Annotated in this window: 30 protein-coding genes and 1 pseudogene (2 of these 31 only partly in view); 21 read left to right on the forward strand and 10 right to left on the reverse strand. The window is 69.7% G+C overall.

Annotated elements, in window-relative coordinates; all coding sequences use genetic code 11:
* Positions 1–101 carry the 5' end (the start) of an SRPBCC family protein gene (locus ACFVH2_RS18600; RefSeq protein ID WP_378426069.1) on the reverse strand. Its footprint begins 463 nt before the window's first position, so the window shows 101 of its 564 coding nt (coding positions 1–101); the start codon lies at positions 99–101; the stop codon falls past the left edge of the window.
* Positions 102–111: 10 nt separating this feature from the next.
* Between ACFVH2_RS18600 and ACFVH2_RS18605 the strand changes: the two genes are divergently transcribed.
* Positions 112–825 (forward strand): TetR/AcrR family transcriptional regulator, encoded by a 714-nt coding sequence (locus ACFVH2_RS18605; protein ID WP_378426067.1) that lies wholly within the window; start codon positions 112–114, stop codon positions 823–825.
* Between the two features lie 129 nt (positions 826–954).
* Here ACFVH2_RS18605 and ACFVH2_RS18610 read toward each other — a convergent pair whose 3' ends face one another.
* Together ACFVH2_RS18610 and ACFVH2_RS18615 are read right to left on the reverse strand one after the other, a co-directional pair.
* Positions 955–1,749: an alpha/beta hydrolase gene (locus ACFVH2_RS18610; RefSeq protein WP_378426066.1), complete on the reverse strand. Its 795-nt coding sequence runs from the start codon at positions 1,747–1,749 to the stop codon at positions 955–957.
* A 221-nt stretch (positions 1,750–1,970) separates the two neighbouring features.
* On the reverse strand, positions 1,971–2,687 hold the full coding sequence (locus ACFVH2_RS18615) for an HAD family hydrolase (RefSeq protein ID WP_378426064.1): 717 nt from the start codon (positions 2,685–2,687) through the stop codon (positions 1,971–1,973).
* A 196-nt stretch (positions 2,688–2,883) separates the two neighbouring features.
* Here ACFVH2_RS18615 and ACFVH2_RS18620 point away from each other — a divergent pair, with 196 nt between their 5' ends.
* The 9 genes from ACFVH2_RS18620 to ACFVH2_RS18660 all read left to right on the forward strand — a co-directional run bounded on the left by ACFVH2_RS18620 (position 2,884) and on the right by ACFVH2_RS18660 (position 12,921).
* Entirely contained in the window at positions 2,884–3,927 is a 1,044-nt protein-coding gene (locus ACFVH2_RS18620; RefSeq protein ID WP_378426062.1) for a hypothetical protein, read from the forward strand.
* Positions 3,928–3,970: 43 nt separating this feature from the next.
* A complete protein-coding gene (locus tag ACFVH2_RS18625; RefSeq protein ID WP_378426060.1) occupies positions 3,971–4,504 on the forward strand; it encodes a hypothetical protein in 534 nt (177 codons plus the stop codon).
* A 103-nt stretch (positions 4,505–4,607) separates the two neighbouring features.
* Positions 4,608–5,105, forward strand: a complete 498-nt coding sequence (locus ACFVH2_RS18630) for a hypothetical protein (protein ID WP_378426059.1) — start codon at positions 4,608–4,610, stop codon at positions 5,103–5,105.
* Between the two features lie 50 nt (positions 5,106–5,155).
* On the forward strand, positions 5,156–5,815 hold the full coding sequence (locus ACFVH2_RS18635; RefSeq protein ID WP_378426057.1) for a response regulator: 660 nt from the start codon (positions 5,156–5,158) through the stop codon (positions 5,813–5,815).
* A 90-nt stretch (positions 5,816–5,905) separates the two neighbouring features.
* Positions 5,906–6,487, forward strand: coding sequence for an FxsA family protein (locus ACFVH2_RS18640; RefSeq protein WP_378426055.1), 582 nt, complete (start codon positions 5,906–5,908; stop codon positions 6,485–6,487).
* A 6-nt stretch (positions 6,488–6,493) separates the two neighbouring features.
* On the forward strand, positions 6,494–8,071 hold the full coding sequence (locus ACFVH2_RS18645) for an amidohydrolase (protein ID WP_378426053.1): 1,578 nt from the start codon (positions 6,494–6,496) through the stop codon (positions 8,069–8,071).
* A complete protein-coding gene (lnt, locus tag ACFVH2_RS18650) occupies positions 8,061–9,662 on the forward strand; it encodes an apolipoprotein N-acyltransferase (protein WP_378426051.1) in 1,602 nt (533 codons plus the stop codon). Before ACFVH2_RS18645 ends, lnt begins: the two co-directional genes overlap by 11 nt.
* 55 nt (positions 9,663–9,717) lie before the next feature.
* A complete protein-coding gene (locus ACFVH2_RS18655; protein WP_378426049.1) occupies positions 9,718–10,509 on the forward strand; it encodes a polyprenol monophosphomannose synthase in 792 nt (263 codons plus the stop codon).
* Positions 10,510–10,554: 45 nt separating this feature from the next.
* Positions 10,555–12,921 carry an amino acid permease gene (locus ACFVH2_RS18660; RefSeq protein ID WP_378426047.1) on the forward strand — a complete coding sequence of 789 codons (2,367 nt, stop codon included), beginning with the start codon at positions 10,555–10,557 and terminating at the stop codon, positions 12,919–12,921.
* 78 nt (positions 12,922–12,999) lie between these two features.
* Here ACFVH2_RS18660 and ACFVH2_RS18665 read toward each other — a convergent pair whose 3' ends face one another.
* Positions 13,000–13,338: an RNA polymerase-binding protein RbpA gene (locus ACFVH2_RS18665; protein WP_142100533.1), complete on the reverse strand. Its 339-nt coding sequence runs from the start codon at positions 13,336–13,338 to the stop codon at positions 13,000–13,002.
* 383 nt (positions 13,339–13,721) lie between these two features.
* Here ACFVH2_RS18665 and ACFVH2_RS18670 point away from each other — a divergent pair, with 383 nt between their 5' ends.
* The 4 genes from ACFVH2_RS18670 to ACFVH2_RS18685 all read left to right on the forward strand — a co-directional run bounded on the left by ACFVH2_RS18670 (position 13,722) and on the right by ACFVH2_RS18685 (position 42,826).
* Positions 13,722–14,054 carry a hypothetical protein gene (locus ACFVH2_RS18670; RefSeq protein ID WP_378426045.1) on the forward strand — a complete coding sequence of 111 codons (333 nt, stop codon included), beginning with the start codon at positions 13,722–13,724 and terminating at the stop codon, positions 14,052–14,054.
* Positions 14,055–14,219: 165 nt separating this feature from the next.
* A complete protein-coding gene (locus tag ACFVH2_RS18675; protein ID WP_378426043.1) occupies positions 14,220–41,150 on the forward strand; it encodes a non-ribosomal peptide synthase/polyketide synthase in 26,931 nt (8,976 codons plus the stop codon).
* Between the two features lie 116 nt (positions 41,151–41,266).
* Complete coding sequence (locus ACFVH2_RS18680; protein WP_378426042.1) at positions 41,267–41,674, forward strand: YciI family protein; 408 nt, start codon at positions 41,267–41,269, stop codon at positions 41,672–41,674.
* A gap of 6 nt (positions 41,675–41,680) precedes the next feature.
* Positions 41,681–42,826, forward strand: coding sequence for an RNA polymerase sigma factor (locus tag ACFVH2_RS18685; protein WP_378426040.1), 1,146 nt, complete (start codon positions 41,681–41,683; stop codon positions 42,824–42,826).
* A 28-nt stretch (positions 42,827–42,854) separates the two neighbouring features.
* On the opposite strand, the gene ACFVH2_RS18690 is transcribed toward ACFVH2_RS18685, so the two are convergent.
* The 4 genes from ACFVH2_RS18690 to ACFVH2_RS18705 are packed head-to-tail and all read right to left on the reverse strand — an operon-like array spanning position 42,855 to position 47,227.
* Positions 42,855–43,826: a diiron oxygenase gene (locus ACFVH2_RS18690; protein ID WP_378426038.1), complete on the reverse strand. Its 972-nt coding sequence runs from the start codon at positions 43,824–43,826 to the stop codon at positions 42,855–42,857.
* Positions 43,823–44,713, reverse strand: a complete 891-nt coding sequence (locus ACFVH2_RS18695) for a prephenate dehydrogenase/arogenate dehydrogenase family protein (protein WP_378426037.1) — start codon at positions 44,711–44,713, stop codon at positions 43,823–43,825. The genes ACFVH2_RS18690 and ACFVH2_RS18695 overlap by 4 nt, the downstream gene beginning before the upstream one ends.
* On the reverse strand, positions 44,710–46,824 hold the full coding sequence (gene pabB / locus ACFVH2_RS18700; RefSeq protein WP_378426035.1) for an aminodeoxychorismate synthase component I: 2,115 nt from the start codon (positions 46,822–46,824) through the stop codon (positions 44,710–44,712). The genes ACFVH2_RS18695 and pabB overlap by 4 nt, the downstream gene beginning before the upstream one ends.
* A 10-nt stretch (positions 46,825–46,834) precedes the next feature.
* A complete protein-coding gene (locus tag ACFVH2_RS18705) occupies positions 46,835–47,227 on the reverse strand; it encodes a chorismate mutase family protein (RefSeq protein WP_378426033.1) in 393 nt (130 codons plus the stop codon).
* A 363-nt stretch (positions 47,228–47,590) separates the two neighbouring features.
* Between ACFVH2_RS18705 and ACFVH2_RS18710 the strand changes: the two genes are divergently transcribed.
* From ACFVH2_RS18710 to ACFVH2_RS18740, 7 genes and pseudogenes are all read left to right on the forward strand, one after another.
* Positions 47,591–47,863: a hypothetical protein gene (locus ACFVH2_RS18710; RefSeq protein ID WP_378426032.1), complete on the forward strand. Its 273-nt coding sequence runs from the start codon at positions 47,591–47,593 to the stop codon at positions 47,861–47,863.
* Positions 47,860–48,894 (forward strand): HoxN/HupN/NixA family nickel/cobalt transporter, encoded by a 1,035-nt coding sequence (locus ACFVH2_RS18715; protein ID WP_378426030.1) that lies wholly within the window; start codon positions 47,860–47,862, stop codon positions 48,892–48,894. Before ACFVH2_RS18710 ends, ACFVH2_RS18715 begins: the two co-directional genes overlap by 4 nt.
* 432 nt (positions 48,895–49,326) lie before the next feature.
* A complete protein-coding gene (locus ACFVH2_RS18720; RefSeq protein ID WP_378426028.1) occupies positions 49,327–49,506 on the forward strand; it encodes a hypothetical protein in 180 nt (59 codons plus the stop codon).
* 81 nt (positions 49,507–49,587) lie between these two features.
* Complete coding sequence (locus ACFVH2_RS18725) at positions 49,588–50,154, forward strand: SMI1/KNR4 family protein (RefSeq protein ID WP_378426026.1); 567 nt, start codon at positions 49,588–49,590, stop codon at positions 50,152–50,154.
* 288 nt (positions 50,155–50,442) lie between these two features.
* Positions 50,443–50,865, forward strand: a complete 423-nt coding sequence (locus tag ACFVH2_RS18730; protein WP_378426024.1) for a hypothetical protein — start codon at positions 50,443–50,445, stop codon at positions 50,863–50,865.
* Between the two features lie 87 nt (positions 50,866–50,952).
* Positions 50,953–51,822 (forward strand): annotated as a pseudogene (locus tag ACFVH2_RS18735) (IS5 family transposase).
* Between the two features lie 473 nt (positions 51,823–52,295).
* Positions 52,296–53,573 carry a diaminopimelate decarboxylase family protein gene (locus ACFVH2_RS18740; RefSeq protein WP_378426022.1) on the forward strand — a complete coding sequence of 426 codons (1,278 nt, stop codon included), beginning with the start codon at positions 52,296–52,298 and terminating at the stop codon, positions 53,571–53,573.
* Between the two features lie 353 nt (positions 53,574–53,926).
* On the opposite strand, the gene ACFVH2_RS18745 is transcribed toward ACFVH2_RS18740, so the two are convergent.
* Positions 53,927–55,945, reverse strand: coding sequence for a potassium transporter Kup (locus ACFVH2_RS18745; protein WP_378426020.1), 2,019 nt, complete (start codon positions 55,943–55,945; stop codon positions 53,927–53,929).
* 905 nt (positions 55,946–56,850) lie between these two features.
* Positions 56,851–57,671, reverse strand: partial view of a DUF2254 domain-containing protein gene (locus ACFVH2_RS18750; protein ID WP_378426018.1) — the 3' portion only. 307 nt of this gene lie beyond the right edge of the window; only the last 821 of its 1,128 coding nucleotides appear in the window; its start codon lies off the right edge, out of view — the gene reads right to left on this strand; it ends in the stop codon at positions 56,851–56,853.

Consider the following 57,671-nt stretch of genomic DNA (forward strand, 5'->3'; position numbering starts at 1 on the left):
CCCACAGGGATCGACTTCCTTCCCACCTGATGTGCATCCACTGCGATGCGCGTTCGCCGATAATAGAAGAGTCTTCTATTATCGGGTGGGGTAATCGGCACGGGAGGCGACGTGAACGGCGAGACGTTTCAGAGGGCGCGCACTCCGGCCCAGCGCGCCCAACGAGTGGGGGCCGTCCTCGCGGCGACGCGGCGCCTGCTCGTCGATGCCGATGTGACCACTCTGTCGCTGGGGGCGATCTCGCGCGAAGCGGGTTTGGCAAGTTCCAACGTGTTGCGCTACTTCGGATCCCGGGAGGGACTGCTGCTCGATCTGATGGACGCGGAGTACGCCCGGTGGTTGCCGGATCTCGACGCGACGTTCGGTGAGGAGGAGGCCGACGGCGACATCGATCGGATCGCGGCCACGGTGGCCGCCGCCCTCGCGGCACGTCCGCTGCTCTCTCGGCTGATCGCGGCCTCGGCGGAGTTGCTGCGTTACCCGATGCCGGACGAGGCGCTCGAGCGGTGCCGCGGCCAAGGCCGGCGCAATCAAGCCGAACTGGCGCGGATCCTGAGCGGTGCCTTCGAGGTCACCCTGTCCGTGCAGGAGCAGGCGTATCTGGTCGCCGGGCTCCACGCCGTCGTCGCAGCCGCGTCCGGCTGGTCGGCTCAGGCGGCATTCCCGGTGGACTTCGAGACCGCGGCCCGCAGTCTGCTGGCCATCCAGTTCCAGGGACTGGTAGTCAGGACCGGGCATGCGGGCACCATGGGGTCTCCCCGCGGTCGCGACGGCAGCCAAGGCAATCGTCACCGTGGCGACGCACATGCCGACCGGAAGCGGTGAGGCGGGCAGGGGATCCAACGGTACGGGTTGGATCCCCTGCCATTTCACTTCCTACAGGTGTTCACCCGCACGGAACACGCGTGCCGATCGACATCGCCGTCGCGCCTGCACGTCGCGAGCGTGAACCCGTCATCTCGTCGAGTCCGAGTGAGGTTGCGATCGTGCCTCTCCGAGTTCGGCGTCGGCCCGGCCGAGGTGGCGGGCGAAGAACCGGGCCGCGCTCTCGCGCTCGTACTCGGGCACCTGGTTGTGCCTGCCCGGGTGGGCGTGCAGTGTCTTCTCCTTCGAGGCGAAGGCGTCGAACAACGCGATCCCGGAGTTGCGGTCGAATTCCTCGTCGTCCCACGGAATCCGGTACTCGACCGGGACGGTGATTCTTCGTGCCGCCTCGATCAGCGCCTCGGACACGAAAACCCCACCGAAGCTCACGGCAGCGATCCGGGATTCGACCGGCGTCAACATCAGCCCGGTCACGACACCCAATGTCATGCCGCCGTAGCCGACCGGCGCTTCGGCACCGATCTCGGGCAGCGCCTGCAGGGCATCCAGAGTTGCCCGCCATTCCGGCACCGCACGCTCCGCCAGCGACATGTTGTAGTCGATGACGATCGGGGCGATCGGCTCGCCCGCCGCCCTGGCCTGATGGATCGCCTCGGCCCACCGCTGATCCTGTAGGTTTCGCGGCCGGTCGCCATGTCCGGGCGCGTCGATGGCGGCGACGGTGAACCCATAGGTGGTCACGCTGTGGAGTGCGCTGGCCACCAACCCCGGCGCCTTCTTGTGCATACCGCCGGAGTGCCCCGACAGCAGCAGCGGTGCGCCGACGGTTCCGGATGTGGGCGACCAGAGCACGCCGGTGATCTCGTCCAGCGTGAAGTGACGTTCGATGACACCGTTCGACGATGTCTCAGAGGTGAATTTCATGGTGTTGCCTTTCGGGATTGCCTTGTCGTCGAGGCGCTCCCGGCGACACCTACGTCAATCGCCGAACCGTGAACACGAGTGGGAGCACCCACATGGCTACTGCGCTCATGGGTCTCACCTCCTCGCGTGACGTCACGGTCTCGCGCACGCTATCAACCTGGACCGAATCGCGTCCAACGTATTTTCTCGCCGACCGACCGACCGGTGCGGTTCACGGTGCGTCACAGGTGGTCCGGGAGGTCGGTGAGTCGTTCGATGCGGCGCACCGTCTCATCTGCCGTCGGCGATGGTCCACCGGTGACGAAGTCGATGCCGCGGTCCAGCCAGATGCCGACGAGCCCGGCCCGGGCGGCCGCGTTCACATCGCTCTCCAGCATGTCGCCCACGTTGACCGCCCGCGCGGGGTCCGTCCCCATCCGCCGGCAGGCGGCGGCGTAGGCGACGGGCTTGGCCGCAGCGAGCTCGGTCGGGGTCAGGACGGCGTCGAAGTACTCGAGCAGGCCGAAGCGGGCGAGCTTGGCGCGCTGCTGCTCGGGGTCCCCGTTTGTGAGAACAGCCAGACGCGGCCCGCCGCGGAGCCGTTTCAGGGTCTCCAGGCACGGCCGGACATCGGGATAGCACCGCCAGGACTCCTCGAAAACGGGGAGGTAGCGCTCGGCGATCCAGGCGTCCAGCAGCCCGGGACTCTCCGGAACCGACTCGCCGAGCATCGGCAGGAAGGAACGGACCCTGCGGCGGTGGTGCTCGGCGAACGAGCACCGACCGGCCAGGTACTCCCGCATGTGGCGCGCCTCCAGCGTCCACCACGCCGCCGACAGCTCCGCCGGCGGAGCCGTCGCGTTCGGCGCCGCCCGGACGATCTGGCCGATCGCTTCCCAGACCGCGCTCCGATGATCGATCAGGGTGCCGTCCAGATCGAAGAAGATCACCTCTGCCACGCGTCGATCATGTCGTAGCGCCCGTCCCTGACGGTCGCGCGCACCCCGGCGACGGCTGTCGCACAGATCGGCAGCTAACTCACGATAAGTGGGGATTATGACGATCAAGAATCATCGTTTCATTACGACGGATGTAACGTAACTGATCATGTAACGTAACTAAATAGGAAATCCGGCGAGAAGCAGGGGAGTGCACGTGAAACTCGAGGACGCGAAGGGCGCCGACGAGGAGCCGAAGGCACGGCCGGGCCGGCCCCGCCAGTACGCCAGCGACGCGGACCGTGTCCGTGCCTTCCGATCGCGCCGGAAGGCACGCGAGCAGCAGGGGGAACTCGACGCGCTCACGACCGCCACCCCGAGCGAGGCGGTCGGAGTCCTGGAACGGACGCTCGAGGATCTGCGGACCGTCACGACCACCTCGATCGAGCAGTTCAACGTGTTCGCCCGGCAGATCACCGCGGCCGTCGACAAGCTGAGCGACCCGGACACGCTCGACGTGGCACTGCACCGCGCGACCGTGGAGCTCGCACAGACGAAGGCGAAGTACGAGGCGGACCTCGCGGAACTGCGGGCACGATTCGAGGCTGCCGTCGAGGACCGGGCCAACGCCGAGGCCGCGGTCGACGCGGTCGACACCGAACTCGCCGCCGCGGTGTCTGATCACCGGCTCGAACTCGAGCGACTGTCCGCAGACCATCAGGCCGAGCTCCGAGACCTCGAGGAGACGCACACCGCGGAGCTGACGGGACTGACCGAGCAGGTCGCGGCCGTCGAGTCCGACCGCGACACCCGACTGGCCGCCGCAGAATCGGACCTCGACGGCCTGCGCGGCAGCCTCCGCGAGGCGCAGGCCCGCGCCGACGCGGCCGAGCGGCGGGCCGCGGCCGCCGAGCAGTCCGCGTCCGCCTCCGAGCAGCGCGCCGAGCAACGCCTCACCCAGGCGGCCGCCGCCGCCGACCAGCGGATCGCCGACCTGCGCGCCGCGGCCGAGCACGCCGCCACGAGCGCGGCGGCCACGATCGCGCGACTCGAGAAGTCGGTCGACCACGAGCGCGCGGCCGCCACCGCCGCGCGCGAACGCTCCGACACGCTCAGGGACGACCTCGAACGCGCCCGCATCGACGCCCGCGAGGCGCGCACCGCCGAGGCCGCGCTGCGGGACAGGGTGGACGAGCTCCGCGAGCCGAAGAACCGGCCCGGCGAAACCGGGGAAGGGGAGACCGGCACGGCGATACGCTGACACCTCAGCAGGTCGGGACGGGTTCCACACCGGAGGTCACGTCATGCGCCGGGTATCGATTCCTCGTACGGTCGCCGCAGGGGCGGTCACATCTGCAGCCGCCCTGGCCGTTGCGGTCGGCTCGTCCGTCCCGGCGACCGCCGACCCGTCATCGGTGACGACCACGGAGTTCCAGGTTCCAGTGCGGTACGTCGCGGGGTGTGGGTCCAATATCTTCCCGTGTTACAGCCTGCCGCCGCTCACGACCGTCACACCGACGGCAACGACCGGCGCACCCGGCGAGATGATCTTCGCGACGAGGCCGGCAACGCAGACCTGGTCGGGCACGAGCAGTTGCCCCGACGTTTCGGTGCACTGGCTGAACCTGACCACCGGCGCCGCCGGCACCGTCCTGCTTCGACCGGTGCCGCCCGACCGCGGTCGCGCCTACACGCCGGAAGACTGGTGCCGCTACACACCCGCGGCGGCGGTCACCGGCAGTGGCACTGTCGCCGCGAGCGCCGACATCGGAGCGCCCGCTCCGTCGGAGTACCAGATTCTGCACACCCCGGGCGTCGGGATCGTCCCGGTGCTCTGAGGAGCAGAGGACCCTCCCGGCGAAACCGGGGAAGGGGAGACCGGCACGGCGATACGCTGACACCTCAGCAGGTCGGGACGGGTTCCACACCGGAGGTCACGTCATGCGCCGGGTATCGATTCCTCGTACGGTCGCCGCAGGGGCGGTCACATCTGCAGCCGCCCTGGCCGTTGCGGTCGGCTCGTCCGTCCCGGCGACCGCCGACCCGTCACCGGCGACGACCACGGAGTTCCAGGTTCCGGTCAGGTTCGTCTGGTGGTGCACGCTCGCCGTCTACCCGTGCATGACCCTGCAGCCCGCCACCATCACGCCGTCGGCGACGACCGGCACACCCGGCGAGGTGACCTTCGCTGCGACGCCTCCGAACTGCCGCGATGTGACGGTGAACTGGCTGAACCTGACCACCGGCGCCGCCGGCACCGTCCTGCTTCGACCGGTTCCGCCTGACTACAGTCGCCCGTACGTACCGGGCGCCTGGTGCCACTACACCCCCGCGACGGCGGTGACCGGCAGCGGCACGATCGCCGCGACCGCCGACCTCGCTCCCGCAGAATCCCAGGCAGTGCTCACCCCCGGGATGGGCACGTTCCAGGTTCCTTAGCCAAACGCGCACCACCGCATCGGATGTTCCGGGCGGGCTAGGGTGTTCGCGTGCCGATCACCGTGCTGCTCGTCGACGACCAGGAACTCATGCGGATGGGTCTGAAGATGGTGCTCGACGCCCACGAGGACCTCGCGGTGGTCGGTGAAGCCGCCGACGGCGCCGCCGCGATCGCAGAGGCCCGCAGGCTCGGACCGGACGTCGTGCTGATGGACGTCCGGATGCCCGTCGTCGACGGGGTCGCCGCCACCGAGAAGATCGTCGAATCCGGTTGCCCCAGCAGAGTTCTGGTGATGACGACCTTCGACCTCGACGAGCACGCGCTCGGCGCGTTGCGGGCGGGCGCGAGCGGCTTCCTGCTCAAGGACACCCCACCCGAGGACCTCGTCTCCGCCATCCGCAGCGTGGCCGCCGGGGACGCGGTCGTGTCGCCGAAGGTGACGCGCAGGCTGCTCTCCCGCTTCATCTCCGAAGACCCGGTGCCCGCCCGGGCGCCGGAGGTCCTCGGCGATCTCACCGACCGCGAGCGCGAGGTGCTCGAGCACCTCGCCACGGGGCTGTCGAACGCGGAGATCGCCTCCGGCCTGCACCTGTCGGAGGCCACGGTCAAGACACATGTCGGCCGGATCCTGACCAAGCTCGGCCTGCGGGATCGGGTGCAGGCGGTGGTGCTCGCCTACGAGACCGGACTGGTCACGCCCGGTTCGTAGCGCGGGCGACCGCGGTCGCGAGCGGTCCGGGAGAAAATCGGGCACCCCGCGCGTTGAACGGGGCAACAGCGCCTCTCGAAAGGACCGGCGATGATTCCGGTGGTGTTCCTGTTCTACGTCGTGGTCGAGGTCGCCGCGGTGATCGTGGTCGGCAACGCCATCGGCGTGGGCTGGACCATTCTGCTGTTCCTGCTCGGCTGGGCGGTCGGCGCGTGGCTGGTCCGCTCGCAGTTCCGGCGGGTGTTCGAGCAGTTCCGGCAGGCCGGACGCGGAAACAGCTCCGCCGGCGGCGCGGTCGCCGACGGCGCGCTCGTCGCGGCGGGAACCGGGCTGCTGATCGTCCCGGGCCTGGTCACCTCCGCGCTCGGCCTGCTGCTGCTGATCCCGCCGACCAGGCTGGTGCTGCGGCCGCTGGTGCTGCTGTTCGGCGGCCGCAAGATCGGTCTCGCCACCGCGGCCGGGACGGCGGGTGCCGGGGTGTACGCGCGGACCCGGCGCACCACCGTCGTCGACGGCGTGGTCGTCGAGGACACGATCGTCACCGACACGGTGGGGGACCCGTTCGGCGACCCCGACCGGGACTACCGTCCGGGGGAACCCCTCGCGATTGAGGGCGAGGTCATACTTCCCGATCCCGGTGCGGAGCAACCGCGCCACGGGCGGGCAGACTGACCCCTCGTGACTACGCAACTGTTGGTCGGTGGCCGGATCTACAGCCCGACGGCACCCGACGCGACCTCGATGGCAGTGACCGACGGCACCGTGGTGTGGGTCGGCGAGGACCGCCCCGGGCGCGCGCTGCACCCCGATGCCGAGATCGTCGACCTCGACGGCGCGTTCGTCGCGCCCGCCTTCGTGGACACCCACGTGCACACGACCGCGCTCGGCCTCGCGCTGACCGGACTCGACCTGAGTTCGGCACGTTCCCTGCGTGAATGCCTCGAGCTTGTGCGGCAGTACGCCGCCACTCACGACGACGCCGTCGTCTGGGGCCAGGGCTGGGACGAGACCGCCTGGCCCGACTCCGACCGCGGGCCGAGCACCGGCGACCTCGACACGGTCGCGCCCGGCCGCGCGGTGTACCTCTCCCGCATCGACGCCCACTCCGCGGCCTGCTCGACCGCGCTGAGGGAGGCCGCCGGCACGCCCGGCGATGCTCCGGTCACCGCCGACGACCACCACCGCGCCCGCTCCGCCGCCCGCGATCTGCTCACCCCCGACCAGCGGCGACGCGCCCGCGCCGCGGCTCTGGACCACGCCGCCGCGCACGGCGTCGCGGCCGTCCACGAATGTGCGGGACCAGACATCGCGGGTCGCGAGGACCTCGCCGAACTGCTCGCGCACCCGCACGGCGTGGAGGTCCGCGCATACTGGGGCGAGGCGGTCACCAGCGCGGAGGAGGCCACCGCGCTGCTCGCGCAGACCGGGGCGCACGCGCTCGGCGGCGACCTGTTCGTGGACGGGGCCATCGGCTCGCGGACCGCGTGGCTCACCGAGCCCTACGCCGACCGGTCCACGACCGGCAGCAGCTACCTCGACGAGGACGCCGTCGCCGCGCACCTGCACGCCTGCACCCTCGCCGGCATCCAGGCGGGCTTCCACGTGATCGGCGACGCCGCGGTCGGCGCGGTGGTCGCGGCGTTCGACCGGGTCGCCGCCGAACTCGGCGGGCCGAAGGTGGCCGCGTGCGGTCACCGCCTCGAGCACGTCGAGATGATCACGCCCGAGCAGGCCGCCACCCTCGGACGCTGGGGTGTCGTCGCGTCCGTGCAGCCCGCGTTCGACGCGCTGTGGGGCGGGCCCGACGGCCTCTACACGCAAGCGCTCGGCGCGGAACGCGCACGCGCGATGAACCCGTTCGCGGCGATGGCCTCGGCCGGGGTGTCGCTGGCCCTCGGTTCGGACGCCCCGGTCACCCCGGTCGACCCGTGGTCGATGCTGCGTGCCGCCGTCGACCATCACACCGAGGGTCAGAGCCTCTCGCCGCGCGCCGCCTTCTCCGCCGCCACCCGCGGCGCCTGGCGGGCGGGCGGGGTCCGCGACGGTCTGGCCGGCACCCTGGTCCCCGGAGCACCGGCGTCCTACGCGATGTGGGACGCGGGCGAACTCGTGGTCAGCGCGCCCAAGGACACGGTGCAGCGCTGGTCGACGGACCCGCGCTCGAGGGTGCCCGCACTGCCGCGACTCGAAGCCGGTGCACCGACTCCGGTGTGCCTGGCGACCGTGCACCGCGGGGCCACCATCTATGCGCGCTGACCCGGCGACGGCGGATCCGGCCGCCCCGTCCCGCACCTGGCTGCCGATCCTGCGCGACAGCGTCGCGGCGGTCTGTTCCGGTCTGCTGCTGTTCGCGAGCTTCCCGCCGCGACCGCTGTGGTTCCTCGCCCCCGTCGGTGTCGCCCTCCTCGTGCTGGTGCTCACCCGGTGGGGAATCGTCGGCCCGGGACGGCGGTACCGCGCCGGCTTCGGCTACGGGTTCCTCGCCGGACTCGGGTTCCTCGTTCCCCTGTTGCCGTGGGTGGGGGAGTACGTCGGCCCCGTGCCGTGGCTCGCGCTCTCGACCGCCGAGGCCGTGTTCGTCGGACTGTTCGGCGTCCTCGTCGTCGCGCTTGCCCGACTGCCGCTCGCCGCGCTGTGGTTGGCATGCGCGTGGTCGTTGACCGAATGGCTGCGTTCGAGCGTCCCCTTCGGCGGATTCCCGTGGGGCCGACTGGCATTCGGACAGTCCGAGGGTTGGCTGCTGTCGATCGCCAGCGTCGGCGGGGCACCGCTGCTCAGCTTCGCGGTCGCGCTGACGGGCACCGGACTGGCCACGCTCGTCGTCGCGCTGGTCCGCGACCGCAGCCCGCGCACCTGGCTCGCCCCGGCCGCCCTGACCATCGTGGCACCGGTGCTCGCCGCCGCGCTCTGGCCGACCGTCCCCGCCGCCGACGCCACCGACCCCGGCACCGGCGGTCGCACGATCACCGTCGCGGCGATCCAGGGCGGCGTCCCGCGACTCGGGCTCGAGTTCAACGCGCAACGCCGGGCCGTGCTCGACAACCACGTCCGGCAGACCATGCGACTGGCCGACGACATCGACGCGGGCCGGGAGCCGCGCCCCGACGTGGTGATCTGGCCGGAGAACGCCTCCGACATCGACCCGCTCCGCAATTCCGACGCCGCCACCGAGATCGCCGCCGCCTCCCGGGCCGTCGGGGCACCGATCCTGGTCGGGGCGGTTCTGGTGAACGGCGACGGGACGACCACCAACTCCGTCATCGTCTGGGACGACGTCGACGGCCCCCAGGAGCGGCACGACAAGAAGATCATCCAGCCCTTCGGCGAGTACCTGCCCTATCGCGGGTTCTTCCGGCACTTCTCCTCGTACGCGGACAAGGCGGGCAACTTCGTGCCCGGTGACGGCAACGGCGTCGTGCACGCCGCCGGGATCCCGATCGCGGTCGCGACCTGCTACGAGGTCGCCTTCGACCGGGCGCTCACCGAGGCGGTCCGCGCGGGCGCACAGATGATCGCGGTCCCCACCAACAACGCCACCTTCGGCGACACCGAGATGACCTACCAGCAGCTGGCCATGTCGCGGGTGCGTGCCGTCGAGCACGAGCGCACCGTCGTCGTCGCCGCCACGTCCGGGGTCAGCGCGATCGTCGGCCCCGACGGATCGGTCCAGCAGTCGTCGGCGCTGTTCACGCCGGCAACACTGGTGGCGCAGGTGCCGCTGCGCACCTCCACTACGCTGGCTACTCGACTCGGCCCGATTCCGGAGTTCACGCTCTGCATCGCCGCCGGGCTGGCCCTCGCCGTCGCAGTGCTGCGTCGACGCAGGTCGGCCACGCCGCTCGACTGACGGCGTGGGATGTGAAGCGGATGGACACCAGTCTCGGCTGGCGGAGAGGATCTAGATGAGCCCGGGCACGCCGACCGAGAACACGCCGGACCAGGACAGACCGAGCGCGCACACCTTGGTGATCATCCCGACCTACAACGAGCGGGAGAACATCGAACTGATCATCGGCCGCCTGCACGGCGCCGTCCCCGGCGCCCACGTGCTCGTCGTCGACGACGGCAGCCCGGACGGCACAGGCGAGATCGCCGACAAGCTGGCGGACACCGATCCCGCAGGCCGGATTCACGTCATGCACCGGACCGAGAAGAACGGTCTCGGCGCCGCGTACCTCGCCGGGTTCCGCTGGGGTCTCGACCGCGACTACCGGGTGCTGGTGGAGATGGACGCCGACGGCAGCCACGCGCCCGAGCAGCTGCACCGGCTCCTCGACCGGATCGACGACGGCGTCGACCTGGTGGCCGGCTCGCGCTACGTGCCCGGCGGCTCCGTCGTGAACTGGCCCAAGCGCCGCGAAATCCTCTCCCGCGGCGGCAACGTCTACTCGCGGCTCGCGCTCGGCGTCGCGATCAAGGACATCACCGGCGGCTTCCGTGCCTACCGCCGCGAGGTACTCGAGGCACTCGACCTGGACTCGATCGAATCGCACGGTTACTGCTTCCAGGTGGACCTGGCATGGCGGTCGATCCAGCACGGCTTCACGATGGTCGAGGTGCCGATCACGTTCACCGAACGCGAGTTCGGCGAGTCCAAGATGGACGGCAACATCGTGCGGGAGGCCCTGCTCAAGGTCACCGTGTGGGGGATGCGCAACCGCTGGAACAAGGTCCGGGGACTGTTCGGCAAGTAGTGCCAGCGCTTTACCGCGGACGCTTCGCGGGGTCACGATGACCTGGTGACCCCGAACGATGGTTCCACCAGGCAGTCGGACCACCTGCCCGAGTCGATCGGCTACGCGTTCAAGCGGCTCTTCCTCGGCAAACCCCTGATCACCGAGAAGCTCAAGACGGAGCGGCTGTCGAACCCGGTCGCCCTGGGCGTGCTCTCCCCGGACGCGATCTCCTCGTCCGCATACGGCACCGAGGAAATCCTGATCGAACTGCTGCCCTACGCCGGGCTGGCCGCGTTCACGCTGCTGCTGCCGATCACCGGGGTGATCCTGCTGATCCTCGTCCTGGTCGCGGCGTCATACCGGCAGGTCGTGATGGCGTACACGAGGGCGGGCGGGTCGTACATCGTGGCGCGGGAGAACTTCGGGCCGCGGGTCGCACAGATCGCGGCCGCCGCCCTGCTCATCGACTACGTGGTGACGGTCGCCGTTCAGGCCGCGGCCGGTACCGTCGCGGTCGCGTCGGCGATTCCCGGGCTGGGGCCGTACAGCCTCGAGATCACCGTCGGCATCGTCGTGTTCATGTGCTACGTCAACCTGCGAGGCCTGCGCGAGGCGGGCCGGCCGTTCGCGATACCCACCTACTTCTTCTCGATCATGATCGGCCTGATGATCGTCGTCGGCGTGGTTCGGGAAATCCTCTGGGGGCTACCGAAGTACGACGCGATGAACATCGCGGGTGCGGTCGAGATCCACCAGGGCAACGGCTTGGTGATGGGCGCGACGATCCTGGTTCTGTTGCGCGCCTTCGCGAACGGCGGATCCTCGCTGACCGGTGTCGAGGCGATCTCCAACACCGTCAGCTTCTTCCGCAAACCGGAGGGGCCGAACGCCCGCCGCGTGCTCACCGTGATGGCGTGCATCCTCGGCTTCCTGGTCGCGGGGGTCTCGTACCTGGCGCACGCCACCCACGCGACGCCCTACGCGGCGGGCTACCCGTCCGTGCTGTCGGAGGTGGCCCGCACCGTCTTCGGCCACAGCCCGCTGGGCAACGTCCTGTACGTGCTGGTCCAGGTGTCCACCGCCGCCATCCTCTTCACCGGCGCGAACACCAGCTTCAACGGCTTCCCGGCGCTGGCGAACTTCGTTGCCGAGGACCGGTTCCTGCCCCGGCAACTGACAAAGCGCGGTCACCGACTGGTGTTCTCCAACGGCATCATCGCGCTGACCGTGCTCTCGGTGGCGTTGCTCATCGGGACCGGGGGATCCGTCAACGCACTGGTCCCGTTCTACGCGATCGGCGTGTTCACCGGGTTCTCGATGGCGGGGTACGGGATGACCAAACACCATCTGAGGCTGCGGGAACCCGGCTGGCGGTACAAGCTCGCGATCAACCTGTCCGCGGGCATCCTCTCCACCATCGTGGTGGGCATCTTCGCCGTCGCCAAGTTCACCGAGGGCGCCTGGCTGGTGGTCGTGGTGTTCCCGGTGCTGGTATTCGTCCTGATGCGGCTCAACCGCGAGTACCGGGCCGAGGCCGCGATCCTCGAGGAGTTCCGCACCGAGCGGGCCGAGCAGGTCAACTACGCCCGGCACCGGGTGTTCGTCCTGGTGAACTCGGTCGATCTCGCCGTCCTCGAAGCCCTACGGTACGGGCGTGGCCTCGACGCGGACAGCGTGACGGCCGTGCACTTCATGGTCGACGCGGCGCAGGCGGAGCGGCTCCGCAAACGCTGGGACCACTTCGAACTTGCCACCCCCCTCAAGATCATCGACTGTCCGGACCGCCGAGTCCCGCACGCCGCGCAGCACGAAGTTCTGGTGGCACTCGCGCAGTACCCGAACACCCATGTCACCCTTCTGCTGCCGCGGCGCAGTTACGCCCCGCTGCTCGGCCGACTGTTGCACGACCGCACCGCGGACAAGGTCGCGCGGGCGGTCAGCCGGATCCCGCACGCCGCGGCCACCATCGTCCCGTTCGACGTGCAGTCCCAGATCCGGCAGGCCTTCCCCGACCTGTTCGAGGAACGCGTCACGCGCCGGATCGAGAAGATCCAGGCCCGTATCGCGGGCGACGACCAGTCCCGCATCGACGCCTACGACCGTCCGGAGACACCACCAGCCGCGATCGCGGTGACGGGGCTCATCGCCGGGCAGCGCGCGACCGTCGAGGGGCGGGTCCAGGAGGTCCGTGACACCACCGCCGGCACCGCGACCGCGGTGGAGATCGAGATCCGGGACAGCACCGGCGCGCTGCGGGTCAAGTTCACGCCGACCCACGGCGGCGAGGACATTGTGCCGGGTCAGCTGCTGAGAGTGACCGGCAAGGCTCGGGCGTCCGGGAACATGCCGATCCACATGGTCGATCCGACCTACAAGATCGTCGAAATGCCGGACGGTTCGGTGACCACCGACACGAAGACGACCCCGTGACAGCACGATGCCCCGGAGGGCGGTCCCTCCGGGGCAACGTGCGCTGAACTCGACGGGCGTCGGTAGACGCCGGCTCCGCTACGCTCCGCGGCGCTTGGTCTTCAGCAGGTCGAGGCGCTCCTTGAGCAGCTCCTCGAGCTCCTCCACCGAACGACGCTCGAGCAGCATGTCCCAGTGCGTGCGCGGCGGCTTGACCTTCTTGACCTCGGGCGCCGCGCCCTCGAGCAGGGTGCCCTCGAGACCGTTCTTGCACAGCCAGGTACCGGGAATCTCGGCCTCGTCGGCGAACGGGACGTCGAACTCCTCGCCGTTGTCGCAGCGGTAGCGCGCCATCCGACGGGGGGCCAGGTCGTGGTCGCGATCCGTCTCGTAGCTCACCGCTCCGAGCCGGCTCCCTCGAAGTACGCGATCTGCCATGGTGGTGTCCTCTCCTCGGCTGCCCTACACAAAAGCTTGTTCACACGCGAGCGCGCCGGGTTCGGCGGACCGAGCGTTCCCACTCGTCTACAACGACACGGGCACCCGATTGGTTCCCGCGCCCAACCGGTTGCGGCGCCCGACGCAGACTCAACTCTTCCATCTTACTCGGTCGTGCAGACCGCACCGAACACCGCTCACCGGCCGGCAGCTCGCGAAACAGCACGTCACCTCGGCGCAGATGCGGTGCGGAGGGTGGCCGAAGTCCACCCCAAGGGTGCCTGTGCAGACGATCCGCGATCGGGAATTCTCGTGGAATGCACACACCAACGGCACTGGCCAGGGGAGACCCTCACCGTCAGGCACACAGTAGGGTGACTGACGTGGCTGGCACCTCTCGCAGACCGGAATCGTGCGTGTGGTGTGGCCGCCAGGTCCCCGACATCGGAATCGGCAGGCGGCGACGCTACTGTCGGCAGTCCTGCCGGCAGCGGGCGTACGAACAGCGCGCAGCCGTCCGGGGCACGTCGATCGCACCCGACTCGATGGTGCTGACCGCAGTCGAGGCGAAGGCCGTGATGGACCGCATGTTCGAGGTTCGATGTGCGGCCGAGGATGTGGCGACCGCCGCGAGCGAGGGCGCCACGCCGGACGAGATCGCGACGCTGTGCGACACCCTGGTTCGACTCGCCCACGAGGCCGAGCGCTTCCGCTGACACCGAGTCTTCCGAAACTGGCGGCTATTTCGCCGATCTCGCTAACGAAGCGAGTCGTGGTATCGATAAAAGTGAAGACGGCACCGGCACGTCCCGATACCCTGAAAAGGCAGCCCGCAACACGCCGATGGTGAACCGTAACTGTCTCTATGCGTGAGGATTAAGATGAAGGATTACTCCTCGACTGATCCGAAGCAAGGCGCCGCGCCGTCACCGAGCCCGGAAACCAGCCCAGACGGCTCGTCCGACGCCTTCCCCCTCTCCGCAGTCCAGCGGAGCATGTGGTTCAGCCAGCAGCTGAGTCCCACCGTGCCGACGTTCATCGCCCAGTACATCGACCTGCACGGCGACGTCGACCTCGAACTGCTTCGCGCCTCCGCGCGCACCGCAGCCAAGGAGTTTCAGTCACCGTTCCTGCGGCTGGTGGACGTCGATGGCGAGCCGATGCAGCGGTTCGACCCGTCGATCGACAGCTCGATCGCGTTCTACGACTTCCGCAAGGAGGACGACCCTGCCGCGGCCGCCCACGAGTGGATCGACAACGACTACGTCACCCCGATCCGGCTGACCCGTGACCGCCTCGTCGAGATGACGATCCTTCAGGTCGCCGATCGAGAGTATCTGTGGTACACGAGAATTCATCACGTGGCCCTCGACGGCTACAGCGGCATGACCATGGTCAACCGGATCGCGGCGCTGTACACAGCGGCGACGAAAGGCATTGAACCCGAACCGAATCGAGCACTCGACCTGCGCGCGCTGTACGAGCTCGACCAGAAGTACCGCGCGTCCAGCCGGTTCGAGGCCGACCGCGAGTACTGGGCCGAGCATGTGCGCGGGCTCGAGGAGGGGTCCACCCTCGCCCGTCGCGACGGCCCCGCCGCCGCCCGCAGCAGGCTCGAGAGCGCCGAACTGACCGACGAGGCGCTCGCCCGCCTGGACGCCTCGGACGAGATCGGGGGCACCTCCGCCGCCATGCTCATCGCCGGCTTCGCCTGCTACCTGTCCCGGATGACGGGCAGCGAGTCGGTCCTGATCAACCTGCCGGTGTCCGCACGCACCACCGCACCGCTGCAACGGTCGGGCGGCATGCTCGTCAACGTCGCGCCGCTGCGGATCACTGTCCTGCCACAGGACTCGGTCGCCGACCTCGTCCAGCGCGTGCAGCTCGAATTGATGGGTGCGCTGCGTCACCAGCGATGCAGCCTCGAGGACATTCGCCGCGACGCCGGCCTGATCGGCACCCGACACGGATTGTCCGGACCGATGGTCAACGTCATGCTCTTCCATCAGGAGATCACGCTCGGGTCGATCGTCGGCGAGTACCACATCGTGACCTCCGGTCCGGTGCAGGACCTGCTCGTCAACATCTATCAGAGCGGGTCACCGGCGCGGACGCTCGTCGACTTCCGCGGGAATCCGAATCGCTACGGGGACGAGGAACTGCGAACCCATCACCGCCGGTTCGTGGAGCTGATCGAGGAACTGCTCGCGGCCGACCCTGCCGCACCCCTGGCGGAAATGCACCCCGAGTCGGCCCGGCTCGGTGAACGGATGGCCCGCGAGAAGGCGGACACGCAGTTCTGGGCGCGTGAACTCGCGGGCCTGCCCGAGGCGCCGCCGCTGCCGACCGGCACTCGACGGACCGTCGACGCGAGGTCCGGGCGCGGGGAGTACGACACTCGATTCGACGCCGAATTGCACACCGTCGTCACGGATGTGGCGGCCAGGCTCGGCGTCGACGCCTTCACGGTGCTGCACACCGCGCTGGCCGTGCTGCTCGGCCGGCTCACCGACAGCGACGACATCGTGATCGACACGCCGGTGTGGGTGCACGCGGACAAGCCGCCGGACGACGCCCGGACGGTGCGCAGCCGCCACGTGCTGCCCCTGCGCACCCAGCTCGACCCCGCCGCGTCGTTCACCGATCTGGTACTCGACGCCCGCGGAACCGAACAGCGCGCCTTCGAACACGCCGACCTCGCACAGGAACTCGTCGCCGCCGCATTCGGCACCGACACCGCGCGAGCCCGTGTACTCCTCGCCCTCGGCGAAGACCGTGTGCACCACGGCCGCGACAGCCGAACCGTCGAGTCCGCGCAACTCGACCCCGACCAGCCCGAACTGGGTATCGAGTTCACCGCACGATTCACCGCGGACGGCCGCCCGACCGGGCTGGACGTACATGTCCGGTTCTCGCGGAGCCACTTCGCCGACGTGGACGCCACCACCTTCGTGGACCGGCTCGCCCGGCTGCTGCACGCGGCGGGAACGGATCCCGACAGGACCGCTGCCGACGCACCGATCCTGTCCGACACCGAGGCCGCCGAACTGACACCGGTGCGGGGCCCTGCCGACGTCTCCGCGCGCACCCTCGCGGAGATTCTCGACACCGCGGCCACCGCGGAACCCGACCGGGAGGCCCTGGTCTGCGGGGACCGTCGACTGTCCTATCGCGAGCTCGACGAGGCCTCGGCCGAGCTCGCGGGTCGGCTTCGTCACCGGGGCATCGGGCCGGGTTCGATTGTGGCCCTTGCGATTGCCCGCTCGATCGAGTCGGTCACCGCGGTCTGGGCGGTGGCTCGGGCCGGGGCGGCATTCCTGCCTGTGGACCCCAACTACCCGGCCGACCGGATCGAGCACATGCTCACCGATTCCGGTGCCGCACTGGGACTGACGGCGCGGGCACACGTCGACGAGCTGCCGCACCCGATCGACTGGCTGGTCCTCGACGACCCGGCGGGCACCACCGACGCCGCTCCCGACGCGCCCGCACGGCGGGCCCGTCTCGACGACGCCGCGTACCTGATCTACACGTCCGGATCCACCGGTCTGCCCAAGGGAGTCGTCGTCACCCATCGGGGACTGGCGAACTTCGCGGCGGAGGAGCGCGAGCGCTTCGGGATCACCGCGGATTCGCGCACCCTGCACTTCTCGTCGCCGAGCTTCGACGCGTCCGTGCTGGAGCTGCTCATGGCGGTGGGATCGGGCGCGACGATGGTCGTCGCCCCGCCCACCGTCTACGGCGGCACCGAACTCGCCGAGTTGCTCAGCCGCGAGCGGGTCACGCACGCCTTCGTGACGCCCGCGGCACTGGCCTCGGTCGACCCTGCCGGACTCGACCACATCGAATGTGTGGCTACCGGCGGCGATGTGTGCGCACCCGCCCTCGTCGAGCAGTGGGCCGCGCCGACAGGCCGCCGGATGTTCAACGCGTACGGACCGACCGAGACCACGGTCGTCGCCGGGATCAGCGACGCGCTGCGCCCGGGAGAGCCGGTCACCATCGGCGGGCCGTCCCGCGGCACCGGCGAGATGATCCTGGACCGACGGCTGCGACCGGTGCCGGCGGGCATGGTGGGGGAGTTGTACGTGACCGGCGCCGGCCTCGCTCGCGGCTACCGGAACCGGGCCGGGCTGACTGCCGCGCGCTTCGTCGCGTGCCCGTACCTGCCCGGGGAGCGGATGTACCGGACCGGCGACCTCGCCCGGTGGAACGATCGGCGCGAGCTCGAGTACTTCGGCCGCAGCGACTTCCAGATCAAGATCCGCGGCTTCCGTATCGAGCTGGGCGAGATCGACAGTGTGCTGCGTGCACACCCCGCGGTCGACTTCGCGACGACCGTCGGGCACACCCGCGCCTCCGGCGACGTCGCGCTGGTCGGCTACGTGCTGCCCGCGCCGGGCGCAGTGTTCGACGAGGCGGACCTGCTCGCGCACGCCGCGCAGGCGTTGCCTGCGCACATGGTGCCAACGACGATCGTGGCGCTCGACGAAGTGCCGCTGACCCCAGCGGGCAAACTCGACCGCAAGGCCCTGCCGGAGCCGCACTTCGCCGGTAGTGCCGCCGAGTACCGCGCACCCGACACGGACACGGAGCGGCAGATCGCCGCGGTGTTCGAGGAGCTGCTCTCGGTCGATCGTGTCGGTGTCGACGACACCTTCTTCGAGCTGGGTGGCGACTCTCTCATCGCGACGAGGGTGGTCGCCCGGACCAATGCGGCGCTGGGCACCGCGCTCGGGGTACTCGACCTCTTCGAGGCACCCACCGTGGCGACGCTCGCCGCACGCGCCGGGCAGGCGAGCGGCGACCGGACCCGACCGAAGCTCGCGCCCCACGCGCACACCGGGCCCGTGCCGGTGTCGATGGCCCAGCAGCGGATGTGGGTGGTCAACCAGCTCGACCCGAGCTCGGCCGCGTACAACATCCCGATCGCGGTGCGGCTGAGCGGAACACTCGACGCCGACGCCATCTCGGCGGCGCTCGCGGACGTGATCGACCGTCACCAGACGCTGCGCACGGTCTTCCCGAACACCGACGAGGGTCCGGTGCAGGTGGTGCTCTCCGCGGCGGACGCTGCCACCGAGCTGACCCCGATCGCCGTGGACGCCTCCCAGGTGCATGCCGCGGTCCGCGCACTGGCCACCGAAGGCTTCGACGTCACCACCGCACCGCCGGTGCGCGCCCGGCTCCTGCGCATCGACCCGACCACCCACCTCCTCGTCCTCGTCGTCCACCACATCGCGGCGGACGGACTGTCGATGGCGCCGCTGGCACGAGACGTGTTGGTCGCCTACGAGGCTCGCCTGTCCGGCCGCGCCCCGCAGTGGACCCCGCTGGCGGTGCAGTACACGGACTACGCGCAGTGGCAACGCGAACTGCTCGGCACCGCGGACGATCCCGACAGCCTCCTGTCGAGTCAACTGGCGTTCTGGTCGACCGTGCTCGACGGCGCACCCGAGACGTTGCCCCTCCCGGCGGACCGGCCGCGCCCGCCGCGGCCGACGATGCGCGGCGGCATCGTCGACTGCACGATCGATCCCGCATTGCACCGCCGGCTGCTGGAGGTGGCCCGCGCGCGGGGTGCGAGCCTGTTCATGGTCCTGCACGCGGCACTCGCCGTGCTGCTCGCGCGGTCCTGCGGCGAGCAGGACGTCTCGATCGGTTCGCCGGTGTCCGGTCGCGGTGAGGCCGAACTCGACGACCTGGTCGGCATGTTCGTCAACACGGTTGTGCTGCGCGCCCAGGTCGACCCCGCCGGCACGTTCGCCGAACTGCTCGACCGCGTGCGTGCGGACGACCTCGCGGCGATGGGCCGAGTGGAGCTGCCCTTCGACCGGCTCGTCGAGGAGCTGCACCCGTCGCGAACGGCGGCGGAATCGCCCCTGTTCCAAGTCATGCTGGTGTTGCAGGGCGCGGTGGACGGACGCCTGGCACTGCCGGACCTGACCGCGGAGGTCGAGGACGTCGACACCGGCACGGCGAAGTTCGATCTGCAGGTGATCGCGACCGAACGTACCGACGAGAGCGGTGAGCCGGGATCCGTCGAAACCCAGTTCTCCTACGCCACCGATCTTTTCGACAGGTCCACGATGACATCCCTGGCGGACCGATTCGTCCGGGTGCTCGAGGCGGTCGCGAACGATCCCGGCGCGCTGGTCGGCGACCTCCCGCTGGTGGGCACCGACGAGCGCCGGCGCGTGGTCGAGGAGTGGAACTCCACCGCCGCCGCGGTGCCCGAGAACACCCTGGTGGACCTGTTCGACGCGCAGGTGGCCCGCACCCCCGACGCGGTCGCCGTGGTGTTCGGCGACCGCGAGCTGAGCTACGCCGAGTTCGCCGGGCAGGCGAATCGCCTGGCGCGAGCGCTGATCGCGACCGGTGTGGGACCGGAGAGCCATGTCGCAGTGGCCATGCGACGCTCGGTGGATCTGCTGGTCGGGATCTACGCGATCGTCAAGGCCGGCGCCGCCTACGTGCCCCTCGATCCGGACCACCCGGCCGCCCGCACCCGGTACGTGCTCGGCAGCGCCGCACCGGCCTGCGTGCTCACCACCGCCGCCGAGCGCGGCGCAGTCCCCGGGGACGCGGTGACGATCGAGATCGACACCCTCGATCTGTCCGGCTACGACGCCGGACCGCTCACCGAGGCGGACCGCCTCCCCGCCCGACCCGACAACACCGCCTACGTCATCTACACCTCGGGATCGACCGGTCGGCCGAAGGGCGTTGCGGTGAGCCACCGGTCGATCGTCAACCGCCTGCGGTGGATGCAGGACACCTATCCGCTGGACGCCACCGACGTGGTCCTGCAGAAGACGCCGGTGACCTTCGACGTGTCGGTGTGGGAACTGTTCTGGGCGTTGCAGACCGGTGCCCGCGTGGCGATCGCGGCACCGGACGGCCACCGGGATCCCGGTTACCTGTCCCGGCTGATCGCCGAACAGCACGTGACCACCATGCATTTCGTGCCGTCGATGCTCGCGGCGTTCCTCGCCGCGGCACGCGCCGACCAGTGCGCCGGACTGCTGCGCGTGTTCTGCAGCGGCGAGGCACTGCCCCCTGCGACCGCCGACGCGTTCCACCGCTTCAGCGGCGCCGCATTGCACAACCTGTACGGGCCGACCGAGGCGGCCGTCGACGTCACCGCCTGGGAGACCGGTGCCACGGACGTGGCGAGCGTGCCGATCGGCGCGCCGGTGTGGAACACCCGCACCTACGTGCTCGACTCGCGACTGCACCCGGTGCCCGTCGGGGTGCGCGGCGAGCTGTACCTGGCGGGCGTCCAGGTGGCCCGCGGCTACGTCGGCCGTGCCGATCTGACCGCCGACCGGTTCGTCCCGGACCCCTTCGGCGAGCCCGGCGACCGGATGTACCGCACCGGCGACGTGGTCCGCTGGCTCGAACGACCCAGCCGCTCGCCCCGGCAGCCGAGCATCGGCGTCCTGGAATACCTGGGACGGAGCGACTTCCAGGTGAAGCTGCGAGGTCAGCGGATCGAACTCGGTGAGGTGGAGGCCGCGCTGCTCGCCGACCCGACCGTCGCGCAGGCGGTCGTGGTGGTCCACCACGACGAGATCACGGGCGAGTCCCTGATCGGGTACGTCATCGCCGAACCGGACACCGACGTGGACCCGGACGCGGTGCGCGCCACCGCGTCCACCGAACTGGCCGCCTACATGGTGCCCACGCAGATCGTCGTGCTCGAGGAGTTCCCGCTCGGCGCCACCGGAAAGCTGGACCGCGGCGCCCTGCCGGAACCGGAGTTCCTGGCGTCGTCGGCGGAGTTCGTGCCGCCGCGCAATCCGATCGAGGAGATCCTCGCGTCGATCGTCGCCGACCTGCTGGGGCTGCCCCGGGTCGGCGTGCACGACAACTTCTTCGATCTCGGAGGCAACTCGCTGGTCGCCGCACGGCTGGTGGCGAGGGCCAACGGCGCGCTGTCGACGTCGATCGGGGTGCGGGAGATCTTCGACGCGCCCACCGTCGCCACCCTCGCGCTGCGCATCGAATCCGGGACCGCGTACGCACAGGACCGCGCACCGCTCGTGCCCACGGCTCGCCCGGACCCGATCCCGGTGTCGCTGGCGCAGAAGCGCATGTGGTTCGTCAACCAGTTCGACGTCACCTCGCCCGCCTACAACATCGCCATGGCGATCCGGCTGACCGGCGAACTCGACGTCGCCGCCCTGCGCGGCGCCATCCGCGACGTGCTCGTCCGACACGAGTCGCTGCGAACCAAGTTCCCGATGGTCGGCGCCGAACCGACGCAGGTGATCGTCACTGCCGAGGAGGCGCTGGCGAACCTCGACGTCGAACCGATCTCCGCGACCGCGCTGCGGGCGCGGATCACCGAGGTCGCCGACGCCGGATTCGACGTGACCCTCGCACCGCCGCTGCGGGCCGCGTTGCTTCGCGTCGAATCCGGGAACCGCACCAGCACCGAGCACGTGCTCGTGATCGTGGTGCACCACATCTGCGCGGACGGCTTCTCGATGGCGCCGCTGGCCAGGGACGTGATGGTCGCCTACAGTGCCCGCAGCAGCGACCAGGGGCCACAGTGGAGCCCGTTGCCGGTGCAGTACGCCGACTTCACGCTGTGGCAGCGTGCGGTGCTCGGCAGCCTTGACGATCCGGACAGCCTGCTCGCCGCCCAGCTGGACTACTGGGCGACAACCCTCGACGGCCTGCCGGACCTGTTGACGCTGCCGACCGACCGGCCGCGACCGGTGGAACAGTCCCTGCGCGGCGCGACGGTTTCGTTCACGGTGGACGCCGGACTGCATCGCCGGCTGGTCGCGACTGCGCGCGAACGCAATTCGACGGTGTTCATGGCGATGCACGCCGCACTGGCGGTGTTGCTGTCCAGGTCGAGCGCCAGCACGGAAATCGCCATCGGCACCCCGATCGCGGGGCGCGGAGAGGCGGCGCTCGACGACCTGGTCGGCATGTTCGTCAACACGCTGGTCCTGCGCAGCCAGGTCGAGCCGCAGATGTCGTTCACCGACCTGCTGGTCGCCGTGCGCGAGAGCGACCTCGAGGCCTTCCACCACGCCGACCTTCCCTTCGAGCGACTCGTCGAGGTGCTCGCACCCGAGCGGAGCACCGCGCACTCGCCGCTGTTCCAGGTGATGTTCGAGTTCCGCAACAACGAGCGGCCCCGCCTCGAGCTGCCCGGTCTGACCGTGACCGGCATCGATCTGGGCACCGAGATCTCCAATTTCGACCTGCAACTGACCTGCACCGAGGAGTTCGACGAGTCCGGGGCGCCGGCCGGGATCTCCGCCGGATTCACCTACGCCACCGACCTCTTCGACAGCGACTCGATCGCCGAACTCGGCGATCGGCTGGTCCGGATCCTGACCGCGGTGACCGCCGATCCGGACGCCGCCGTCGGCGACGCGCCGATTCTCGCCGCGGAGCGGGCTGCCGCGCTCACCCCGGTGCGTGCCGGTGACCCGGTCCGGCCACGGACCCTGCCCGCACTGCTCAGGGCTGCGGTCGCGTCGAACGCGGACGGTCTCGCGCTGATAGCCGGGGACCGCACGATGTCCTATCGCGAACTCGACGAACGGTCGAACCGGCTGGCCCGGTTGCTGATCGCGCGCGGGGTCGGCCCGGAATCGGTGGTCGCGATCTCGATGCCACGAACGATCGAGTCGCTGCTCGCCGTGTGGGCGGTCACGAAGACCGGCGCCGCGTACGTCCCCATCGACCCGGGCTACCCGCGCGACCGCGTCACGCACATGCTCGAGGACTCCGGCGCCGTCCTCGGCCTCACCGTGGAGGCGCATCACGACGCGCTGCCGACCACACCGCGCCATCTCGTCCTCGACGAGGAGGGGCTCGACGGCGCCCTCGCCAAGTGGTCGGTCGCCCCGGTCACCGACGCCGACCGGATCGCACCGCTCACCCTGGACCACCCGGCCTACCTGATCTACACCTCGGGATCGACGGGCATACCGAAGGGGGTCGTGGTCACCCACCGGGGCATCGCGAACCTCGCGGCAGAGGTGCGGGCCCGGTTCACGGTGACGCCGCAGTCGCGGACGCTGCACTTCTCGTCCCCGAGTTTCGACGCGTCCGTGCTCGAACTGTTGATCGCGATCGGGGCGGGCGCGACCATGGTCGTGGCCGGCCCCGACGTGTTCGGCGGCGAGGATCTCACCACCCTGCTCGCGACCGCTCGCGTCACGCACGCGTTCGTCACGCCTGCCGCCTTGGCCTCGGTGGACGCCGACGTCCTCGACGACCTCGAGTGTGTGATCACCGGTGGCGACCAGTGCCCACCGGAACTCGTCGCGCAGTGGTCGCGGGCGGGCCGCTCGATGATCAACGCGTACGGGCCCACGGAAGCCACCGTCGTCGCGAGCCTCACCGGGCCGATGGACCCGAACCGCCCGGTCACCATCGGCGGGCCGCCGCGCGGAACCGGGTTGATGGTTCTCGACACCCGACTGCGCCCGGTTCCGGTCGGGGTGACCGGTGAGCTGTACGTGACCGGACCGGGCCTGGCCAGGGGGTACCGGCACCGGCCGGGCACCACCGCGGAGCGATTCGTCGCCGACCCGTACACCGGCGGCCGGATGTACCGCACCGGCGACCTGGTCCGCTGGAACGGCCACGGCGAACTCGAGTACCTCGGCCGCAGCGACTTCCAGGTCAAGATCCGCGGCTTCCGCATCGAGCTCGGTGAGATCGAGTCCACCCTCGTGCGGCACCCCGCGGTCGCCCGCGCGGTGGTCACCACGCGAACCGACTCCGCGGGCAGGCCTCGTCTCGTCGGGTACGTGGTCCCCGCAGACAGCCATCCCACCGTCGACGTCACCGAGATCCTCGGGTTCGCCGGCACCTTCCTCGCGCCCCACATGGTGCCCTCGACGCTGGTGGTGCTCGACGAACTGCCGGTGACTCCCGTCGGCAAGCTGGACCGAAGGGCGTTGCCGGACCCGGACTTCACCCCGCGTGCCGACGCCCACCGGGCCCCGCGCACCGACACCGAGTCCGCGCTCGCCGACCTGTTCGCGGAGGTCCTCGGCCTCGAACCGGCCGACGGCGACACCTCGGGTCCGTCCCCGATCGGCGTGGACGACTCGTTCTTCGCGCTCGGCGGCGACAGCATCATGTCGATCCAACTGGTGTCGCGGGCCAAGGCCAACGGGATCTACCTCTCGCCGCGGGACGTGTTCGAGCGCAAGACCGTTGCCGGTCTCGCCGAGGTGGCCGTCACGACCGACGCCGCGGATCTGCCTGCGCTCGCCGAACTTCCCGGCGCCGGCGTCGGCGACATGCCGCCCACCCCGATCATCCGGTGGCTGCTCGAGCGTGGCGGCCGGTTCGACCGGATGTCGCAGCCCACGCTGCTGCACGCACCGAGCGACCTCACCTCGATCGAACCGTTGATCGCGACGGTGCAGGCAGTCCTCGACCGCCACGACATGCTCCGGGCCCGGCTCCGGACGGACCAGGACTCCGACGCCGGTGTGGTGCTCGAGGTCCGTCCGGCGGGCGCGGTCGACGCCGCGACCTGCGTGCGGCGGGTCCCGGTGGTCGCCGCCCCCGGGACGCCGGAGTTCGCGGCCGCGGCCCTGGCGATCCTCGACGCGGCCCAGGACCGCCTCGATCCGGCGAACGGGGTCATGCTGCAGGTGGTCTGGCTCGACGCGCCCGAGGGCGACGGCCGACTGCTGGTGGTCGTGCACCACATGGTCGTCGACGGTGTGTCCTGGCGGGTGCTGGTACCGGACCTCGCGATCGCGTGGGCCCACGTCCGGGCCGGGCAGACTCCGACGCTCGCCCCGGTGGGCACCTCGATGCGCAGCTGGGCGCACGCCCTCGTCGGCGCGGCCGCCGACCGGGGCGACGAGTCCGGACTCTGGCGCGGGATTCTCACCGGACCGGACCCACGCCTCGGGTCGCGGCCGCTCGACCCCGCCGTGGACCTCGAGTCGACGGTCGAGCGGGTCACCGTCGAGCTGTCCGCGGAAGTCAGCGACGGTGTGCTGACCGCGATTCCGGAGAAGTACCACGGCAGCGTCAACGACGGCCTGCTCACCGCACTCGCGATGGCACTGACCCGCTGGCGCCGCACCCACGGCACGGCCGACACGACCGACGCCGTGCTCAATCTCGAAGGTCACGGGCGCGTGGACCAGGTCGTGGGCGGTGCGGACCTGTCCCGCACGGTCGGGTGGTTCACCTCGATCCACCCGCTGCGACTGGACCTGAGCTCGGTCGACCTCGACGACGCGTTCGCGGGTGGGCGGTCGGCCGGCTCGGCCGTCAAGGCCGTCAAGGAACAGCTGCTCGCGATCCCCGACAACGGCATGGGCTTCGGACTGCTGCGGTACCTCGACCGCGACCGCGGCCCCGAACTCGCGCAACTGCCCACGCCGCAGGTCAGTTTCAACTACCTCGGCCGCTTCACCACCGACCTGTCCGACGGCTCTCGCTCGACCGGGTGGACACCGTCGGGCGAGGTCGACATGGAACGGGCGCAGAACCACGACATGCCCGTCGCCTCGGTGCTGGACGTCAACGCGGTGACCACCATGGTCGGCGACCGGCCGCAACTGCGGGCCACCTGGGCGTTCCCGACCGGAGTCCTCACCGAGGCCGAGGTGCGCGAGATCGCAGAACTGTGGACGAGCGCGCTGACCGCCTTGACCCGGCACGCCTGCGGTCCGGACGCCGGCGGCCTGACCCCGTCCGATCTGGCCCTCGTCGACCTCGACCAGTCGACGATCGACCGGCTCGAGGCCGAGCATCCGTCGCTCGCGGACGTGTGGTCGCTTTCCCCGCTGCAGTCGGGACTGCTCTACCACGCCCAGTTGGCCGACCAGTCCATCGACTCCTACACCGTGCAACTGACCCTCGAGCTGCGCGGCGCCGACCCCGGCAGGCTCCGCCGGGCCGGCCAGTCCCTGCTCGACCGGCACGTGAACCTGCGCGCTTCCTTCGTCTACGACGACGAGGGCACCCCCGTCCAACTCGTGCACTCCGACGTCGAGCTGCCCTGGGCGGAGGTCGATCTCGCGGGGTCGACCGGCGAGGACCTCGAGCTCGAGGTCGAGCGGCTGATGGACGCGGACCGGGCCCGTGGGTTCGACATGGGCATCCCGCCGCTGCTGCGGTTCCTGCTGATCCGGACCGGACCCGACGCGCACCGCCTGATCGTGACCAACCACCACATCCTGCTCGACGGCTGGTCGATGCCGCTGGTGCTGCGCGACCTGCTCACCCTGTACGCGACCGACGGGGACGCCAGCGCCCTGCCGCGGGTCAACCCGTACCGGGACTACCTGAACTGGATGTCGCGACGCGCCCCCGCGGACTCCGCGGCGCTCTGGCAACGGGCGCTCGCCGGCGTCGACGAGCCGACACTGCTCAGCCCGATGGACGTCGGCCGGGTGCACGCGAACAAGTCCCGCGAGGTGCTGGTCGACTTCGACGCCGAGCGCACCACCCGGCTGCGCGCGGTGTCCCGCGACCGCGGCCTCACCCTGAGCACGATGATCCGGGCGGCCTGGGGAATCGTGCTGGGGGAGTTGACCGGTCGCGACGACGTCGTGTTCGGCGGCACCGTCTCCGGTCGCCCGCCGCAGATCCCCGGGATCGAGTCGATGGTCGGGTTGTTCATCAACACCCTGCCCGTGCGGATCTCCCTCGATCCCCGGGAAACCCTCGGCGCACTGCTCGACCGGGTCCAGCGCGAGCAGGCGGACCTGCTCGACCACCACTACCTGGGACTGACCGACATCCAGGAGCTCAGCGGACCCGGTGCGGCGTTCGACACCCTCACCGTGTTCGAGTCGTACCCGATGGACCGCACCGCCCTCACCGAGGACACGGACATCGCGGGCATGCACGTGCTCGACGTGCACGACACCGCCAACGCCGCCCACTACCCGCTGGCCCTGATCGCCTCGGCCACCGACCAACTCACGCTCAAGCTCGAGTACTTCCCCGACCTGTTCGACGCCGAACGCATCGACAGCATCGGCACCCGGCTGCGCCGGGCGCTCGACGCACTGACCACGTCGCCGGACCTGCCACTCGCGGCGCTGCGCCTGCTGTCGGCCGAGGAGGAGTCCGCGTTGCTGCCGCTGCGCGGGCCGGCGGCGACCGGCACGACGAGTCGCACGCTGCCGCGGCTGCTCGTCGACGCCGCCGACCGGCGCGGTGACGCGCTCGCGCTGACCTTCGAGGGTCGCGACGTCAGCTATCGCGAACTCGACGAGTCCTCGAACCGGCTGGCCCGCGCCCTGATCGGGCTCGGCGCCGGACCGGAGTCCTTCGTCGCGCTCGCCGTCTCGCGCTCCGTCGAGTCGGTGACCACCATGTGGGCCATCGCGAAGACGGGCGCCGCCTTCGTGCCGGTGGACCCGAACTACCCGACCGAGCGGATCGAGCACATGGTCACCGACTCCGGTGCCGCGCTCGGCGTGACCGTCGCGGCCGCTCGTGACCGCCTGCCTGAGGGCACCCGGTGGGTGGTCCTCGACGACGACGCCACCGCCGTCCGGCTGGCGGCCCAGTCCACCGCTCCGATCGCGGACTCCGACCGGACCGCACGGGTGCGGATGTCGAACCCCGCGTACATGATCTACACGTCCGGCTCGACCGGCACCCCGAAGGGTGTGGTGGTCACGCACACCGGACTCGACAACTTCTCCCGCGAGCAGCAGCGGCGGTACGCCACCGACGAGGCCTCCCGCACCATGCATTTCGCCTCGCCGAGTTTCGACGGCTCGATACTGGACTACCTGCTCGCGTTCGGGCCGGGCGCCACCATGGTGATCGCACCGCCGAGCGTCTACGGCGGCGTGGAGCTGGCTCAGCTGGTCGCCGTCGAGCACGTCACGCACTCCTTCGTGACCCCGGCCGCACTCGAGACCGTCGATCCTGCCGGACTGGACGAGTTCGGCACCGTGGTCGTCGGCGGCGAGGCCTGCCCGCCGGAACTGGTGGCGCGCTGGGCGGCCGGCGCGGGCCGGCGCCTGTACAACGGGTACGGGCCGACCGAGGCCACCGTGATGTCGAACATCAGCGAGCCGTTGACGCCGGGAGAGCCGATCACCATCGGCGGACCGGTGCTGGGCGTCTCCGAGGTGGTGCTCAACTCGCGGATGCAGCCGGTCCCGGTCGGCACCCCCGGTGAGCTGTACCTGTGCGGTCCGGGTCTCGCCCGCGGCTACCACGGCCGACCGGGCCTCACCGCGGGCCGTTTCGTCGCCCATCCGTACGGCGCGCCGGGGGAGCGGATGTACCGCACCGGCGACATCGTGCGCTACCGCGCCGAGAACGGCCGGTACGTGGTGGAGTACCTGGGCCGCAGCGACTTCCAGGTGAAGATCCGCGGATTCCGTATCGAGCTCGGCGAGATCGACAACGTCGTCTCCGCGCATCCCGGCATCGACTTCGCGGTGACCCTCGGCAAGCGCACTCCCGCCGGAGACACCCGACTCGCGACCTACGTGACGGTCTCGCCCGACCGCACGGTCACGGCCGCCGAGCTACGCGAGTTCGCTTCCTCCCGGTTGCCGGCGCACATGGTGCCCGAGTCCGTCACCTTCCTCGACGAGATCCCGCTCACCCCCGTCGGCAAGCTGGATCGCACCGCGCTGCCCGAGCCGGACTTCGTTTCCGGCGCAACCGAGTTCGCGGCGCCCACGAACGAACTGGAAGCCACCGTCGCGGAGGTCTTCGCCGCCACCCTGGGCATCGACCGGGTCGGCGTGGACGACGACTTCTTCGACCTGGGCGGCAACTCGCTGATCGCCACCCGCGTCACCGCCCGGCTCAGCGCCGCCCTCGGCACCGCGATCGGGGTGCGGGCGCTGTTCGAGGCGTCGACCCCGCGCGCCCTCGCCGCGTGGGCGGACCGGTCGGCCGCCGCCCCCGCCCGCCCGCCGCTGGTTGCGGCCGAGCGGCCCGAGCGGGTGCCACTGTCCCTCGCCCAGCAGCGAATGTGGTTCCTCAACCAGTTCGACACCGCCTCACCGGCGTACAACATTCCGCTGGCCGTCCGCCTGACCGGAGCCCTCGACGTCCCGGCGCTGCGCGCCGCGGTCACCGAGGTCCTGGACCGGCACGAGTCACTGCGCACCGTGTTCCCGCTGATCGAGGGCGAGCCCACCCAGGTGATCGTCCCCGCCGCGCAGGCCCTGGCCGAGTTGCCCGTGGTGCCGATCGAGCCTGGCCGAGTCCCGCACTGGCTCACCGACTTCACCGCAACGGGATTCGACGTCACCGAGGCCGTCCCGGTCCGCGCGGCGCTGCTCGAGTGCGCGCCCGACGAGCACGTGCTGGCCCTCGTCGTGCACCACATCTGCGCCGACGGCTTCTCCATGGCGCCGCTGGCCCGCGACGTGATGGTCGCCTACACCGCCCGCACGAGCGGTTCGGCGCAGCGGCGCGAACCGCTGTCGGTGCAGTACGCCGACTTCGCCCTCTGGCAGCGCGAACTGCTCGGCGACGCCGAGGACCCGGACTCGTTGGCGGCCGCGCAGTTGCAGTTCTGGCGGGAGACGTTGGCCGACCTGCCCGAGGCGCTGGCGTTGCCCTCCGACCGACCGCGACCGGTACAGCGGGACCTGCACGGCGACCGGGTGCGGTTCACGGTGGATCCGGCCGTGCACCGCGCGTTGACCGAGCTGGCCCGTCAGACCAATTCGACGATGTTCATGACCGTGCACGCCGCTCTCGCCCTGCTGATGTCGCGACTCTGCGGCACCGAGGACCTCGCGGTCGGCACACCCGTCGCGGGCCGCGGCGAAGCCGCCCTGGACGAGATGGTCGGCATGTTCGTCAACACCCTCGTCCTGCGCAGCCGACCGGACCCCGACCGCTCGTTCCGCGACCTGGTCACGGACCTGCGCGAGAGCGACCTGGCTGCGTTCGGCCACGCCGACCTGCCGTTCGAGACCCTGGTCGACGCCCTGGCCCCCGAACGGTCGACCAGCCACACACCGCTCTTCCAGGTGCTGCTCGAGTTCCAGAACAACGAGTTGCCGAGCCTCGAGCTGCCCGGCCTGACCGTCGCCGGTGTCGACCACGACCTCGCCGTGGCGAAGTTCGATCTCCAGCTGACCCTGGCCGAGGGGTCCGACGCCGCCGGCGACCCGGCCGGGATGGCGGGCGCGTTCACGTTCGCCACCGACATCTTCGACGCCGGCACCGTGACGCGGATCGCCGAGCGCTTCCTCGACCTGCTCACGGCCGTGACCACCGCGCCGGACCTGCCCGTCGGTGACGTCGAGATCACCACGGACGCCGAACGTCTGGCGATGCTCACCGAGTGGAACACCGCCGGGCGCCGCGCCGGGGAGCTCACCCTCGCCGACGAGTTCGCCCGCTCGGCGGCGCGGACACCGGATGCGGTCGCCCTCACCGCCGATGGGGAGTCGCTCACCTACGCCCAGCTCGACGCCCGCTCGAACAGGCTCGCGCGCATCCTGATCGAGCACGGCGCGGGCCCGGAGGACCTCGTCGCGGTGGCGCTGCCCCGCGGCGCCGACCTGGTCGTCTCACTGCTCGCGGTGATCAAGTCCGGCGCCGGCTACCTGCCGCTGGACGTGAGCTACCCGGCCGATCGGCTCGCGTTCATGCTCGCCGACGCGGCACCGGTCTGCACCCTGTCCACCGCCTCCGACGTCGACCGGCTGCCGGCGAACTCGGTACCGACGATCCTGCTCGACGGGCCGGACACCCGACGTGCGCTGCACGCCGCCTCCGACGCCGCGGTCACCGACGTCGAGCGAAACGCGCCGACCGCGGCGGGGGACGTCGCGTACGTCATCTACACCTCCGGTTCGACCGGCAGGCCCAAGGGTGTCCAGGTCGCGCACCGCAACGTGCTCACCCTGTTCGCCAACACCGCAGAGAGCTTCGGCTTCGACGATTCCGACGTCTGGACGATGTTCCACTCGTACGCCTTCGACTTCTCGGTGTGGGAGCTGTGGGGACCGCTGCTGTACGGCGGGCGGTTGGTCGTGGTCGACCACGACACCGCCCGATCGCCGGAGGCGTTCGTCGAACTGCTCCGGCGCGAGCGGGTGACGGTGCTGAACCAGACGCCGACCGCCTTCTACCAACTGGCCGAGGCGGATCGGCTCACACCCGGACACCTGGACTCGTTGCGCTACGTGATCTTCGGCGGCGAGGCGCTGGACTTCGCCCAGCTCGGCCGGTGGTACACGCGGCACGACACGACCGCGCCGCGCCTGGTGAACATGTACGGCATCACCGAGACGACGGTGCACGTGACGCGGCTGCCGCTCGATCCCGCGACGGCCGCGACCGCGTCCGCCTCCGTGATCGGCCGCGGCCTGCCGGGCCTGCGGGTGTCGATCCTCGACACCCGGCTGCGGCCGGTGCCGCCCGGGGTCACCGGCGAGATGTACGTCGCGGGGGACCAGGTCACCCGCGGCTACCTCGGCCGGTCGGCGCTGACCTCGACCCGGTTCGTCGCCGACCCCGCCGGCCGCGGCGGCCGCATGTACCGGACCGGCGACCTCGCGCGCTGGAACCACGACGGACAGTTGGAGTACCTGGGCCGCAGCGACTTCCAGGTCAAGATCCGCGGCTTCCGCATCGAACTCGGCGAGATCGAGGCGGAAACCCTGCGCTTCCCGGGTGTCGCGCAGGCGGTCGTGGTGGTACACGACGACGGTGAGGGCCGCACCCGCCTGGTCGGCTACATCGTCCCCGAGCCCGGCGCCCGGGTCCGGCGCACCGACCTGCTCGGGCACCTGTCCGCCGAACTCGCCTCGCACATGGTGCCCGCGACCGTCGTCGAGCTGGATCGGCTGCCGTTGACCTCGAACGGCAAACTGGACCGCAAGGCGTTGCCGGAACCCGACTTCGGTGCCCTCACCGAACCGGGGCGCGCACCACGCACCGGAACGGAAACGGTGCTCGCGGGCCTCTTCGGCGAGGTGCTCGGCATCGCGGCGGCCGACGGGGACTCTCGCCCGGCGATCGGTGTGGACGACTCGTTCTTCGCGCTCGGCGGCGACAGCATCATGTCGATCCAACTGGTCGCGCGGGCCAAGGACGCGGGCCTGGTCCTGACGCCTCGCGAGGTGTTCGAGCACAAGACCGTGGCCGCGCTGGCCGTGGTCGCCGAGCGGTCGGGTCCCGACGGGGTTCCCGTGCTCGACGAACTGCCCGGCGGCGGGGTCGGCGACATGCCGATGACACCCGTCCTGCGCTGGCTGCTCGACCGCGGCGGCGACCTGAGCCACTACACCCAGACCGCCCTGCTGACCCTGCCCGCCGACGCGGACCGCGACACCCTCGAGCGGACGCTACAGGCAGTTCTCGACCGGCACGACATGCTCCGGGCGCGGTTGCTGCGCGGCGCGCGCACCGTCGAGATCCCGCCGCCCGGCGCGGTGTGCGCGGGGGACCTGATCACCCGCGTCGACGCCCCGACCGTGACCGGACCCGAGTTCGAGGAGCTCGCCTCCGCGGCGCTGCGGGAGGCGGCGGGCAGGCTCGACCCGGACAACGGAATCATGCTGCGGGCGGTCTGGTTCGCGCCCGAGTCCGGTTCCGGCCGACTCCTGCTGGTGATCCATCACGCGGCCGTCGACGGCGTGTCCTGGCGGGTGCTGGTGCCGGACCTGGCGACCGCGTGGGTGCAGCTTCGCGGTGGGCGGGAACCGGACCTCGCGCCGGTCGTCACCTCAATGCGGCGCTGGGCGCACGCCCTCGCCGACAGCGCGGGCGAGCGGATCCCGGAGCTGGCGCGGTGGCGCTCGGTGCTCGCGGCGACCGACCCGGTGCTGGGGTCGCGGCCGCTCGACCGTGCGATCGACCTGAACTCGACGCTCGAGCGCGTCCGGGTCGACGTCCCGGCAGAGGTCACCGAGGCGCTGCTCACCGCGGTGCCCGAGGCCTTCCACGGCAGCGTCAACGACGGTCTGCTCACCGGTCTCGCACTAGCACTCGCGCAGTGGCGCCGCGACCGCGGCCAGGACGGATCCGCGACCCTGGTCACCCTCGAGGGTCACGGCCGCGAGGAATCCGCCGCACCGGGCGCCGATCTGGCCCGCACCGTCGGCTGGTTCACCACCCTGTTCCCGGTTCGCCTGGACCTGTCCGGGATCGACGTCGCCGACGCCTTCGACGGCGGCCCGGCCACCGGCCGCGCGATCAAGGCGATCAAGGAGCAACTGCTCGGCGCACCCGATCACGGCATCGGCTTCGGGATGCTCCGGTACCTCACCGACGGCTCCGGGCTCGGCGAACTGGCGCGGCCACAGATCAGCTTCAACTACCTGGGCAGGTTGACCGGGACGTCGGCACCCACCGACACCGGCCAGGGTTGGCTGCCGGTCACCGATGTCGACCTCGACGACGCACCCAGCCCGGACATGCCGGTCGAGACGGCGCTCGACGTGAACGCGGTGACGCTCGCCTCCGCGGACGGGCCCCGACTCCGGGCCACCTGGGCGTTCCCGGCGGGTGTGCTGACCGCCGAGGAGGTCCGGGATCTCGCCGACGCCTGGGTGGAGGCACTCGAGGCGATCGCGCGGCACGCCAGCGCCCCCACCTCGGGCGGATTCACACCGTCCGACCTCGATCTCGTGAACCTCGACCAGCCCGCGATCGACCGCATCGAGTCCCGATTCCCGGCGGTGCGCGAGATGTGGTCGCTCTCGCCGCTGCAGTCGGGCCTGCTGTTCCACACCCAGCTCGCCGGGGCGGCTGTCGACCCGTACGTCGTCCAGCTGACCCTGGACCTGCGCGGGGTCGTGGACACCGCGCGGGTGCGCCGAGCCGGTCAGGCGCTGCTCGACCGACACCCGAACCTGCGTGCGGCGTTCGTCCAGGACGCGGCGGGTACGGCGGTCCAGGTGATCTCCGATCGAGTCACGTTGCCCTGGACCGAGATCGATCTGTCCGCCGCAGGCCGGGACGACGCCGCCCGCGAAGACGAGTTCCGCGCCGCCCTTGACGCGGACCGCGGTACCCCCTTCGAGATGACCTCCCCGCCGCTGCTGCGGATGCTGCTGGTCACGATGGCGCCGGGCGAGTACCGACTGGTGCTGACGAACCACCACATCCTGCTCGACGGCTGGTCGACCCCGCTGATCGTGCGAGACCTGTTGACGCTGTACGCGACCGACGGCGACGCCACCGATCTGCCTCGGGTGCGGCCCTACCGCGACTACCTCGAGTGGATGGCAGGGCGCGACATCGCCGAATCGGTGCACGCCTGGCGCAGCGCGCTGGCAGGCGTCGACGAGCCGACCCTGCTGGCGCCGACCGCCACCACCGGTCGACCGCCGTCCGCCGGATCGCACGAGCACGCCCTCGTCCTGTCCGCGGAGCAGACCATGCTGCTGCGCACCATGGCCCGCGAACGCGGCGTCACCCTCAACACCGTCGTGCAGGCCGCCTGGGGTCTGGTGCTCGGTGCGCTGTCCGGTCGCCGCGACGTCGTCTTCGGCGGCACCGTGTCGGGCCGGCCGCCGCAGATTCCCGGGATCGAATCGATGGTGGGCCTGTTCATCTCGACGATCCCGGTGCGCATCGTCCTCGACCCGCACGAGAGCGTCGGGGACCTGCTCGACCGGGTCCAGACCGAGCAGGCGCAACTGCTCGATCACCATCACGTCGGCCTCGCCGACATCCAGGACGCGGCCGGGCCCGGCGCCCATTTCGACACCCTGACCGTGTTCGAGTCCTATCCGATCGACCGCGCCGGCCTCAGCGAACAGACCGACATCGCCGGCCTGCGGGTGGCAGGCATCAGCGGACGGGACTCCGCGCACTACCCGCTCGCGGTGGTCGCGTCGGAGACCGCCGGGTCCGGCGCCGGGCAGCTGCACCTGAAGTTCGAGTACAGCGCGGACGCGTTCTCCGACGGCGAGGTCGAGCAGATCGCCCACCGGGTCCGCCGGGTGCTGGAACTGGTGGCGGTCGGCCCGCAGACGCAGGTGGCGCGGGTGCACGCGCTCGACGACGCCGAACTCGACCGGTTGCTGCCGGTGCGCGGGCCCGCCGGGACCACCGAGCGCACCCTGCCGCAGATCCTCGCGGACGGGGTCGCGATCGACCCCGATGCGATCGCACTGACCATCGACGGTCACGAGGTCAGCTACCGCGAGCTCGACGAGCGGTCCAACCAGCTCGCCCGCGTGCTGATCGGGCTCGGTGCCCGCCCGGAGACGTTCGTCGCCATCGGCATCGCACGCTCGATCTCGTCGGTGTTGTGCATGTGGGCGGTCGCCAAGACCGGTGCCGCGTTCGTCCCGGTGGACCCGAACTACCCGGCGGACCGCATCGCGCACATGCTGACCGACTCCGGCGCCACCGTCGGACTGGCGCTCAGCGTGCATCGCGGACGGTTGCCCGACTCCGTGCCGTGGCTCTACCTGGATGCGCCCGCCTTCGCCGAGCGCGCCGCCGCGCAGCCGGCCGGACCGGTCACCGACGCGGACCGCATCGGTCCGATCGACATCCGCAACGCCGCGTACCTCGTGTACACGTCGGGCTCGACGGGCACGCCGAAGGGCGTGGTGGTCACGCATTCCGGTCTCGACAACTTCGCCCACGACCAGATCACCCGTTTCGGGGCCTCGCCGGGCTCGCGGACCCTGCACTTCTCGACGCCGAGCTTCGACGGGTCGGTCTTCGAGTACCTGCAGGCCTTCGGGTCGGGCGCCACCATGGTGATCGCTCCGACCACCGTCTACGGCGGCACCGAGCTGGCGCAGCTGATCAAGTCCGAGGGCGTCACCCACGCCTTCGTGACCACCGCAGCGCTCGCGACCGTCGACCCGGCCGGCCTCGACCAGTTCACCCATGTGGCGTTCGGCGGCGAGGCCTGCCCGCCCGAACTGGTCGCCCGCTGGGCGCCGGGCCGCCAGCTCTCGAACGCTTACGGCCCCACCGAGACCACGGTGATGTCGAACATCAGCGCGCCGATGACCCCGGGCCGGCCGATCACCCTCGGCGGGCCGATCCGCGGCGTCCGCGAGGTGGTGCTCGGCGCGAACCTGCAGCCGGTCCCGGTGGGTGCGCCCGGTGAGTTGTACATCTGCGGTCTGGGCCTGGCCCGCGGCTACCACCGCCGACCCGGCTTCACCGCCGGCCGGTTCGTCGCCGACCCCAGCAGCACGACGGGGGAGCGGATGTACCGCACCGGCGACATCGTCCGCTGGGTGACGACCGACGCCGACGACCCGGTCGGCGCGCTCGCGCTGGAGTACGTGGGCCGCAGCGACTTCCAGGTCAAGATCCGTGGCTTCCGTATCGAACTCGGCGAGATCGACGCCGCGATCATGGCGCAGCCGGGCGTCGGGTTCGCGGTCACGGTCGCCGCGGTCGGACCGACCGGCGACACCGCACTGGCGAGCTACGTCCTCGCCGCCACCGGCCATCGGGTGGCGCCCGCCGAACTCACCGCGGGCCTGGCCAAGCGACTGCCGGCCCACATGGTGCCGGCGAGCATCTCCATGCTCGACGAGATCCCGCTCACGCCGGTCGGCAAACTGGACCGGTCGGCGCTGCCGGAACCCGAGTTCGCCTCCACACTGGGCGAATTCGTCGCCCCCGGTACGGAACTGGAGGAGACGATCGCCGAGATCTTCGGCACGATCCTCGGCCTCGACCGGGTGAGCGTCGCGGACGACTTCTTCGAACTGGGCGGCAACTCGTTGATCGCGACCCGGGTGACCGCACGACTGAGCGCGGCGCTGGGGGTGGCGATCGGGGTGCGGGCACTGTTCGAGGCGCCGACGGTGCGCGCGCTGGCCGAGCAGATCGCCATGGCCGAGACCGGCACCGCCCGCCCCGCGCTGACCGCGACCGAGCGGCCGGCCCACATCCCGATCTCGTTGGCACAGCAACGGATGTGGTTCCTCAACCAGTTCGACACCGCCTCGCCCGCCTACAACATCCCGCTGGCGGTGCGGCTGACCGGCGACCTCGACACCGACGCCCTGCGGGCCGCGGTCGCGGACGTGTTGGAGCGGCACGAGTCGCTGCGCACCGTCTTCCCCCTGGTGGACGGCGAACCCGCGCAGGTCATCCTGCCCGCAGGGGAGGTCGTGCCCGACCTCGAGACGATCGACGTCGACGAGTCCGACCTGGCCGGCCGCGTCGCCGAACTCGCCGCAGGCGGCTTCGACGTGACCGCCGCGGTGCCGATCCGGGCGGCGTTGCTGCGCGTGAGCGAGCGTGAACACGCGCTGGTGATCGTCGTGCACCACATCTGCGCCGACGGCTTCTCACTGGCGACCCTCGCGCGCGACGTGATGGCCGCGTACGTGGCGCGCAGCGACGGCAACGCACCCGGCTGGGCACCCCTGTCCGCCCAGTACGCCGACTACGCCCTGTGGCAGCGCCGGGTTCTCGGCAGCGAGGACGACCCGCACTCCCCGGCCGCCGCGCAGCTCGAGTTCTGGTCCCGGACCCTGGCCGGGCTGCCCGACGTCATCGGCCTGCCCACCGACCGACCGCGACCGCTGCAGCAGACCCTGCGCGGCGACCGGGTCGAGTTCGACATCCCCGCCGACCTGCATCGAGCGCTCACCGACCTGGCGCGCGAACAGGGCACGACCGTGTTCATGGCCGCGCACGCGGTGTTCGCGGTGCTGCTCGCTCGGCTCGGCGACGCCGACGACATCGCGATCGGCACCCCGATCGCCGGCCGCGGCGACGCCGCGCTCGACGACATGATCGGCATGTTCGTCAACACGCTGGTCCTGCGCACCCGGGTGCAGCCGTCGACACCCTTCGCCGACCTGCTCGACCAGGTCCGCGACGCCGACCTCGCCGCCTTCGGGCACGCCGACCTACCGTTCGAGCGGCTCGTCGAGCAGCTCAATCCCGCCCGCTCGACGTCCTATTCGCCGCTGTTCCAGGTCTCGCTCGAATTCCAGAACACCGAACGTCCGCACCTCGAACTGCCCGGCCTGAACGTCGAGGGCGTCGACCTGGCCACCCGCGTCGCCAAGGAGGACCTCGAGCTCATCCTGGCCGAGCAGTTCGACGACGACGAGCCTGCCGGCCTGCGCGCGGCCTTCGACTTCGCCACCGACCTGTTCGACCCGGACACGGTGCGCGCCTTCGCGGATCGGTTCGTCCGGATCCTCGACGCGGTCACCTCTGATCCGACCGTGGCAGTCGGCGACATCGGCATCCTCGACGAGGAGGAACTCTCCGAGCTCGCCCCGGCGCTCGGCCTCGCCGGTGGCCCCGCGCAACTGTGGCCGGACCTGCTGTCGGAGGCGGCCGCCGTCGACCCGGACGCGGTGGCCATGACGTTCGAGGACCGCAGGGTCAGCTACCGCGAACTCGACGAACAGTCGAATCGGTTGGCCCGCCTGCTCAGTGAGCGCGGGGTCGGACCGGAAACCTTCGTTGCCCTCGGCCTGTCCCGGTCCATCGACGAGGTGGTGGCGATCTGGGCGGTCGCGAAGACCGGCGCAGCGTTCGTCCCGGTCGACCCGACATATCCCCGGGAACGCATCGAGTACATGCTCCACGACTCCGCCGCCGTCCTCGGGCTGACGGTGCAGGACCGGCGCGAACAGTTGCCGGACACGGTGCCGTGGCTGGTCCTCGACGGGGCCCTCGCAGCCGAGCTCGCGACCGCCGACGGAGCCGCGGTGACCGATGCCGACCGCACGGCGCCGCTGCACCTCACGCACCCGGCATATCTGATCTACACCTCCGGATCCACCGGGCTGCCGAAGGGCGTCATCGTGACCCACCGGGGCATCGCGAACCTCACCGCGGAGGAGCACAGCAGGTTCCGCGTCACCTCCGACTCCCGGGTCTCGCACCTGGCCTCGCCCAGCTTCGACGCGTCGGTCTTCGAGCTGATGATGGCGTTCTGCACGGGCGCTCGGGTGGTCGTCGTCCCGCCCACCGTCTACGGCGGCCGAGAGCTCGAGGAACTGCTGCGCCGCGAACGCGTCACGCACGCCTTCATCACGCCGACCGCGCTGTCGTCGATGGACGACACCGACCTCGACGACCTGGTGGTCCTGGCGGTCGCGGGCGAGGCCTGCCCGCCGGAGCTGGTCGCGAAGTGGGCCGGACCGAGATCCCCGGGTTCCCGAGGAGCACGACGCAGCATGTTCAACGGGTACGGACCGACCGAGACGACCATTCAGGCCAGCGTGAGCGATCCGATGAGCGCGGAGCAGCCCGTGAACATCGGACGGCCGGCGATCGGGTTCGAGGAGATGGTCCTCGACACCCGGCTGCAGCCGGTGCCCGCCGGAGTGCCGGGGGAGCTGTACATCTCCGGACCGGGCCTGGCACGCGGTTACCACCGCCGGTTCGGCCTCACCGCCGAGCGGTTCGTCGCCGATCCCTTCGGTGCACCCGGGCAACGGATGTACCGCACCGGCGACATCGTCCGCTGGAGCAGTCCCGGCGGCGACGCCGCACCCATCGTCGAGTACATCGGCCGCAGCGACTTCCAGGTCAAGGTGCGCGGCTTCCGCATCGAACTCGGCGAGATCGACACCGTGCTCGCCCATCATCCGTCGATCACCTACGCTGCCACGCTCGGGCACGTCGGACCGTCCGGGGACACCCTGCTCGCGGCGTACGTCCACGGTGAGGGCGGCGCGGAACTGGACCCGGGGGAGATCCGCGCGTACGCGGCGGCCCGGCTACCGGCCCACATGGTCCCGGCCGCGGTCGTGGTGCTCGACGAGGTGCCGATGACGCCGGTCGGCAAGCTCGATCGCAAGGCACTGCCCGCGCCCGAGTTCGGCACGCGGTCCACGCATTTCGAACCGCCGCGCACGCCCACCGAGCGAGCCATCGCCGACGCCTTCGCCCGCGTGCTCGGCGTGGCCGAGGTCGGCGCGAACGACAGCTTCTTCGACCTGGGCGGAAATTCCATCGTGGCCACTCGGGTCGTCTCGGAACTGCAGACCCGTCTCGGCCGCACCCTCGCCCTGCAGTCGATCTTCCTCGATCCGACGCCTGCCGGCCTGGCCCGGTCGGTCGACGAGCCGAACCAGGCCGCGCCGGTGGACGACGCACTGCGCGTGGTGATCCCGTTGCGGGCGGCGCCGTCGTCGAGCAACGGGCACGGCAAGTCCCCGCTGTTCTGCATTCATCCCGGGATCGGACTGTCCTGGGGCTACTCCGGACTGGTGCGGCACCTCGCCAGCGACCGGCCCGCGTACGGCCTGCAGCTGCCGGTCATCAGCGGCGGCCCCAGCTTCACCTCGATCGAGCAGTTGGCGCACCGCTACGTCGAGGAGATGCGGTCGGTGCAGGCACACGGGCCCTACCACCTGCTCGGCTGGTCGCTCGGCGGCGTCATCGCCCACGCGGTCGCGGTGGAACTGCGGGACCGCGGCGAGGAGGTCGCCACCCTCGCGATCATGGACAGCTACGTGAGCGTCGACGACGAGACACCGGACTCCCTGACCGTCCCCGAGTTGTTGCACGGGCTGGGTCTGGACCTGGCGGACGGGGGCGCCACCGGCAACGGCGATCTGACCTACGCGCGGGCCGTGGAACTGCTCGACGAGTCGTTCGGCCAGACCACCGGGCTGACCGCTGCACATCTCGAGCGGATCAGTGCCGGCTTCACCGACTCGGCTCGAATCATGCGCAGCTTCAACCCGTCCCGGTTCGACGGTGAGATGCTCTTCTTCCGCGCCGACGCCACCGACAACGGCGATCACTCGCCGCAGGAGTGGCGGGACGCGGTGACCGGCGGCATCACGGAGGTCGTGGTGCACTGCGAGCACAACGAGATGATCGAACCGGAGGCGTTGGCTGTGGTGGGTCCCGTGCTCGAGGAGTACCTGTCCACGCACTGAGTGGAATCGGCGAAACTCGCCAGAAATGTGGCGGCGGGATGTCGAGAACCGGATCGTGGCTCCGTCCCCGTAGTGAATGCGGCCAGAATGGGCCGTACCTCACCTAGGAGAACACGATGGCCAAGTACCTGTTGCTCAAGCACTACCGGGGCGCACCGACGGCGGTCAACGACGTGCCGATGGACGAGTGGACCCAGGAAGAGATCACGGCACACGTGCAGTACATGCAGGATTTCGCCGATCGGCTCGAGGGTACCGGCGAGTTCGTCGACGGGCAGGCGCTCTCCCAGGAGGGCACCTTCGTCCGCTACGACGGCGAGGGTCGGCCACCGGTCACCGACGGCCCCTTCGCGGAGACCAAGGATCTGATCGCCGGCTGGATGGTGATCGACGTCGAGACCTACGACCGGGCACTAGCGCTGGCCGGTGAGCTGTCCGCGGCTCCGGGTGCGGGTGGCAAGCCGATCCACGAGTGGCTCGAGGTGCGCCCCTTCCTGTCTGCGCCCCCGACCGTCACGGACTGACGCATCGTGGACGAGGCCGTGCTGCGGACCCTCACTCCCGCTGCGATCGGCGTCCTCGTCCGCCGCGGAGCTGATTTCGCGGCGGCCGAGGACGCCGTGCAGGACGCCCTGGTGGAGGCGGTGCGCGGATGGCCGGACGACCCGCCGCGGGATCCCAAGGGCTGGCTGGTCGCCGTGGCCTGGCGCAAGTTTCTCGACGCCACCCGCGCCGACACCTCGCGCCGTCGGCGCGAGGTGCTCGTCGACGCGGAACCCCTGCCCGGACCGGGTGAGACCGCGGACGACACACTCCAGCTGTACTTCCTGTGCGCGCACCCCTCGCTGACGCCTGCGTCCGCGGTCGCACTCACCCTCCGCGCGGTCGGCGGCGTGACCACGCGGCAGATCGCGCAGGCGTATCTCGTGCCCGAGTCGACGATGGCGCAGCGAATCAGCCGGGCCAAGCGGACCGTCTCCGGGGTGCGGTTCGACCAACCCGGTGACGTCGCCACGGTGCTGCGCGTGCTCTACCTCGTCTTCAACGAGGGCTACTCAGGAGACATCGACCTCGCGGCCGAGGCGATCCGACTCACCCGCGAACTGGCGGCCAGAACCCGACACGAGGAGGTGGCCGGCCTGCTGGCGCTCATGCTGCTCCATCACGCTCGGCGTCCGGCACGGACTCGGCCGGACGGCAGCCTCGTGCCCCTCGCCGAGCAGGACCGTAGCCTGTGGGACGCCCGCCTGATCGCCGAGGGCGTCGACGTGCTCCAGGCGGCTCTCGCCCGCGACCGGTTGGGCGAGTTCCAGGCCCAGGCCGCCATCGCCGCGCTCCACGCCGACGCCTGCACGGCCGACGAGACCGACTGGGTACAGATCGTCGAGTGGTACGACGAACTGGTGCGGCTCACCGACAGCCCGGTGGCCCGCCTCAATCGAGCCGTCGCGGTCGGCGAGGCCGACGGCCCACGCGCCGGGCTGGCCGCACTGGCGGGGGTGGATCCCTCCCTGCCCCGCTACACCGCCGTCACGGCCTATCTGCGCGAGCGGGACGGAGACCCGGTGGCCGCGGCGCGGCTCTACGCGGACGCCGCCCGATCAGCGAGCAACCTCCCCGAGCGCGACCACCTCACGCGGCAGGCGGCACGGTTGAACGCGCAGCTGCGCAGTTGATCGGCAGCCACAGCGCTCCCGTCGGTCGTCACTCCCGCGGCGCGTCGGACCGCGGATCCGCCAGCTGTGCCCGTAGCCGGTCGATCGCGCTGCAGTCCTGCACCAGGCGGCCGTCACCGGGTCCGGCGGCCACGTCCCGCAGCATCGCGTCCGCACCCGCGACGCCCACCTCCGCCAGGATCGCCGACCACACCGAGTAGTCGGTGCCGGTGAAGGCCGCCACACCGTCGGCCATGCCCGACAACAGGATGCGGCGGTCGTCGGGGTGCAGGCGGTCGTACACGAGCTTCACCAGTTCGGAGGTGACCGAGGCGTGCGCCCGCTCGTCGCGGCGGTGCAGCGCGACGGTCGCCTTGTTCACCGGTTGCACCGTCTCGTCGTCGGCGATCAGGCTCAGGTAGGCCCCGATCGACGTCTCCGCGACCGTGGTGAAGGCGAGGGTGACCAGTGCGGCCGCCCGCGGATCGTCCTGGGCCGCCACCGCTTCGCGGCCGCGCACCACGGTCAGACTCGTCGGCAATGCCCGCTCGGGTAGCGGCCACGGGCGCCTCCTGCGCGTCAGTGCGCTGGCGTTGAGGTGCATCAGCGTGTGGTACTGCTCGTCGACCATCGCCTGCACCACCGACGCCCGCGCCGTGTCCCCGAGCCCGGTGTGCAGCGAATCCTCCAGCAACAGTTGGAAGCCGGGGTTGACCACGTGCTGCTCGATGTCGACGACGTTCTTGTTGTACGCGATCCAGGCCCACGCCCGGATCCGGTCTCTCGTCGCCTCGTCCAGTGCGAGGTAGGTCTCGTGGTCCCGGAACGGGACGAGTTCCTCGGCGTAGTCGGCCTTGGCCGGGTCGAAGACCTCGTCGAGGTCCGGCTCGGCCCGGCGGACGGTTGCCCGGCGCGGCCAGCTCCGGACCAGGCCGGCGATCACCGCGCTCTCCACGGGGTCGTCGGGGTCGAACTCGGGCAGCCGCGGGTTCTCCACGCCGGGTGCGGGGCGATCGTTCACGGCGTCCCTCCGCCCGCCGTGCGCGCGTCGACCGGCAGGGACTCGAACAGTCGCGCGCACAGGTCGCCGTAATGCCCATCGAGGTCACCCAACGGACCTCGCGCCTGCGTCATGAGGGCCGCGAACTCGGCCTCGGTGCCGGACTCGCACACCCGCGACAGGTGTGCCAGGCCCGCCGCCAACGCCGCCCTGGCCTCGCGGGCGAAGGGATTCGCCGCCTGCACGTCCCAGTACACCTCGGGCGTTCCGAGAGTGACCCGGGCGAGCAATGCCAGCAGCAGGGTGTGCGGCGGTGGCGCGGCGGCGTGCAGTTCCTCGGTCCCCGCGTCGAGTTCGCCCAGTGCGAGACCCGCCGCGAGCACCGACGCGTGCGTCAGCGCCTGTGTCGCCGCGCACAACCGATCGTGCTCGACCGCCGTCACCGGCACCACCGTCGCACCGCCGCACCGCAGCAGGTCGAGGAACCCCGCCACCGGGGGACCGTCGCGGTGGAGCACGACGAGTACCGGCCTGCCTGCCATACCGAGCGACGGCGCGAACATCGGATTGATCCCCACCGACGGCGTGTCCAGGTCGCGCATCCGCCCCGCGATGCGCGTCTTCACCGACAGCGTCTCGACCAGCAACGCCCCGGGGCGCAGTCGATCTCGAAGCACGGCGACCGCGGCGACGGCTACGGGTTCGGGCACCGCCAGCACCACCGTCTCGGCCTCTCGGAGCGCCGCGTCCACGGCGTGATCGGGCCGGGTGACGTCGAGGCCCGGCTCGTTCCGCGGATCCGCGACGACCACCCGTCTCCCGTCGGTGCGCAGCAGGTCGGCCAGCATCGCGCCGACCGCTCCACGGCCGCCGGCCACGACCGTCGACGCGAGCGGGTGCGTGGTCACGGCCCGGACCGTCCCCCCTGCTCGTCCGGCACACCGTCGTGCGGCGCGAGGCCGTCTGCGAGGGACAGGCAGCGCCGCATGGTCAGCGCCTTGACCATCGTCTCGTCGAACTCCTCGTCCACGTCTGACAACGCCACGATGGCGCCGCCGACCCCGAACGTGACCTCCTCGTCCGTGGCCACCATCGTCCGGATGACGATCGAGAAGTCCGCGGTGCCACTGAGCGAGAGATAGCCGATCGCCCCCGAGTAGACCCCGCGAGGCCCGTCCTCGAGTTTGTCGATGATCTCCATGGTGCGCACCTTCGGCGCCCCCGTCATCGACCCGCCGGGGAAGGTCGCCCGCAGGCAGTCCACCGGGGTGACGTCCGCGCGCATCGTGCCCCGCACGGTCGAGACCAGTTGGTGCACGGGCGCATACGTCTCGACGTCGAAGAGCTTCGGCACGTGCACCGAACCGGGCACGCACACCCGCGACAGGTCGTTGCGGACCAGGTCGACGATCATCAGGTTCTCCGCGCGGTCCTTCTCGCTCAACAGAAGTCCGCGGCGCAGGGCCTCGTCCTCGTCGGGTTCCGATGCTCGCGGCCGGGTTCCCTTGATCGGCTTCGACTCGACGGTCCGGTCCGATCCGATCCGCACGAATCGCTCGGGAGAGGCACTGAGCACGGAAGTTCCGGAGAACTGCAGGAGCGCGTTGTACGGGGTGGGGCTGATGTCGCGGAGGCAGGAGAACCCCTCGAGCGGGTCGACGGTCCGCTTGACCGTCGCCGCGTTGGTCAGGCACACCTCGTAGGACTCGCCCGACCGAATCTCGCTGAGACACTGCTCGATCAGGCCGAGGTACTTCGTGCGGGTGTGCCGGAAGTGGATGTCGATGTCGGCCTCCGCCGGGACCAGCGGTGGTGCCCACGGCGTCTCGACCGGAACCTCGTCGAGCGCCGTGATCGCCGCAGTCGTCTCCTGCATCCAGCGGTCACCGGCCGGATCGTCGGTGCCGTCGTCGAGGACCAGCAGGTGGCAGCACCCGGATGCGTGATCGAACACCAGCGCCCGATCGGCGAAGACGACGGCCGCATCCTCGCGCGTGGACCCGTGCACCAGCTGACCGCAGGTGTCGGCCTTGAGTTCGTAGCCGAGGTAGCCGACGTAGCCGAGGTTGAAGCCGAACGGCAGATCCAGGCGTGGCGCGACGACACGCTCACGCAGTTGCTCGTCGAGGTAGTCGAACAGGGTGGTGCGCAACTCGGCGGTGGGGTGTCCCTGGCGATGCACCCGAACCGTCGTCTCCGCGACCCGATAGGTGACGAACTCGGCACGCGGGCCTGAAGAATCGCCCATTACCGAGAACCGGGAGTCCGCGTCCGATGCGGAACTGCCATCCAGCCAGAAGCTGTTCGGTCCGGCGGCGAACAGCTTCTCGTACACCTCCCGCGGATCGACCGCACGATCGATGCGGGCACTGCGTACTCGGAAGCGGTGCCCCGACTCGCGCGATTCAGGCTGCGGCGCCGCAACGGGTCTGATCGGCTTCGAGGCGCGGACGGGTGTCAGGTCACGGAAGTTCGCCAGCAGCTCACGCCCGTGCTCGGTGCAGATCGACTCGGGGTGGAACTGCACCCCCCACAACGGCAACTCGCGGTGCCGGACCGCCATCAGCACGTGGTCGTCCGTCCAGGCCTCGGCGACGAGGTCCGGCGGCAACTCGTCGACGGCGAGCGAGTGGTACCGGACAACACGAAATGGTGACGGGATCCCGGCGAACAGTTCCGTGCCGGAATGCCGCACCGAACAGATCCGACCGTGCATGGGTTCCGGCGCGCTGGAAACCCGACCACCGAACAGGTGGCACAGTCCCTGATGGCCCAGGCACACCCCGAGTACGGGCAGTCCGGAGTCGGTGAAGGCGTTCCTGCCGATTCCGAAGTCCCGGCGCCGCTCGGGCCTGCCGGGGCCGGGGGAGACCACGATGTTGTCGAAGTCGGACAGCCGAACCGCCGACCAGTCGGCGTCGTTCTGGACGACCACGGGTTCGCGACCGTTCACTCCGGTCAGCAGGCTGTACAGGTTGTACGTGAACGAATCGTAGTTGTCGATCAGCAGCGTCCGCACGGCTCGGCCCTCAATCGCGTACGCGCATGCCGAGCGCGTCGGAGGACTCGGTCCCGTCGATGACGACGTCCTCGACGCGGCACGTCTCCGCGATGAGGAGGTCGTAGAGATTCCGCAGGAAGTCCGCCGACAGGTCGTGGCTGAGGGCGTAGGTCCGTGCGTGCTCGTGCACCGCGCCGACCCTGCGTGGCTGCATCATCGGGATCGCGTATCGCCGCTTGACCACAGCGATCCGGGTGCACACCTCGATCCGGGCGCGGACGCTGTCGAGCAACTCGTTGTCTATCCGGTCGAGTTCCGCGCGAAGGGACTCGAGTTCGCCCTCGGCGTGGACATCGGGGACAGCAGCAGCGGCAGCCGAGTCCGTCCTGTCGGCTCCGTTCCGGCCGGTCGTGTCGTCCATGCTCGGCACCGCCTTACATCGTCAGGGCCGACGCTCCTCCCGTGTCGAATCGGCGCCGGCCGAACTCCGTCAGCTGCCTTCGTCACTGCACCCCCAACTCGGTTCATGATCTCACGGCGTCGGGAGCGGAGCAGTTCATCGGGTGTTCACCAAGGTTACGATCCCGACTCGACAGCATCGGAGCCGCCGAGTGGAGACCCCGCCGAGTTGGTGACCCCGCCGAGATCTACGCGCGCTCGCAGCCACCGGCGATGCGTCGATCGGCTGGTCGATGCGTTGTACGCTGTTTGCGCGACCGATGTCTCCATCGCAACCGACGAGTCAATCCAACTCGGCCGCCAGACAATTCCGAGGCGAGAACTGATGTCCACGGCATCGAAGGTCTCCAGTGCCGGTCGCCGGCGAAACGTCGCGGGCATGGCACTGACGATCCTGACGCTGCACGTCATGGGGTGGGGAACGCTGCTGTTCCTCGTGGTGCCCGCTCACTACCAGTTCGACGGCGGGGCCTTCGGTGTCGGACTGGGAGCAACGGCGTACGCGCTGGGCATGCGCCACGCCTTCGACGCCTTCCCGTTGCATTTGTCTCGTGTTGCGAGTGGGCGTGCCATGCATGTCGCGGGGGTGGTGGCGTGAGTGTTCATGCGGGCGGCGGGATCCTGCGCTTCGCGTCGTCGGAGCGTCGGGAAAAGGCATCGCCGCGTCTTCGGCTGGGAATCACCTTCGGCGTTGTGGGAGCCCTCCACCTTGTCGGATTCGGCCTCGCTTTCAGCCAGGGCTTACGTGGCCTGGCAGGAGGCTTGACAATTGGGATGGTCGGAACCGCGTACCTCGCAGGCCTCAAGCACCAAGCCGATGCCGACCACATCAGTGCAATCGACAACGCCACCCGAAAGTTCATCGCAGACGGACGGCGCCCTGTCAGCGTCGGACTAGCGTTCAGCCTAGGCCACTCAACGATTGTCGCGGTCGCCTCACTGCTTGTCGTCCTAGGGGTGCGCGGCATGGATCGCACGTTCGAGGGCGAAAGCCCCGTCGCGGGTGTACTCGGGTTGACAGGATCGATGGTCGCAGGGTCGTTTCTGGTTCTCATCGGCTTGGTTAACACGGTCGTCCTACGGGGCATTCTGCGGGGCGGCGCCGGCAATGGCAGTGTGAGCTCGCCGCCGACGTTTGTCGGCCGGTTGATGGCTCGCCCGTTGGGCCGGGTCACCTATCCGCGCCATGTGTTTGTCATTGGGGCACTGTTTGGGCTCGGGTTCGACACGGCGAGTCTCATCGGACTGCTGGTTCTCGCGGGAACGAGCGCCGCCTCCGGAGTGGCGACGATATCGCTGCTAGCCCTGCCGGTGTGTTTCGCGGCTGGTATGACGTTGGGCGACTCTCTGAACGGCATCGCGATGATGCGGTTGTACTCATCAGCCAGTGATGGATCACGACGTCGGCGGAGTTTCAACGTGCTGATCACAACAATGTCGGTGGTGTCGGCGTTCGGTATTGGGATCACGATCCTAGTGTCTGCGGTCCGGGATGCGTTCGCATTGCATGACCCGGTGACAGGATTCTTTTCAGCGCTGAACCTGGAATACGTCGGGATCGCGATGATTGGCGCGTTTGGTGTCATGTGGATCGCGACGGAGGCGTCGGTCCGAAGAGCGGATCCGTGAGTCTGCTCTGCATCAGCCGCTCCGTCCCGTAGACGCTCAGCGGCCAGTTACACCGTGGGCGAGATGCGCTTATCTAGTTTGCGGAGGATGGAGAGACCGTTGGCAGAACCGATCCCACCTAGGCAGACTCCCAGCCTGCGGTCGTGATGACGTCGGCGGCTTGGCTGATGTCGGAGGCGGTCCCGGTGCTACCAGTCAGCCACTCCAGGACCCGACGCCCGGTGGGCGTTTATCGAGCCCCCGGTGCCGTCTGTCAGCGAACAGGGTGGACGTCCGTTCCGCAACAACCGCCGGGTCGTCGAGGGCATCGTCTACCGGTACGGGGTCGATGTGCCGTGCCGTGCCTGCCGAATTCGGGCCGTGGCAGACGATCTGGAAACGTCACCGCCGCTCAGCGGCCGGTGCGGGCATTCGACAGGCAGGATGGTCCCCATGAGCGCACACGCTGGCCTGCTCCTGGCGGTCGCGATCCCCGCCGGCGGCCTGGTCGTGTTCACGCTGGTCTTCTTCCTGCTCGGCCGCAGGATGCGGCGGCTGCGTCGCGAAGGTCGTGTCACGTACCCCGCGAAGACCGCGCCCGGCAGCAACGACTTCTCCAGCAACGCCGTGTGAGCCCCCCTGGAATCCGGAAGCTGGCCCGTGGGTGCCACTAGCGCTGGCACCCACGTGCCTTGGGAGTGAAAGGGCAAGCGCATGACGACACCTCGCGCCTGTCTCGACGCTGTTGCGGAGATATACACGGAACTTGATGCTTCTCTGGATTTGCGAGCCCCGCTGGCGGACACGAATCGTGACGCGATGCTCGCGTCGCTGGGATACGGGGTGGTGGACTGGCTCGTCGATCTGTGGCGAGTCGCCGACGGCGGGCCAGTCTACAGTCCGGTGTTCACACGGCCAGAATTCTTCACCGGTGCGGACTTCCTGTCCGTGTCGCAGTCCCTTGCGTTGCGCAATCGCCTGCGTGATATCGCGGGGAACTTCGCGGGCTGGCAGGAGTCGGCACCTCGCGATGGTCGGATCCGCGCGGGCTGGTTCCTCGACACGTGGGTGCCATTCGCAGCCTTTGGAGTGAGCACGATCGTCCTGTTCGCCGACTGCGACCCGGGCCCCGGGGGGGGCGAGATCGGTCAGGTGATCTCCTACGTGCATGACCCCGACCAGATCCTGTTGGTGGCACTCGATGGTGAGGCGTATCTTGACGCATCGCTCACGTGGTTCCGCGATCAAGCAGAAGAGTTCGTCCCCGAACCTGAAGATTGAGACGCTTCTTCGCCCTATGGCGTGTCTCCCAACCGGGCAGGGTTCAGGTGGGTTGCCTGAGGCGTGTCGCGGTTTCAGTTGCTCTCGGATGCCCCAGACTGGTGCACCGACCGGGCCCGTCCGCGACCGCAGACGGCGACCCCATCGGGACGGGGCGATGCGACGGAGGTCGGGACTGGCCGCGCCGTACCATCGCAGTGAGCGCGAAGCGCCAAGCCGAGATTCCGGCACCGGCGTGAGGGAGGGGCCAGGATGTTCGGTTGGAAGAAGAAGCGCAAAGATTCGAAGATGACGCTCGACGATGTGATGTCGAAGCTCAGGCCTGACCTGAGTCGGGAATCGCTCGGCGTCGGGCCCGACTTCCCGGGCGTCGCCCCGAACCCGGTCATGAGCAGTGATGCACGCAAGCGCAATGCGGAACTGCGTACGGGGGCGCTTGCGCTCGGCGTTCTCGTCGACTGGCGGGAGGTCAACAGCAATCCACGCGTGGTCCTGATGCTCGACGTGGAGACCGCCGACGGCATCTCGTTCCGCGGTATCGCAGACGAAAGCCTCACGATCACCCAGCTCACCCGACTCGCCCCAGGACAGACGTTGCCCGTGCGCTACCGGCCGGCCGTCATGGACCACTACATCGCCCTTGCCCGGGACGCGGACCCCGCCCACGTGCAGCAGCTCTCTGACGAGATCGCGAGCCGCAAGCGGACCTGACCCGAAGCCATTGGCCGGATCCCTAGGACGTGTCTGGCGAAGGTTGAGCGTTCTGGCTGGAACTCTGGTCCCGTATCGCGTTTTCAGTTGCTCTCGGATGCCCCGTGGTCGTTGATCGAGGGGATGCTCCCGAAGCCGACGGGACGTCCGAGCAGGAAGTTCTCGGATGCGCGGTTGATGGTCGAGGGGATCAGCTACCGCTATCGGTGCGGGATCGCGTGGCGTGATCTTCCCGAGTCGTTCGGGCCGTGGCAGACGGTGTGGACGTGGCATCACCGGATGGCTGTCGAGGGCACCTGGGACAAGGTGCTGGCGACGCTCACCGCGCAGGCGGACGCGGAGGGGCTGATCGATTGGTCGCTGTCGGTGGACTCGACGATCACTCGCGCGCATCAGCATGCGACGAACACGATCCGCCCCACAAGGGGATGGGTCGAACTAGACGAATCCAGCGGTCGAGCCGCCTGATCACGGGATCGGCCGCTCGCGGGGTGGGTTGTCGACGAAGATCCATCAGCTCGTCGATGGCAACGGGCTGCCTCTGATCACTCCCGGCCAGGCCGGGGATCTCCGATGCTGTTGCCGCTTCTGGAGCAGTTGCGCGTCGGACGGCAGATCGGGCGACCGCGCACGAGACCGGATGCGGTCCGCGGAGACAAGGCGTACTCGTCCCGCGTGATCCGGAAGCATCTGCGCGAGCGTGGCATCAAGGCCGTCATCCCTGAACCCAGAGACCAGCAGGGGCGCCGCAAACGTCGCGGCTCACGCGGTGGCAGGCCTGTCGGGCTCGACGCCGCCGATTACAAGAACCGCAACGTGATCGAACGCCGGTTCTGCCACACCAAGCAATGGCGAGGCCTCGCCACCCGCTACGACAAACACGCGATCGTCTACCGAGCTGCCGTTCTCATCCACGCCGCAATCGCCTGGACCCACGCTTTGTCAGACACGCCCTAGGCGGAAGCTGGGACGACATCGAGCAGGCCTACTACGGCGACCTGATCTCCGACGACGAGTTCACCCGCTCGTCGAACGGAACAAGACACGGCTCGACGAGGCAGTGCGTATGACGACAGGCGGACGCAGAAAGCAGCGAAACTGATCGACGCGGCAGCTCCGTACGATTCCGAACGAGTACCTTCCCGCCCGACTCGCGGATATGGGACCTAGCCGCCGTCGAAGCCACTCATCACGCATGGTGGGATGCTTCGAACCGTGACTCGATAGTTGGGTACAGGGTTGGGCGTCGACCGACCTCTCCCGCCGGGTCCCGTATCCAGAGAATCAAGAACAGCGTGAGCGCCATCAGGAAGTTGTCAGGGGTCGGTGCGCCTGGCGGGCGTGGGTGCAGTCTCGAATTGTGAGCTGCGCGATTCAGCGACGTGACCAGATTCGTCGCCGCAATGCAGCTGGTCGCTGAGGAGTTGGCGATGGCATTGCTCGACTTTTTGCCCTCCCCAAGGGAGGTCATGCACCCGCACCTGGACCCCCTGGTGTGGCCGCACGGTGCCCACCACGACGCGCGCGGACGGCTCGTCATCTCGGGCGTCGCGCTCACTGACATCGCCGACGAGTACGGCACTCCGACATACGTCATAGACGAAATAGATGTGAGCCGCCGCGCGGACGCCTACCGCGAGGCGCTGCCTGATACGCGGATCACCTATCCCGGCAATGCCGCACTGGTGCGCGGCATTGCCGGGTGGGCCAAGGCAGAAGGTATGGCGATCGACATCGGCTCTGCGGGCGAACTCGCCGCGGCCGTTGCCGCGGGGGTCGATCCCACACGCATGATCCTGCACGGGAGCTCGCCGACCCCAGGCGAGCTTCGTGCGGCACTGTCCGCCGGAGTCGGACGGATGGTGGTGGCCTCCAATGACGAGATCACCAGGCTCGCTGGTCTGCTCGATCGCCGGCAAACTGTGCTCGTCGGCATCGTCGCGGACGTCGACCTGTTCGGACGCCCGGTCGCCGACGTCGATTCGAAATCCGGGTTCCGCATCTCCAATGGCCGGGCGGACCGGGCCGTGGCCCGTGTCGTGAGCCAGCACAGGTTCGACATGATCGGGTTGTACTGCGACGTCAGGGCCACCACAGCCGATGTCCAGCATTGGCGGACCGCGGCGGGCTGCCTGGTCGCACAGATGAACCAGGTCCTCGAACAACACGGCGTCCTTCTCTCCGAGTTGCACTTCGGTGCAGGTCACGCGACGCCGAGCGCCCAAGCACCGAATCTGAGAGAACTGGCCGAAGCCGTCGACGACGTGATCGACAACTCCTGTGCCGAATTCCGGTTGCCCCGGCCCGGGATCGTCCTCGAACCCGGGCGCGCCGTGGTCGCGCCGTCGGGGGTCACGCTGTTCCGGGTGGCCGGGGTGAGCCGGACACCGGGCGGCCGCAGCGTTGTGTCGATCACCGCGCGCATGACTGCAAACCTGCGGCAGACGCTGCAGTCCGCGAAACACGCGGTGGTACTGGCGAACCGGTATTCCCACGGACGGCTCGAGCAGGTTACCGTGACGGGCATTCAGCGCGCGGCAAGAGACGAGGTCGCCACCGGCATGCAACTGCCCAGCGACGTGCGTGCGGGCGATCTGCTCGCGGTGGCGTGCACCAACGCCTATGACGAGGTGGGGCGTGCGCACGTTGTCGCGGTCTGCGACGGCTACACCCGAATCTTGGCGCGACTCGACTTGGGTGAGATCTAGTCCCTCCGCGAGCGCATCCAACGACAACGCCGCAAGGCCGCCAACGGCGGTCAGCCGATGCGCGTCGCCACGGCCGCTCACGATGTACACGACGATCGGCGGTCTGGTCGACCGACTTCACCTCGCCCGAGGTTGATGCCACGTTCTTGATTGAACGCGCTCGCGATCCGCGCGAGGTTTGCTCACTCCAGGTCGATCAGCCACACCATTCGTCGGGAATTCGTCTGCAGCCATGGCGGTTCCGTAGCTGCCCCGTTGTGGCCCGCAGCATGCCCCCCCCCGAATCAGGAAGTACTCACGTCCCGGTGGTCGCCGATGTCAGGGTTTCGTGTCTGCGTGTCGATCCGCGAGGCCTACACCTCGATCCGCGAACCGATGATCACGGTCCGGTCACCGGGCAGACCGAAGAACTCCGCGGCATCGGCAGTGATATGCGACGTCGCGATGAACAGACGCTTGCGCCACGGCGCCATCGTCGGCGCCGTCCCCTTCTTCAGTTCGATCTTCGACAGGAAGTAGGAGGCGTCGTCGATGGCGATCGGACCCTCGGTCTGCCCGGGGTCGAGCAGGCGCAGCGCGTCCGGGACGTTCGGCTTCTCCATGTACCCGAAGTGTGCGGTCAGGTGGATGATGCCGTCCTCGGCATGGCCGAGATCGTCGACCTCGGTGCGTTCCTCGTCCGGCACCCGAGGGACCGGCAGTGTATCGATCGACATGATCACCACGTGGTCGTGCAGTACTCGGTTGTGTTCGACATTGGCCCGCATCGCCAGTGGCGCGGTCTGGTTGCCTCGGTTGAGAAACACCGCGGTGCCGGGGACCCGCAGCAGCGGCGGTCGGTGCTGATCGAGCTGGTCGACGAACTCACGCAGCGGCCCCTCCGCACGCTCTCGCGCGAGGGTGACGATGCCGCGCCCGCGCTGCCAGGTGAGCATCACGGTGAACGCCGCGACGCCGATCAGCAGCGGCAGCCATGCCCCGTGGACCAACTTGGTGAGGTTCGCCGCCAGGAACATCAGGTCAACCGTCAACAAGAACCCGGCGCCGACCAGGACCAGCCACAGTGGGGTGTGCCATCGGGTCCGGGCGATGTAGAAGAACAGCAGCGTGGTGATCGAGATCGTGGCCGTCACCGCCATGCCGAACGCGTACGCCAACGCCGCCGAGCTGCGGAAGGCGAACACCAGGGTGAGGACCGACACCATCAGGACCCAGTTGATCCAGGGCACGTATATCTGGCCGATCGTCGACTCCGAGGTGTGCGCCACCCGCAGTCTCGGCAGGTAGCCGAGCTGGGCGGCCTGCGACGCCACCGAGTAGGCGCCGGTGATCACGGCCTGGGAGGCGATCACCGTGGCCGCGGTGGCCAGCAGCACCATCGGCAGGCGCGCCCAATCAGGAGGGAGCAGGAAAAACGGACTGCTCACCTTGGTCTCGTCGCCGAGCACGAGCGCGCCCTGCCCGAAGTAGCTGAGTACGCAGGCCGGCAGGACGAGCAACAGCCAGCCGCGGGTGATCACCCTTCGGCCGAAGTGGCCCATGTCGGCGTAGAGCGCTTCCGCGCCGGTGACCGCCAGTACGACCGCGGCCAGCGCGAAGAAGGCAATTCCGAAGTGCCCGAACATGAAACTCACCGCGTAGGTCGGCGACAGCGCCTTCAGGATCTCCGGGTGCCGGGCGATTCCGGCCGCACCACAGGCACCGATCGAGACGAACCAGACGATCATCACCGGCCCGAAGAACCGCCCGACTACGGCCGTGCCCCGGCGTTGCACCAGGAAGAGCAGCACGATGATCACCGCGGTGATCGGCACGATGAATTCTCCCATCCGCGGCTCGACGACCTTCACGCCTTCGACGGCGGACAGCACCGAGATCGCGGGGGTGATCATGCTGTCGCCGAAGAACAGTGCGGCACCGAAGATGCCGAGTCCGGACAGCACCGCGGCGACCCGTCGGTGCCGCGCCCCGCCCAGTCGCCGCAAGAGCGTGATCAGTGCCATGATGCCGCCCTCGCCATCGTTGTCGGCACGCATGACGAGCGAGACGTAGGTAAGGGTGACGATGATCATCACCGACCAGAAGACGAGCGAGACGACGCCGTACACGTTGTCCGTGCTGATCGGAACGGGATGCGGGTCGTCCGGGTTGAACACCGTCTGAATGGTGTAGATCGGGCTGGTGCCGATGTCGCCGAACACGACGCCCAGCGCGCCGACGACTACGGCGGCCCGAACCGCATCGCGGCCGTCGACCGCGCGAGTTGGCGACGGAGTTTCGGGGTTGATGCGCACGGCGTGCTCCTCGCTCGCGGAATCGCCTCCTATCCTGCCGTGTCTTGGATCCGATCGGCGGGAAACGGGCGTAGACATCGCTGCCGATCAGGATGTCGGAAACGGCGGCCAGGGTGGTCCGGTGGGCGGCAATGGGGCAGCCCGTGGCCGCAAAATGGCAAGGCGAGTCGCGGTCGCGTGTCAAGAAGTCGTCAGCAGCAGCCGTCGTTGCGTATGTGTTTCGTCAGGCTGCTGGGCCCACCTCTCGCCGCGCGTGATGCTTGGGACAGGCGGGTGCAACAGCCCCGCCGGTGCACGGCTGCCTTTCGGTTTCCACGTCGGTCCACCACGTGGTCCGACTGGCGGCGCACCACCCTCACGGGATGGCAAGTCTTCCCGGCTAAACCGATTCCAATCGAAGGAGTACTTTCATGGGTTCGTCAGCAACCGAGCTCGGTCAGGTCGCCGCCGTTGCCGGCCTCGTATCGGCCGTCGTGACGGTGGTCGGCGCAGTCGCCGGAGTCGCTTCCCTCTCGGCGTAAACCGCACTCTGGCATACGAGTTCGGGGATCGGGGCCTTACGTCAGCCCCGATCCTCGGGTCGGGGAGCGGCCGCGGCGGATCAGGCGCCCGCGATCAGCTCGAGTCCTGCTCACTCCCGATCGCCCAGTTGCACCACTCGTCAAGAACTCGTTTGAGTCCTGGTCGTGCCGTATTCGTCCTGTCTGGGCTCGTGGTCCGGCCGGTGCCGCGGGGGATACTTGTGGCAGGCAGGTGTGACAGCCCTTCCGAGGGCGCGATTGTTCCCCGGCTGTTCCAGCGTCGGTGAACCATCCCACGTTCGACGGGCTGCGGACCACGCTCGTCAAGAAGGCGATTCGTCATGGTCGACGTGCTTGTGATCCTCGGGGGTTTGCGGGCTGCGCCCTCGTGCTGCGCTGGCTTCAATTGAGACTGACCCGATGACCGCGACAGCGTGACTGCCCTTCGACTCCTCGTGCGTGTCAGTCACTGTCTTCGTCCGCATCAGAATGGCCGTTGAGGTCCAGCAGCGCTTTGTAGCGGCGGTCGACGTCGTCGCGGTCGGCCTTCTCCGCGACGGTGGCGAGGTTCGCGCGGTGGATCATCGCGGCTTGATCAAGGAGCACCTGGCGCCGTTCGGGGATGGTCGTCTGCTCGAAGATCTTCGTGAGGGCATCGAGCTGCCTGATCATGACTGCGGGCATCCCCCCGCTGGTTTCGCGAATCTTCTCGAAGGCGCGCTGGACGAGCCGGTCGTAGCCGGGCTGGTAGGCGATGAGGCGAATGCGTCCGCGGCGGTCTCGGCGAATCTGCTGTGGGTGCCAGCCTGTGGTGATCCGGCACAGGCCGTCACTCAACCAGTCGATGCAGGTCAGTGCGGTGAAGGTGTCGTTGACGGCGGGGGAGAGCGCACGGAGCGCAATCTCGACGAGCTGGTCGACGGCGAACGACACATCCTGGGTCAAGGTGCGGTACGGCCCTGTGACGTGCCCGCGCCTCAGGTGTTCGCCGACTCGCTCGGCGGCTTCGGCCGGCCACACGTGGGCGAGGACGTGGCCTCGGACGAGGAAGTGGCCAGGCCGGTATGGCAGGTGAATGACCGCATCGGCGTCTGCAGCAATCCGGACCAGTGTCTCGTGCCGGATGAACTGGAGATACCCGCTGTGCGCGGTGTGGATGTCGGCCCCGGTTGCATCGATCCGCGCCAGGAGTTCCTCGCTGGACGGGCCGCTCTCGCGTTGAGTCGCAGTGCCACGTTGATCGCCGCCCTGCTTGTCGATCGCTCTGGACAGATCCCCTGCGA

The organism is Rhodococcus sp. NPDC127527 (assembly GCF_042672245.1).
In the GTDB taxonomy this organism is placed as follows: domain Bacteria; phylum Actinomycetota; class Actinomycetes; order Mycobacteriales; family Mycobacteriaceae; genus Rhodococcus_G.

Excerpts from the sequence above, each read along its gene's own strand:
- ACFVH2_RS18610 (WP_378426066.1), bottom strand. The coding sequence starts at position 1,749 with ATGAAATTCACCTCTGAGACATCGTCGAACGGTGTCATCGAACGTCAC.
- ACFVH2_RS18625 (WP_378426060.1), top strand. The coding sequence starts at position 3,971 with ATGCGCCGGGTATCGATTCCTCGTACGGTCGCCGCAGGGGCGGTCACA.
- ACFVH2_RS18630 (WP_378426059.1), top strand. The coding sequence starts at position 4,608 with ATGCGCCGGGTATCGATTCCTCGTACGGTCGCCGCAGGGGCGGTCACA.
- ACFVH2_RS18640 (WP_378426055.1), top strand. The coding sequence starts at position 5,906 with ATGATTCCGGTGGTGTTCCTGTTCTACGTCGTGGTCGAGGTCGCCGCG.
- lnt (WP_378426051.1), top strand. The coding sequence starts at position 8,061 with ATGCGCGCTGACCCGGCGACGGCGGATCCGGCCGCCCCGTCCCGCACC.
- ACFVH2_RS18655 (WP_378426049.1), top strand. The coding sequence starts at position 9,718 with ATGAGCCCGGGCACGCCGACCGAGAACACGCCGGACCAGGACAGACCG.
- ACFVH2_RS18665 (WP_142100533.1), bottom strand. The coding sequence starts at position 13,338 with ATGGCAGATCGCGTACTTCGAGGGAGCCGGCTCGGAGCGGTGAGCTAC.
- ACFVH2_RS18675 (WP_378426043.1), top strand. The coding sequence starts at position 14,220 with ATGAAGGATTACTCCTCGACTGATCCGAAGCAAGGCGCCGCGCCGTCA.
- ACFVH2_RS18680 (WP_378426042.1), top strand. The coding sequence starts at position 41,267 with ATGGCCAAGTACCTGTTGCTCAAGCACTACCGGGGCGCACCGACGGCG.
- ACFVH2_RS18705 (WP_378426033.1), bottom strand. The coding sequence starts at position 47,227 with ATGGACGACACGACCGGCCGGAACGGAGCCGACAGGACGGACTCGGCT.
- ACFVH2_RS18710 (WP_378426032.1), top strand. The coding sequence starts at position 47,591 with ATGTCCACGGCATCGAAGGTCTCCAGTGCCGGTCGCCGGCGAAACGTC.
- ACFVH2_RS18720 (WP_378426028.1), top strand. The coding sequence starts at position 49,327 with ATGAGCGCACACGCTGGCCTGCTCCTGGCGGTCGCGATCCCCGCCGGC.
- ACFVH2_RS18725 (WP_378426026.1), top strand. The coding sequence starts at position 49,588 with ATGACGACACCTCGCGCCTGTCTCGACGCTGTTGCGGAGATATACACG.
- ACFVH2_RS18730 (WP_378426024.1), top strand. The coding sequence starts at position 50,443 with ATGACGCTCGACGATGTGATGTCGAAGCTCAGGCCTGACCTGAGTCGG.
- ACFVH2_RS18740 (WP_378426022.1), top strand. The coding sequence starts at position 52,296 with ATGGCATTGCTCGACTTTTTGCCCTCCCCAAGGGAGGTCATGCACCCG.
- ACFVH2_RS18745 (WP_378426020.1), bottom strand. The coding sequence starts at position 55,945 with ATGTCTACGCCCGTTTCCCGCCGATCGGATCCAAGACACGGCAGGATA.